Origin of the sequence: Gilliamella sp. B3172 (assembly GCF_026536465.1) — a bacterium.
In the GTDB taxonomy this organism is placed as follows: Bacteria; Pseudomonadota; Gammaproteobacteria; order Enterobacterales; family Orbaceae; genus Gilliamella.
The window spans coordinates 1-57671 of record NZ_JAFNOA010000003.1 but is presented as its reverse complement, the minus strand read 5'-3'; the positions used below and the strand labels follow the sequence as shown (position 1 = coordinate 57671).

The window sequence follows — 57671 nt, the reverse complement described above, 5'->3', positions numbered from 1 at the left end:
TGACAAAGTACCATAGCAACATAAGCACGTTGCCGTTGTCCGCCAGAGAGTTCATCTAAAAAACGATCTTTATATTCAGTCAGATTTAAAAACTCGAGAGCACGATGAATATGCTGATAGTCATTAGCATTTAAGCGCCCTTTAGAATAGGGATAACGGCCAAAACCGACAAGGTCAAAGACGGTCAGCCGACTGGTAAAGCGATTTTCTTGTCTTAATACAGATAAGTAAGTAGCAAGTTTATCACTAGGTGTATCAACCACATTCATATTTTGAATTTTTACTTCGCCTTCGTCAGCCAATAGCAGACGGCTTATTATTGAAAGTAATGTCGATTTGCCTGCACCATTGGGACCAATGATTGTCGTAATGCCGCCTTGGGTTATAGTGGCATTGACATTTTTTAATACTGAAATTGATTGGTAATTTTTACTGATATTGTTAATTTCAATCACTTTGGCACCTTTTTCAATAATAAGAAGATAAATAAAGTGCCTCCAATAAACTCAATAACAATCGATAGCGCACCGACCATATTTAGCACCCGCTCTAAAAACATTTGTCCTCCTACAAGAAAAATAATGCCTAATAAAAAGGCTGTTGGTAGTAAGTAACGATGTTGGCTAGATCCACTTACGCTATAGGCTAAATTTGCAATCAGCAGACCTAAAAAAGTAAATGGTCCAACCAGCGCAGTAGAGATTGCAACTAAAATTGATACAAGTAATAAGATTATCGAGACATTTTTTTGATAATCGAGGCCTAAACTAATGGCATTATCACGCCCTAATGCTAACACATCAAATCGATAGCGCATTTGCCACAAAACCAGCCCAATTACGGTTACGATAGCTAGCGAAAATAGAATTAACACTGGTTCCGCTCGAGTAAAGGTCGCAAAAATGCGGCTTTGCAATACAGCAAATTCTGTCGGTGTCATTAATCGCTGTAATAAATTGGAAAAACTACGAAATAGTGTGCCTAGAACAATACCAATTAATAGCACCAAATGAAGATTTTGCTTAAGTTTAGTTAATAAGCCTTGATATAAAAAGAGTGAAAAGAAAATCAAGACTAAAGATTCAAATATAAATTTTCCTATTACGCCAATAAAAGGGATGCCTTGAATATCAATAAAAAATATGATTATAGTTTGAATTAAAACAAACAATGATTCAAACCCCATTATCGATGGCGTTAATATTCGATTATTGGTTAGGGTTTGGAAAAGTAACGTTGAGGTTGACGCTGAAAACGCAACTAAAATCATGGTTAACATAATCCATGTTCGATGCATGAGAATATAGTTGATGTTTCCTTTCAAATTAATGGTCATAAAGCAAGTAATGCAAACTAGAGCGAGAACTAACAGTATTATCACCCGTTTTGCGCTGGAAAACTGACGATTTAGATTAACGGACATGACGTTTTTGACTCAATAAAACTAAAAAGATAACTGCACCTATAACACCAAGGATAACACTCACAGGAATTTCGAATGGATATCGGATAACACGCCCAATAATGTCACATATTAACACTAATCCACTGCCCAAAAGGCAAATCCATGGAATCGTTTTACGGACATTGTCCCCCATTAATAAGCTTACAATATTGGGGACAATCAATCCTAAAAATGGCAATACGCCAACAACAACGACAACAATTCCCCCGATAAGTGCGATAACAATAAGGCCAATTAACATCACCCGGCGATAATTGAGACCAACATTTACCGAAAAATCACGCCCTAAACCGACCACCGTGAACTGATCGGCATTCCAACAAGCTAGCAACGTTAGTCCCCCAACTAACCATAAGAGTTCATATCGTCCTTGTAAAATTCCGGAAAAATCACCCGATTCCCACCCGGCAAGAGACTGCAATAAATCAAAATACATTGCGAAGAAAGTGGTAATTGCGCTAATCACAGCCCCAAGCATAATGCCAATAAGTGGTACCATAAGTGCAGATTTATACATAATTTTCCGGGAAATATACATAAAAATCAGCGTACCGAATAAAGCAAATAGGCTTGCAACAACCATTTTGATCATGACGCTAGCAGCAGGCGCAAAGACCATCATTACCAACAATCCTAAACTTGCCGCTTGCGTCGTACCGACAAGGGAGGGTTCAACAAATCGATTTTGAGTGAGCAACTGCATAATCAAGCCAGCCACACTCATTGCACTACCTGCTAATAATAATGCTAGTGTTCGAGGGAGTCGGCTAACAAAGAAGATTTCTCGCATGTTACTGTCAGTCCAGAGTTCTGATAATGTGACATTCCCTGCACCAATAAACAGACTTACGACAACCATTACCATTAAAAAGACAATGGCTGTCATAAAATAAAACGATTTAATCATACTTTAATTATTCGTTGATGTTTTTTGCAACGCTTCTTCTATTTGATCCATCAATCGACTATAAGTTTGAATACCACCAGCAATATACATTGATGTTGAATCCAGATAAACAATATGATTATTTTTCCATGCGGCAGTTTTTTGGATCAATTCATTATTTAAAACTTGTTGTGCGGATAACGCTTCTTTATTACCAATGGCACTATCACGGTCTATAACAAATATCCACTGCGGGTCAACACTCAAAACAAATTCACTGGTGATCGAATTACCATGACGGCCTGCTTCTTGGAAAACAGCTGCCGGCTTGAAACCTAAAACATCAAACACAAAGCCAAAACGAGATTTTGGACCATAAGCTGACATTTTGCCACCATTAACCATAATCATTAACGCCGAACCAGCTGTACTTGTTTTTGGTTTTAGTTGTTCTATTTTTTGATTAAAGTCTTCAATCAATTTAGATGCTTCTTTCTCTTTTTCAAAAATCCAACCTAATTGACGAGTTCGCTCAGTTAAACTCGCTAAGAAATTATTGGAATCGATATCTAAGGAGATTGTTTTTGCTAATTTTTCCAATTTTGGATAGGCATCAGTTGCTCGTCCACCTGCTATAATTAAGTCAGGATTGATAGAGCTAAGTACTTCATAATTTGGCTCAAACAAAGTCCCAATGTTAGTATAGGACTTATCACTATATTTAGATAAGAAATCAGGTAAATGGACATCTGATTGTGGCACAGCTGTGACTGGAATATTTAATGCATCAATAATATCAAGCGTTGCAATGTTAAAAACAGCGACTTTTTTGGGAGCATACTCAAACGATGTTTCGCCTTGAGCGTGTTTAATTATCAGAGCATCTTTCCAAACATCGATATTGGAATAATCTGTTTTTTGGTTATTCTTATTATTATCGCACCCAACAACTAACAGCAATACAGCAAACAGCACTGTAATTTTAACTTTGATAAATGAATACATATGAACTCCTATTGACTTGTTTAGATAAAACAAACTAAATGATAAATAATAATCATTATCATTAAATTGTATCTAAAAACAACTCAGTGTTCAATAAACTTCAAAGAATATGTAAAATTAACGTTAAATAAGGAGAAATCATATCTATTGCAAAACATTATAATAAAAAATTTATATATTCATCAGTGTGCACCACGATCATTTTCATTGGATAACTCTTTTAATTTTCGGGTTAAAGTATTGCGCCCCCAACCTAATAAATTAGCAGCATCTTGTTTATGACCTCGGGTAAAATTTAGTGCGCAATTTAATAAGATACGCTCAACATCTGCAACAGCTTCGGTTAATATTCCTGTCTTACCTGCGACTAAAGCTTGTTTAGCCCAATTTTCTAACTCATGTTGCCAGTCCGAATTAGATACCGACATCACAGGGGGCGATATTTCATTTGGTTCGCTAATATTAGCTGTGCATGGATGAAGCAATTCAGCAGGTAAATCCTGAACCAGTATCTCTTTACTTGAAGACATAACAGTCACCCACCGGCAAACGTTTTCGAGCTGTCTTACATTACCTGGCCAATTAAACAGGCATAAAATTTCAAGTGCCTGCGGACTTAATACTTTACTTTCAACCCCTAATTCTTGAGCTGTGGTATGCAAAAAATGCTCGGCAAGTTTTGGAATATCTTGAGAGCGATCACGTAATGGTGGCAATAAAATACGAATTACATTGAGTCGATGAAACAGATCTTCCCGGAATTTACCTTCTCTAACTCGAGCTTGTAAGTCTTGATGCGTAGCAGCAATAATTCTCACATCAACTTTAATTGGTGAATAACCACCAATTCGATAAAATTGCCCGTCCGCAAGTACTCTTAATAATCGGGTTTGTACATCTAATGGCATATCGCCGATTTCATCTAAAAATAGCGTACCGCCATTGGCTTGTTCAAATCGCCCATGTCTGATTTGTGCCGCACCAGTAAAAGCACCCTTTTCGTGCCCAAAAAGTTCAGATTCAATCAGATCTTTTGGAATGGCCGCCATATTAAGTGCAATAAATGGCGATTGCGCACGTGGGCTATGGGTATGTAACGCTTTAGCGACCAGCTCTTTACCTGTTCCTGATTCCCCATTAATAAGAACACTAATTGAGGATTTAGATAACCGCCCAATAATACGAAACACTTCCTGCATTGAAGGTGCTTCACCAATAATACCGGTCGATGCTTTAACCGTAGTGGTATGCGGGGAATTATTGCTCTGATTTTGTAAAATAGCTCGTTCAACCAATTGAATAACTTCATCAACATCAAAAGGTTTAGGGATATAATCATAAGCGCCACGTTGATAAGCATTAACAGCCGCATCTAAATCCGAATGTGCCGTCATAATAATCACCGGTAAATTAGGCATCTGCTCCTTTATGTGGTGCAGTAACGTTAGTCCGTCAATTCCGGGCATTTTTATATCGGATATTAAAACTGCTGGTTTTTGGGGATGATTGACTAAAGCATCGATGACTGCTTGCCCGCTGGAAAAGCTGACGCAATGAAAATGCGCATTAGTCAGCGCTTTTTCTAATACCCAACGAATCGAACTATCATCATCAACAATCCAAACATTCATTATCATTTACCTCATTGTTTGATTGGCAAATAAATTGAAAACTCTGTATGACCCGGCCAACTATTGAACTCAATTTTGCCATGATGTTGATCCACAATATTATGCGCAATTGAAAGCCCGATGCCGGTACCCCCTTCGTAACCACTTACCATAGGATAGAAAAGGGTATCTTGAATATGCATTGGCACTCCCGGTCCATTATCTTCAATATCAATGCGTGCACATAGCCGATAACGCTGGCCATGTATAGTCACTTGAAAAGCGGTTCTGGTTCTGATAGTAATTGTGCCGGTTTTTGCACCAATTGCTTGCAAAGCATTACGAACAATATTTAAAACAACCTGTTCTATCTGTTCGGAATCATGAATTAAATCCGGTAGGCTTGGATCGTAATCACGCAAAATTTGTACATTGTCCGGCTTTTCAAGGCACAATAGTGCATAGATTCGTTCAATAGCTTTATGAATATTTTGCTCTTGTTGTAGTAATCGTTGCTGAGGACCTAACAACCGATCGACAAGGTTTCTTAATCTATCCGCTTGTTCAATAATAATCTTAGTATAATCTTGTAGCTCGTTTTTCGGTAACTGGCGAGATAATAACTGAGCGGCGCCGCGTAGGCCACCTAAAGGATTTTTAATTTCATGAGCAAGCCCACGGATTAGATCACGAGCCGCACTCTGCTGCGCTTGCTGTAATTGCTCTTGACTCAATCGTTTATGATTATTTAATGGCGCCATTTCGAGCAAAATTTGCCCATTAGGTAGGAGTTGAGCGGTTAACGATAAAATATGTAATTCATCGTTAATCACTAAGTTGACTTCATTATCGGTAAAACCTTGATTTTGATCTAAAGCATTTTGCATCAAATCAATATCCAACGAAAAGTAACCCAATAGATCGGGCAGATAGCTATCTAATAATTTTTTCGTGCTTTGCGCTAAAAGCTGCTGAGCTGCTGTATTGGCATAACGAATATGGAGTTGTTTATCAAGTAACAAAATACTTGTAATCATCGAATCGAGAACAAGATTAGCATCAGATTCATTATCAAATGTCATCGCAGGATTTCCGTCCTCATTTAAAACCACCGCCTGTAAGCGGTGGATTAATTTTTATCAAATAGCTGATAGACGATAATGTTATCAACATTAACGTTATAAACTATAGTAAAGCTCAAATTCGACAGGATGTGGAGTCATACGTACACGATCAACGTCTTGACGTTTTAAATCAATATAAGCATCAATCGTATCATTCGTAAATACATTACCACGTGTTAAAAATTCACGATCGGCATCTAATGCATTAAGCGCTTCTTCCAATGAACCTGCTACTTGAGGAATTAATTTAGATTCTTCCGGTGGTAAATCATATAAGTTTTTATCCATTGCATCGCCCGGATGAATTTTGTTAATGATACCGTCTAAACCAGCCATTAACTGAGCAGCAAATGATAAATATGGATTACCGGCTGGATCAGGGAAACGAACTTCAATACGGCGTGCTTTCGGGCTAGTCACAACCGGAATACGAATTGAAGCAGAACGGTTACGAGCAGAATAGGCAAGCATAACGGGTGCTTCATAACCCGGTACTAAACGTTTATATGAGTTAGTCGCAGGGTTAGTAAACGCATTGATAGCCTTAGCATGTTTAATGATACCGCCGATATAGAATAATGCCATTTCTGAAAGGCCAGCATATTTATCACCTGCAAATAAGTTAACCCCATCTTTGGCTAAAGATTGGTGGCAGTGCATACCTGAACCATTATCGCCAAACATCGGTTTTGGCATAAATGTTGCGGTTTTACCATAAGCATGCGCGACATTTTGTACCACATATTTATAAATTTGTACTTCATCAGCTTTCTTAGTTAGCGTATTAAAGCGACAAGCAATTTCGTTTTGTCCGGCTGTTGCCACTTCATGGTGATGCGCTTCAACAACTAAGCCAAGTTGTTCCATAATTAAACACATTTCAGAACGAATATCTTGCGATGAATCAACTGGCGGAAGTGGGAAGTAACCACCTTTAACGCCCGGACGGTGCCCTTTATTGCCTTCTTCGTATTTAGTCCCTGAGTTCCAAGCCGCTTCAATATCATCAATATGAACAAAACTACCCGACATTGGCGTTCCAAAACGAACGTCATCAAATAGGAAGAATTCCGGTTCTGGTCCAAAAATAACGGTGTCGGCAATGCCTGAAGATTTCAAAAACTCTTCAGCACGTTTAGCGATTGAACGTGGATCGCGATCATAACCTTGTAGCGTTGCTGGTTCTAATACGTCACAACGGAGATTTAATGTCACATCTTCAAAAAATGGATCGATAACGGCACTTGAAGCATCTGGCATTAATACCATGTCTGATTCATTAATACCTTTCCAACCTGCGATTGATGAGCCGTCAAACATCTTACCGTCTTCAAAGAAATCAGCATCAATTTGACTAACTGGTATCGTAACGTGTTGCTCTTTACCTTTTGTATCAGTAAAACGTAAATCGACAAATTTAACATCGTTTTCTTTAATTAGTGTTAACACTTTTTGTATAGACATGAATCTTCTCCATTAAGGACAAATAATTGTTCAGTTCGTAAGGCATTGTTGCCAAAGGTTTATAAGTTGCTAAACTATATGCAAATATAATGCCACTTTTTAAAATGCCTTATTTCGGTGAATTTAATGGATCGATGATAACACAAATGAAACCCATGCACCAAAATAAAGCAAAACAAGATTGATTACGCACCAAAATTGAGCGCAATTGTGCCATTTTGCTTATTTAATGGGTAGATTTTGCTTGAATCTTCACTCTTGGTTAAATTAAAGCTGAGCAATATTGAACAAAAGCACTAAAATAATAAATTGTTTTATTTGCATTATCCGACTTTATAAATCTCAATAAATATTATTTTGTGTTTACAAGATTTTCTTATTGGTACTATATTTCAGTGCATAATATCGTTATAATCTCTTCTTATATTGAAAAATTCAGGTAAATATACAAGTATGGACTTTATTACTCTCGAAATTATACCTTTTATTAAAAATCACCTTTTACTATCTTTAGGTTGGATTGTCCTATTTATTGCAATCATCGTATTAACAGTTAAAAGTAAATTATCAAAAGTAAAAATCATTAATAACGCCCAAGCGATTAATATGATCAATAAGCTCGATGCGGTTATTATCGATATTCGTTCAGCTGATAGCTTCAAAAAAGGGCATATCACTCAATCACACAATATCTTACCGATTGATATCAAAAATGCGAATGCAAAAACAATTGATAAATTTAAAGAAAATCTCATAATTTTAGTTGACGAGAATGGTTTATCATCATCAAGTATTGGTGAACTTCTTGTCAAACAAGGTTTTTTAAACGTATTTACGTTAAAAGACGGCATTGCTGGGTGGAATGGCGAAAATCTACCATTAGTAAAAAAATAATATAATATCATTTCAAAATAAGGTTTTATCATGACAGAACAAAACAATACACAACAAGCTGAAACACAATTTGCTATTCAACGAATTTATACCAAAGATGTTTCTTTCGAAACAAACAACGTGCCAGAAATTTTTACTAAACAATGGCAACCAGAGATGAATTTAGAACTTAATTCATCTTCACAAACACTAAGTGATAGTGTTTTTGAAGTATCACTCAGAGTCACCATTACCGTGAAACAACAAGAAGAAGTTGTGTATATTTGTGAAGTCACTCAATCTGGGATATTTTCATTAATTGGCTTTGAAGAAGGTCAAATTCAACATTGTCTTGGTGCTTATTGTCCAAATATTTTATTCCCATATGCACGTGAAGTGGTGGCAAGTTTAGTGAATAAAGGGACATTCCCACAAGTTAACTTAGAACCAGTCAATTTTGAAGCATTGTATTTGAACTATCTTCAACAACAACAGCAACAACAACAAGCTGAAAATGAGTCTTCAGATACTTTACAATAATTATTGTTTTAAAGTTAACTAAATACTTAATTGGATCATTTATGAAAAAAGATGCTGCTGTGACAGTAATTGGTGCGGGTTCATATGGCACTTCGCTGGCGATATTACTAGCACGAAATGGTCATCGAACATTATTATGGGGGCATAACCCTGATAAAATGGCCATTTTGCAGCATGACAGGCAAAATAATCAATTTTTGCCTGATATCCCTTTTCCTGACTTACTGTATATTGAAAGTGACCTTGGCACGGCAGTTGCTGCGTCCCCTATTTTACTTATCGTAGTACCTAGTCATGCATTTGGTAACATTCTTAAACAAATTAAACCATTTTTACGAAAAGACAGTAAAATCGTTTGGGCAACCAAAGGACTTGAAGTTGATACCGGCAGGCTACTGCAAGATGTCGCAAGAGAGATTCTGGGTGATAAAATTCCCCTTGCTGTCATATCGGGTCCGACCTTTGCTAAAGAAGTTGCATCTGGCTTGCCAACGGCAGTGACAGTTGCTTCTACCGATGATCAGTTTTTAACTGAACTACAAAATCTATTCCACTGTAGTAAAAGTTTTCGGGTTTATAGCAGTAAAGACTTTATTGGTGTGCAACTTGGTGGCGCAATTAAGAACGTTATTGCTATCGGCGCAGGCTTATCTGACGGACTAGGCTTTGGTGCAAATGCAAGAACGGCTTTGATCACTCGTGGACTGGCAGAAATGATGCGCCTAGGCGCAGCGCTCGGCGCAGATCCAGCAACTTTTATGGGGATGGCTGGTTTAGGCGACTTAGTTCTCACCTGCACAGATAACCAATCTCGTAATCGTCGTTTTGGGATTTTACTCGGACAAAATAAAACGATTAAACAAGCGCAAGATATCATTGCTCAAGTTGTTGAAGGATGCAAAAACACCAAAGAAGTTTGGATGCTTGCACAAAAATATCATGTCGATATGCCTATCACCGAACAAATCTATAAAATTCTTTATGAAGGCAAAGACCCTAAACAAGCTGCCATGACCTTACTTGGACGCTCACAAAAACAAGAGCTGCAAAGCTAAAGTTAAGCTTAAACGCACATTAAGTTTGATTGATTGCCTCAAATCTATTTTGGCTTAATGTGCTTGATACGCTTAAATTTGAGTACCGATTCCCTGTTGTTTAGCTTTTAGATAAATATCGTAACCGACATAAACATCTAATACTGCTGTGCCCACTGTTTTAAACAGGGTAATTTGCTGATCGTTTACACGACATTTTTGCGGATCGATAACTAAATCACCCAATTCAAAAAAGTCATCTTTTGTCACTAATTGTTGGTTAATCGGATCAATAATATCACCCGCCTCAGCAAACACGCCATCTTTAGTATCTAATACACGAATATCAGCTTGTTTAACAACGCTCTCCGGTATTTCATGCATCTTAGGCGTATAAGCGCCAACACCATTAATGTGTGCACCGGATTTCACCTTTTCACCATTAAAAGTAGCAGTGTTGGAAGTGGTAACTGAAGTAATAATATCTGCCCGGCTAATATCTGAATCAAGATCTTGTGAGAAATAGAGATGAGCCGGAAAGTGGGCAAATCGTTGTTTCATCTCTTCGGTAAATTGTTTAGCTTTATTGGTATCAATATCATAAATAGCCACATCAGTAAGAGGACGCACTGTTAACATGGCTTCTAACTGAGAAATCGCTTGCCCACCGGTACCTATTAACACCGCTCGCTTAGCCTCTTTTTTAGCTAGCAGATCTGTCGCCGCCCCTTGAACTGCGCCAGTACGTAATTGTGTCACATAAGTGCCGTCTAACATTGCGCATACTTCGCCAGTTTTCGGATCGATCATAAGTACTTGTGCTGGCACCGACGGTTTACCCAATTTAGGGTTATTGGGAAAAACCGAAACAATTTTTATACCAACTACATCGTTATCTTTAATATGTGCAGGCATAAATAAACATTGACCATTTTGCATATCAAAATTTATACGTAATGGCACTTCACTGTTTCCCTGCGTATAAATTTTTAAAGCCTGTTTATCAGCCGCTATAGCCTCTTTCATGCTATAACATTGTTGTATATCTTTTGCGGTTAAAATTAACATGATGATTCCTTATATGTTGTTATCCGTTATTTTACTTTTTTGATATCTGTTGTCTATGTTAGTGAGTAACAATACTAAGCAAAACAGCGCAACGAATGATTTAATTATAAATAAAATCATAAAAATCAAAGTTCTTGTATATTGGATAGATTTTCACTATTATTACCTGGTACAATTTTGTACGGTAATTGAGAATTCAAATGGTTTTTAAAATATTAAAGTTTTTTTTAAAGATATTATTCCATGTCAAACTTAATGGTAATCTAAATAACTTAAAGCAAGAAAGACTCCTCATCACTCCTAACCATGTTTCCTTCCTAGACGGCATTTTAATCGGCGTATTTTTACCTGTAAGACCGGTGTTTGCAATTTATGCTGGGTATATTAATCATTGGTTAGTTCGTTTTGCCAAACGCTATGTTGATTTTGTCCCCATGGATCCCTTAAATCCTATGGCGATTAAACGATTAGTCCGTGAAATTGAAAAAGGCCGACCTATTGTGATTTTCCCTGAAGGTCGCATTACAATCACAGGCTCATTAATGAAAATTTACGACGGTGCCGCTTTTGTTGCTGCCCGTTCACAAGCGACCGTTGTACCGGTTTGGATTGAAGGTGCAGAATTTACCTTAACTAGTCGCTTAAAAGGGTTATTTAAGCGTCGCTTGTTTCCGAAAATAACCATACATGTACTCGAACCTACTACTATTCCAATGCCGGATGCCGCAACTGCCAGTGAACGCCGCTATATTGCCGGTGAAAAGCTACATCAAATTATGATGAATGCCCGAATGGCAAGCCGTCCTAAGTTAACCCTATTTGAAGCCCTGCTTGAAGCTCAAGTGCGTTATGGCGTTAAAACCCGTATGGTGCAAGATCCAACCACGCATGAAGCCTCTTTCCGTCACTTATTTAAACAAATTATCGGTATCAGTCGCATCGTAGCAAAATTTACCGCTCCGCAAGAGCGGGTGGGACTATTATTGCCTAACGCAACAATTACGGTGGCAACCTTTTTTGGTTTATCGGTAAAAAATCGTACGCCTGCAATGCTTAATTATACCGCGGGCACTAAAGGGTTAACCTGTGCTATCACAGCGGCAGAAATTAAAACGATTATTACATCACGTAAATTTATTAAAAAGGGCAAACTTGATTATCTACTCGATGAAATCAAAGGGGTTAAGTGGTGTTTTCTTGAAGATTTAAGCAAAAGCTTAACACTTTCGGATAAACTTTATACTTTTATTTTTCAATATATTCCACGCTTAGTAGCGCATCCTCAATCGAGTGACGATGAAGCGTTAGTACTGTTTACCTCCGGGTCTGAAGGCAATCCTAAAGGGGTTGTACACACTCATGGCAGTTTGCTCGCCAATGTTGAGCAAATTCGTACCGTCATCGATCCCACGCCGGCCGATAGATTTATGTCAGCTTTACCGCTGTTTCATGCTTTTGGCATCACAGCCGGACTATTTTTACCACTGTTTTCCGGTAGTCGAACGTTTTTATACCCTAACCCATTGCATTACCGAATGGTACCGGAAATCATTTACGACCAAAACTGTACCGTTTTATTTGGAACACCAACATTTTTAGCTAATTACGCTCGTTATGCACACCCTTATGATTTTATGCGTTTGCGCTATGTGGTTGCCGGGGCAGAAAAACTACCGGAATCAGTACGTGAACAATGGAAAGATAAATACGGCATTCGTATTTTAGAAGGTTATGGCGTAACCGAATGTGCGCCGGTTGTTGCGTTAAATGTCCCTATGGCATTTAAAAATGGCACTGTTGGACGCTTAATGCCGGGTATGGTTTCAAGATTGATTCCTGTGCCGGGCATCAATGACGGCGGTGAGTTACAAGTAAAAGGCCCGAATGTCATGAAAGGTTACTTACGGGTTGAAACTCCCGGTCAGTTAATCACGCCTGCGGCAGCTGATCAAAATGGTCAATTAGAAGAAGGCTGGTATGATACTGGCGATATCGTCAACATTGACAATGAAGGATTCATTACTATCAAAGGAAGACTAAAAAGATTTGCCAAAATAGCCGGTGAAATGGTCTCATTAGAAAGCGTTGAAGCATTAGCGAAAAAAGTTGACCCCGATGCCATGCATGGTGCAACGGTCAAACCGGATTCAGCAAAAGGCGAAGCGATAGTCCTGTTTACCACTTCAAATAAGTTAAGTCGTGATCTGCTTAGTCAAGCAGCGCAACAATTGGGTATTCCGGCATTAGCCATTGCACGTGATATTCGTGTTGTTAAAGGGTTGCCGCTACTCGGAACGGGTAAAATTGATTTTATCACACTCCGAAAAATGGCTGACGAATAACCGAAAGGATTACGCATGAATCACTATTCCTTATTAAGCAAAGGCATGGTCGCAACCATGCTGGCGCAGTTTTTTTCAGCTTTTGCCGATAATGCGATCTTTTTTGCCATTCTCGCTTATATTAAAAATCTTCATTATCCCGAATGGAGCCAATCAGCACTGCAAATCAGTTTTGTCGTCCCATTTATCATTCTTTCGCCTTTTGTCGGTCAGTTTGCCGACAGCATGTCCAAAGGCAGAGCAATGATGATTGCAAATTCAATCAAGCTAATTGGTGCCGGTTGTATCTGTTTAGATATTACCCCTTTTGTCGGCTATTTTTTAGTGGGAATTGGCGCCGCAACCTACTCCCCGGCGAAATATGGTATTTTGGGCGAGCTAACTACCGGCGATAATCTGGTGAAAGCCAATGGTTTGATTGAGTCATCGACAATTGCCGCAATTCTACTCGGTTCACTGGCTGGCGGGCATATTGCAGATATGAGTATTATTGCCTCCCTGCTCACTTGTGTTTTGATGTATGGACTGGCCGTGGTTGCCAATATTTTCATACCAAAACTTCCGGCCGCAAGAAAAAATATTGAATGGAAATTTATCAGCATATTGCAAGATTTTGTTAAAACCATTACTGTGGTTTTCACCAATAAACAAACCTTATACACACTATGTTGTACCAGTCTATTTTGGGGTGCCGGAATTACGCTACGTTTCCTGTTAATCGCTTGGGTACCAATCGTATTAGGTATTGAAGATAATGCCACACCGACTAACCTTAATGCAGTTGTGGCTATCGGTATTGTTATTGGCGCCGGGCTGGCAAGTATGTGTATCTCGATGAAAAATACCCTGCGTTGTATTCCGGCAGGAATAGTAATGGGACTGACCGTTATAGCATTCACCTTACAAAGTAATATTATTTCATCGTATATTTTACTGATTCTAATTGGCGCTTTAGGCGGATTTTTTATCGTGCCACTTAATGCGTTAATTCAAAAAATGGGGAAAGAGTTAATTGGTGCCGGTAGTGTTGTTTCAATCCAAAACTTAAGTCAAAATAGTGCTATGATGATTATGCTAGGGCTTTATACTTTAGCGGTCGCCATGAAATTACCCGTTATTGCAATAGGTGTCGGCTTCGGCAGTTTAGTTGCCATTGTCATACTCTTTTTATGGATAGGATTAAAAAAGCATGCAAAACATTAATCTTGGCGATATGATGACTGAGAATCAAAACCCTAACAGTGAACACATCGATCAATGTTCCACGCTTGAAATTCTCAGCATCATTAATAATGAAGATAAGCAAGTTGCGCTAGCGGTTGAAAAGCAGCTTGCTAACATCGCAAAAGCTGTCGATGCAATCAGTCATGCATTTTTAAATAATGGCAGACTTATCTATATTGGTGCCGGCACTTCTGGCCGGCTTGGCATTTTAGACGCCAGTGAATGCCCACCAACTTATGGCACGCCACCTCAACAAGTCATAGGCTTAATTGCGGGCGGTAAACCAGCCATTTTTAAAGCAGTTGAAAACGCTGAAGACAAACCGGAGCTGGCAGTTACCGACTTAACCGATATTCAATTTTCGGCCAATGATATTTTAGTTGGGATTGCAGCTAGTGGGCGCACACCTTATGTCATCGGTGGAATGCAATACGCCAAAACACTAGGTGCAACTGTCATTAGCCTTTGCTGTAATGCCAAAGCGCCAATGATAGATTTAGCTGATATTGCCATTACCCCCATTGTTGGGCCTGAAGTGATTACTGGCTCATCAAGAATGAAAGCCGGCACAGCCCAAAAACTCGTCCTTAATATGCTCACCACCGCCAGCATGATTAAAATCGGTAAAGTTTATGGTAATTTAATGGTCGATGTTGAAGCAACTAATGCTAAACTTATCGAACGGCAAATAGCAATTGTTAGGCAAGCAACACAATGTGATCGCCAAACCGCCATTTTGGCTTTGCAACAAAGTGAACAGCATTGCAAAACAGCAATTTTAATGATTTTGGCCGATCTTGATGTGATTGAGGCCAAAAAACGGTTATCGGAAAATAAAGGATTTATCAGAAAAGCACTCAACACCATGATAAGCTAATTTGATGCAGTTAAAGCAGTTAGCAAAAGAGATTTTATGACTCAAGTCTAATTTTTCAATCATGATTGTTGACATTAATACAAGTTATAGAAAAATATACCGAATACTGTTACTACAATTATTAGATTTATAAACAAAATAGTATTAATTTCTATCACGTTTAGAAATATGAGCTTGTTAGATTAAGAGTAATTTCGTCATACTTTATTTCGTAATATGAATACACTTCTCTCTAATTTTTAACATTAACTATTTCACATTAATGGCTTTTTATTAATACACAAGGGAAATGTATGAAAACATCATTCTATAAGTTTAAAACTACTCTCGCTTTTCTGGGTCTAATTACGCTGGCAACACCAATGGTTGGCTTTAGTCAAGAAAACTCGCTTCCTAGCCATAATGAAAACATCACTACACCAACAACTGCTGATTCAACGCTTATCAAAACACAATATGGCTTAATCCAAGGGCATTATGACCAAATTAATAATGTCATTCAATGGACGGGCATACCTTATGCCAAATCCCCAACCGGCGAGTTAAGGTGGAAAAAACCGGTTGATGTTGAACATTGGAACGGCGTATTTGATGCAACCAAAGCCGGTCAAGTTGCCATGCAACTTAAAGACAATAATATAATAGGTTCTGATGATAGCTTAAACCTTAATATCTATCGCCCTAATAATCATAAAAATAATTTACCTGTACTGGTTTATATACACGGCGGAAATAACCAAATTGGCACCGCCATTGAAATGACTGGCAACACGCTGGTAACCGATCTTGATGCCATTTTTGTGTCAATTAATTACCGTTTAGGACCATTGGGATTTAACCCGCTTCCAGCCTTACAAACCGGCGATAAATTAGAAGATTCAGGTAACTATGCGCTACTTGATATAGCAAAATCATTAGATTGGATAAAACAAAATATTGCGCAATTTGGCGGCGATCCGAATAATATTACCGTCTCAGGCTTTTCAGCGGGTGGACGAGATGTAATGGCAATGTTAATTTCCCCTATCTTTAAAGATAAATTTCAACAAGCTATTTCATTTAGTGGCGGGATGACGGTCGCAGATAAAGACGATAGTATCAAAGTGTTTGCCAAAGCTATCGCCCCACTGGTGGTTGAAGATAAAATTAAACCAACTGAAGAACAAGCTTATCAATGGTTGTTAACCAATCAATCTGAAGTCAAAAAATACCTCTATAGCATCTCATCCGATCGGCTTGTTGCGCTAATGGGAAATGCCGGTATAAGAATGAGTGTTTTTCCACATTTATACAATGACGGCTATGTGATCCCTAAAGACGGTTTTAATACTCAACACTACAATAGTGTCCCGTTAATTATGCTTACTGGTACTGGCGAGTTTTCACTATTTGCACAATCGTCCCCTTATTTTAGTCAAGAAGCCGGTTCATTGACCACCAAAGCGTCAGCTGAATTTCAATTTGCCAATAAATATGGCAGTCGTCTTTATGAACTATTTAATGTTACCGACTCAGCTAACAAAATGGCACCATTTTACCCAGCCAATATTTTTGGCGTGACAATAAAATATGGCGAGGATCAAAATACTGTTGGCTTGCCTATGGGAATATTTGGCGCTTTTCATGGTGTTTTCATCCCATTAATGGATCATTCTTCAGATAATTATGAAAAGATAATTGGCAATGCATTTGAGACTAAAGGCGCTCAGCAACTGAGCATGATATTTAAACAATATCTGCATAACTTTATTCATCACGGCAACCCTAACGGCGATGATCTAATTTATTGGGAAAATTGGACAGCTAAAAATCAATCGTTGCTTTACCTTAACGCCGATAGACAGCAAGCCCAAATTTACATGGGAGAGCAAAAATGGAACTATCAAGATGTGCTTAATCAAATGGATAACGATCAGTCAATCGATGCAAAGGTTAAAAAGACTTTAATCGCTGAAGTATTAAATGGCAGATGGTTTAGCCATGAACTTGATCTGAAATATAAAAATAAATCATTATGGATTAAATAAATGCCATTTATCTTAAAGGTATTGGTTGAGATTGTCGAACATGACATATAGTTGAAATATTTTCATGTAACAGTGAATAAATTCATAAAATACAAATAATTAATCTATATAGCATCACAATTTTTTTCAATATTTGTATTTTATCAATTATAATCAGCTAAAATACATAAATCGTAAAATAGTTGAATTGCAACAAGTAAGAAAATCGTTTTGTACTACGCAAAAAAATATATTTTATAATCAACTAATTATGTAGAATATATCATTTTTTTTGAAAAATTTATAACATTTATATTAGCGAATAATATAAAAATCAGGAGGTAGTTATATGGTAGGAATTATCCTGGCAACTCATGGTGAGTTTGCTGAAGGTATTCTACAATCAGGCTCTATGATATTTGGTGAACAAGAAAATGTTAAAGCCGTAACATTGCACCCAAGTGATAGCCCTGAAAGTCTAAAAGAACGAATGTTAGCCGCTATTGCCACATTTGATAATCAAGATGAAGTGTTATTTTTGGTCGATTTATGGGGCGGCACGCCATTTAATCAAGCAAATAATTTATGCGGAGCGCACCCTAATTGGGCAATTGTCGCTGGTCTAAACTTGCCCATGTTAATTGAAGCTTATTCATCACGTTTCTCCATGGAGTCAGCAAAAGAGATCGCCGGAGCAATTTTAGAATCGGCTAAAGATGGCATTCGTGCAACGGTAGATGCGCCAGCGAATCAAGCTCCGGCTAAACAAACATCAAATACCATTCCGGAAGGCACTGTGCTTGGTGACGGAAAAATGAAGATTGTGTTAGCTCGAGTCGACTCTCGTTTACTGCATGGACAAGTTGCCACATCCTGGACTAAATCGACCAATCCTAATCGTATTATTGTTGTTTCTGATTCAGTTGCTAAAGATGAGTTAAGAAAAAAACTCATTGAAGAAGCCGCTCCTCCTGGTGTTAAAGCCAACGTCGTACCAATCAAAAAAATCATCGAGGTTTCAAAAGATCCCCGTTTTGGGAATACCAAAGCACTATTACTTTTTGAAAACCCGGAAGATGTGGTGCGAGCTGTTGAAGGCGGTGTCGATATTGAGGTGCTCAATATTGGTTCCATGGCTCACTCAGTAGGTAAAGTCATGGTAAATAAAGTGCTTTCAATGAATGAGCAAGACGTTGAAGCCTTTGAAAAATTAAAAGCAAAAAATATTAAATTCGATGTTCGCAAAGTGCCTAATGATTCAAATAGCAATATGGATGAATTATTAACTAAAGCGAAAGAAGAGTTAGCCGAACAAAAGAATAAGTCTTAATTAAGGGGTTATATTATGACGTTATCAATCGTTGCTATCCTATTAGTGATAGCTATCGCCTTTCTGGCAGGAATGGAAGGTATTTTAGATCAGTTCCAATTTCATCAACCGTTAGTGGCATGTTCATTAATTGGACTGGTAACCGGTAATCTAGAAGCCGGTGTAGTATTAGGTGGATCATTACAGATGATAGCACTAGGCTGGGCAAACATTGGCGCAGCAGTGGCACCGGATGCGGCACTAGCGTCTGTTGCCTCATCAATTATATTAGTGTTAGGCGGGCAAGGCGTTGAAGGTGTTTCAACAGCGATTGCGGTTGCAATTCCGTTAGCGGTTGCCGGACTGTTTTTAACAATGATCGTTCGAACACTGGCTGTGCCTTTGGTTCATATGATGGATAGCGCAGCGGAAGAAGGCAATATTAGACGTATTGAATTACTCCAAATATTGGGCATTTGCATGCAAGGTTTACGTATCGCTATCCCAGCTGCAGCATTACTATTTATTCCGGCTGAAACAGTTAAAGATGCATTAAATGCAATGCCAACATGGTTAACCACCGGTATGGCTATTGGTGGTGGCATGGTTGTGGCTGTTGGTTATGCAATGGTTATCAATATGATGGCTACCCGTGAAGTATGGCCGTTTTTCATTATCGGTTTTGTTGTTGCCGCTATTTCCCAATTAACCTTGATTGCCCTTGGTGCATTAGGTATTGCTTTAGCGTTAATTTACCTTAATCTTTCTGAACGTGGCAACAACTCAAATGGTGGTGATAAAGGTGATCCACTAGATGATATTTTGAATGATTACTAGGAACTTGGAGAAGAAAATGACTGATAAAATTCAATTAACTAAAAAAGATCGTTTAGCAGTTGCTTGGCGCTCAACTTTCCTTCAAGGTTCTTGGAACTACGAACGTATGCAAAATGGCGGCTGGGTCTATTCAATGATTCCGGCGATTAAAAAATTGTATACCACTAAAGAAGATCGTTCTGCTGCATTAAAACGCCATTTAGAGTTTTTTAATACTCACCCTTATTTAGCATCGCCTGTTTTAGGGGTAACCCTTGCTCTTGAAGAAGAGCGAGCCAATGGTGCACCGGTTGATGATGTGGCTATTCAAGGGGTAAAAGTGGGTATGATGGGACCTTTAGCCGGTGTCGGTGATCCGGTGTTCTGGTTTACTGTTCGACCAATGCTTGGTGCCCTAGGTGCATCGCTCGCACTAAGTGGCAATATTTTAGGACCGATTTTATTCTTTTTACTTTGGAATATTATTCGTTGGGGCTTTATGTGGTATACCCAAGAGTTTGGTTATCGTACCGGTTCAAAAATCACAGATAACCTATCAGGTGGTTTACTGCAAAAAATTACCAAAGGCGCCTCAATTTTAGGGATGTTTGTTCTGGCAGCTTTGGTGCAAAGGTGGGTATCGATCAATTTCCAACCTGTCGTTTCAAAAGTGAAATTGGCAGACGGTGCCTTTATTGATTGGAGCAAAATATCTAATGGTGCAACAGGTATTAAAGAAGCCTTAGAACAAATGCAAGCCGGATTATCTCTCACACAAACGAAGATAGTTACTTTACAAAATAACTTAGATCAGCTGATACCTGGACTGGTTCCATTACTTTTAACCTTTTTATGTATGTGGTTATTACGTAAAAAAGTATCACCAATCTTAATTATTCTTGCACTATTCCTAGTCGGCATTGGTGGACACGTGATTGGTCTTTTATAAGCAACCAATCTTGTAAAGAAGTTTCAGAAAAGCACTATGTTTGAGTATAAAAACATAGTGCTTTCTCTCTCTATTAGCGGCGTTTTTGACTGATACAATTATCACCCGGCTTGCTAATTACCGATATTGAACATAGCAGGCAAAATAGCATCGCTAAATTATCATCATACTTGGAGAAATATGGTTCAATCATTAAATACCAAAATCGATCTGACCACCAAAGGAACAACTTTTGTTGGCACCACTGAATACGGCAATATTATGATTGGCGATAAAGCCTTTGAATTTTATCATCAACGTGACCGCCGTAAGTATATACAAATCCCATGGCAAGAGATTGATTTTGTCAGTGCATCGGTCTTATTTGGCGGTAAGTGGATACCACGCTACCAAATACATACCAAACAAAATGGCACTTTTACCTTTTCCTCGAAAGATCCCAAAACAGTTTTACGAGCGATTCGAGTTTATATTGATAGCCAAAAAATGGTGAAATCATTAGGTTTCTTTGATGTCATAAAACGGGCATTTATTCGCAAAAAGCCCAACAAATAACCCTATTAATTTATTTTATTGTTTTGCTGAGTAAACACTTAAAATTTTTGCGTTGGTTTGGGCAATTGCCACTGTTATTTCTTAATTAAATAAACCGGTCGTAAAAGGTATCTGCTTAAAAGACATAATGGCAATATTATCATGCTCAACTTGAAAAAGGATTAATCTAAAGTGTAAAGCAAACAGCAAAGTGGCGGTGTTACACCCACACTTTAGCGCTCGATATGCATGCTAAAAGGCTAAACGCTGCACTTATAAATATAGATATTTTCTAACAGCAAATTATAAACAATTCAAACCATTACCGTTAACCCTCAATCACGCAAATAATTAGGCAGGACTATTTGCTTTATTATAAATAATCTCGCACTAACCCCAGCTGATAAACAGTCATTGCACTTTTTGCCAGAAAGAGTATAATTTCGGGGCTTTGATTTTGTCCATGTTGGGCAAAAGAAAGATTATTTTTTAATTTAAGAGGATGTTATGGTAACTATTCGTTTAGCTCGTGGTGGCTCTAAAAAGCGCCCTTTTTATCAAGTAGTTGTCACTGATAGCCGTAACCCACGTGATGGTCGTTTTATTGAGCGCGTTGGCTTTTTTAATCCAATTGCACAAGGTAAAGCAGAAGAATTACGTTTAGATCTTGATCGCGTAAATCATTGGGTTGGTTTAGGTGCAACCGTTTCTGATCGTGTTAACTCATTGATCAAACAAGCACAAAAAGCTGCTTAATTTAGTCGTTTATAGTCACTGTAATGATAATGAATACTGAGAATCTGATTGTTGTAGGTAAACTTGGTTCAAGCTACGGAATTCGTGGATGGCTCAGGATTTTTTCGTTTACAGAATTTCCGGATAGTATCTTTGATTACACCCCTTGGTATATCCAGCGTGCTGGACAATGGCAAGAAGTAATCGTAGAAAGCTTTAAACCGCATAATCAGGATATGATTGTCAAACTCAAAGGCGTTGATGATCGAGATCAAGCAAATGCATTAACGAATGCTGAAGTGTTTGTTGATGCTGATAAATTGCCTAAGCTCAATCAAGGCGATTTTTATTGGAAAGATCTTATCGGCTGTCGAGTGAAAACAGTTAACGGTTATGACTTAGGTCAAGTCACTGATTTAATGGAAACCGGTTCTAATGATGTGTTGGTCGTTAAAGCCAATCTAAAAGATGCATTTGGAGCAACAGAACGTTTAATCCCTTTTGTTGAAGAACAATTTATTAAACAGGTTGATTTAACAACAAAAATGATTGTGGTCGATTGGGATCCGGCTTTTTAATTGGTAAGGTAAGATTATGTGGATTGGCGTAATAAGCCTTTTTCCCGAAATGTTTCAAGCTATTACTAGTTATGGCGTTACTGGTCGAGCAGTTAAAAACGGACTGTTAACAGTAGAATATTGGAACCCGCGCGATTTTGCGCATGATAAGCATAAGACTGTCGACGACAGACCTTATGGCGGTGGGCCCGGCATGTTAATGATGGTACAACCCCTTAGGGATGCCATTCATGCGGCAAAAGCAGTAGCAGGTGAAGATACAAAAGTAATCTATCTTTCCCCACAAGGGCGCAAACTTGACCAACAAGGTGTTTGCGAATTGTCACATAATCAAAAACTTATTTTGATTTGTGGACGTTACGAAGGTATAGATGAGCGCGTTATCCAAACCGAAATTGATGAAGAGTGGTCAATTGGGGATTACGTGTTAAGTGGCGGTGAATTACCGGCAATGACAATGATTGATGCATTAGCAAGGTTTATACCGGGCGTGTTAAATCACCAGTCATCGGCAGAAGAAGACTCTTTTGTTAACGGTTTACTTGATTGCCCGCACTATACTCGTCCAGAGGTGTTAGATGGAATGGCGGTGCCCGATGTGTTAATGTCCGGACACCATGAAGCGATTCGTCGCTGGCGATTGAAACAATCACTAGGACGAACTTGGTTGAGAAGAGAAGATCTTCTTGAAAATCTAGCTCTGACTGATGAAGAGCAACGTTTACTCACTGAATTCCAACGGGAATATCGTGATAAACATAGCGACTAAAATTTCAGTATAACTAGTAAGAGATAATATTATGAAAAATGCAATTATTCAGCAATTAGAACAAGAACAAATGAAAAAAGACATCCCGTCTTTTCGCCCGGGTGATACGGTTGAAGTAAAAGTATGGGTTGTTGAAGGTAACAAAAAACGTCTTCAAGCATATGAAGGTGTGGTTATTGCTATTCGCAATCGTGGTTTACATTCTGCATTTACAGTACGTAAAATTTCGAATGGCGAAGGTGTTGAACGAGTATTCCAAACTCACTCACCAATTGTTGATTCAATTACTGTGAAACGTCGTGGTCAAGTACGTCAAGCGAAACTTTACTACTTACGCGAACTTCGTGGTAAAGCGGCTCGTATTAAAGAGCGCCTTAACTAATATTGATTGGTTACAATTTAAAAACCAATTAAAATATATCAGATTAAATATGGTCACCTTTACGGTGGCCGTTTTTGTATCTATCATATTATCTTCCAGCCAACTGTCTGAAGTTGACAACTAAATCCAATTTACTGTTATTCTTTGAAAGGTAATACTATGAGTAACTATCTTGTTGATATTGTCTCAACAACCATAAAACTCTTTGCCCTTATGACGCCGCCAGCGGTATTAAGCGCATTTTTAAGTGGTACTAAACAGTACGACGAATCATTACGCCGCAAAACCGCGCGTAAAACATCGTGTGCGGTATTTATTATCGGTATCATATTATTCTTTTTCGGTAATACCCTGTTTAGCGTTTTTGGTTTTACCTTAAATGCGTTTCGAATCGGCTCTGGTGCTTTACTGTTTATTACCGCAGTTTCATTAATGAATGACTCGCCGGAAAAAAACAAAATTAGTAGCGATGATGATATCAGCGTCGTTCCGCTTGCGGTACCGCTGTGTATGGGGCCTGCGTCTATCGGGACAATCATTGTTATGGGCACCAGTTCCGTCGGATTTGCTGCAAACATGGTAGGCGCCGTCTCTTTATTGATCGCCTCTTTAGGCATCTACGCTATGCTTTTATGCGCCAAAACGATTGCTAAAGTATTAAAAAATACCGGCATTGCGATATTATCAAAATTAACCGGACTGTTAGTATCCGCTATCGCAGCACAAGTTGTGTTTACCGGGGTTGCGGCATTTTTAAAATAGTCATCTAACGTTGCTGTGCAAACAAAGCGACGCTTTGAACACACAGCCTTAAACGTTTTATCGATAAGATTTTGACATGTAATCATCATCCTAAGTGATGATGATTACATTGTTAGGCACAAACTAAGTTGACTTAGTTGTGATAGCGGGATTACGTTTTTTATAAAAAAAGTAAGAAATTAAAATAATAGTAATTAATGCCAGTTCAGACAGTAAAATATAATGGCCTGACTCACCAAACCAAACGCCCAGTATAATCACAATATTGACCGTAATTGAAATCATGGCTAACCATGGAAACAACGGTGATTTGAATTTAATCATCTCTTTCGGGTATTTACCACTATTCACCCCCTTACGGAATTGATATTGGCACCATGCAATGATAATCCAGGCAAAACAGCCGACCTGTCCGGTACCGGCGACTAAATAAAGATAAAGCTTATCAGCAGCAATATATTTCGAAAATAGCGAAACTAACGCAATGATAGCAATAAAGAGAATGCCTTTTGTTGGTACCCCTCGTTTATTTACTTTGGAAAACGATTTCGGGGCTAAATTATCTTGTGCCATAGACCACAACATTCTTGAACTGGCATAAACGGCAGAATTAGCAGCCGAAATAGCAGCACAGAAAATCACAAATAGCATCATATAAGAGGCGAACTGAATCCCGGCCTTGTTAAAGACCCAAACAAACGGGCTGATTTCATCGTGAGCAACGCCATAAGGATAGACAAGCGCCAATACCGCTATTGCTAATACATAAAATAGAATAATTCTAAAAGCAACGCCGGTAATAATTTTCGGTAAAACCGATTGTGGCGATTGTGCTTCGCCAGCCGCACTACCAATTAACTCTACCCCTTGAAATGAATAAGTGACAATTGTCATACAGACAAAAATCGACAAAAAGCCATTGGGAAACCAACCACTTTCTGTTTTAAATGTCGGCAGTAGATGCGTTTGCTCATATTGCTGATAAAGCAGATAAATGCCGGTGGCAATAAAAGCAATAATCGCCAACACTTTTATGGTAGAAAACCAGTATTCACTTTCACCAAAGGCACGAACCGAGGTTAAATGCACCGAGGTGATCACAACTAAAATAATTAAACTAAAAAGATAGATAGGAATGGAAGGAAAGACTTGATGAGCAATCATAGCAGCCGCAGTAAGATCTGCCGCCATTGACAATACCCAACTTAACCAATATAACCAACCAATGGTGTAACTCCATATTGGATTGGGAATAAACATTAATGCATAGTGTTGGAAAGAACCAGCATGCGGAAAAGCGCAAGAAAGCTCACCTAAACAAAGCATCGTAGAGAGCATAATACTGCCCGCCATTAAATAGGCAATAATTGTCCCTAACGGTCCAACCGTGCTAAGAGGTGCTGCAATACCAATAAATAATCCCGTACCGATTGATCCGCCTAACGAAATCATCAAAAGATGACGATTTTTAAGGTTTTTCTTTAAGTTACTGGGATAAGGACTTTCTTGAGTTTCTGATATAGCCATGTAAACCGCCTAGTAATCAATAAAAGCTGCCGGTGACCCGGCAGCTAGCACGAATTAATAAATAAAACGTTTTTCTACGCCATTTGTTTGACATGCCATGAGTAAGGCTGTGTAATCGAGTTCAAAACCGATCATATCGCCGACTTTCAATGTTTCAGTCACATCTTCAATATCAACAATAGTATGATCACTGGTTTGACCTAAAACAGTAATGTTATCGTCGATAGGAACACAGTTTTCGGCCGGAACGTCTTGACGTCCAAAAGCCAATAAAGCACGTTTACGTGTACCATTATCAACAAATGTTTTACTGTTTAAAAATGCATCAACCCCTAACTCACCAACAGGAACTGTAGGTTTACTATTGAGCTCGATGATTTGGGCATATAATTTATATAAATTACTGCATGCCTTCTCAACAGGTTTATTTGAGTGGTGGAATTCATCAAGATATTTCATATCCACATACTCAATACCAAACTCATGTAAACCACCGATTCTGATGTGGTTTAATCCTTCAGGCCAAATACCTTTATCAAGCAGATGATAGCTGGTGCAATTACCTGCTGACAGATATTTGATTTTGATATTACAAGCCTCTTCCACTTTACGTGCTATGTGTAAAAAATCCACGCCATTTTTAACGGTTGGCAGAACAGTACCATAGCAGTTAAAGTTGGTGCCAAGCCCATAAAGCTCAACACCCGGTAAAGATAATATGAGTTTAACGGTATCGATGATATCATCGAGGTGTTCAAACCAAATACCTTCACGTAAGTCACCCATATCCACCATTAATAATACTTGATGAATTTTTTGTTGCTTAACGGCTTCATCCGAAAGCGCTTGGATAACTTGTTTTTCACTGTTTAAGCTAATATCAGCATATTTAACAACATCACTGATTTCGCTTAAACAAGGGCTACGTAATAAACAGGTCTTACAATTTAAGGCGTCTTTTAATTTTTTCAAATTGTAAGTTCTTGACTCAGCGATCACATCAATACCGCCGTCAAGCACGGCTTTGGCGGTTTCAACGCAACCATCAAAAACTTTATTGACGGCCATTACTTCAATGCCGTGTTTAGCTAACAGCTCTTTTTCAACACGAGCATTGTTTCTTAATTTACGTAAATCGATTTCCAATATAGGTTTGTACATACTTTACTCCTCTATATCTTATTGTTGTTGCAAGCGATTACGTTTTTGTGCTCTATGGTAGATCCATTCAGCTAACACAATAGCTAACACCGCACCACCAACAATTTTAGCGATATATTCAACATATCCACCCATATCGATTTGTGCAGGTGGGATAAACACTAAGATCACCGCAAATAGAGTCGATAAGAAACCTAACGCTGGTAACACAATCGGTAACACTTTACCCGGAATTTTAAAGCTACGTGGTACATCAGGTTGAGTAATACGTAAACGATAATAAGCAATAAACATCACTAAATATGGGATAAAGTAACAGATTGTTGTTAACGCCGTTAACATCCAATATGCTGCTGCAATACTCGGTGATACGAAAGTTGAGAAACAAAGTACGGTTACAATAATTGCTTGAACAATTAACGCAAAAGCTGGTGTTTTATACACAGGGTGTAAACGACCAACACGTTCGCCAAGTAAATTATCTTCTTTTGATGCTTCTTGTAACATATAGATAGGGCCAACTAACCATGAGTTAATTTGTCCTAACGCACCAAAGAATAAACAGATTGCCATAACTGGTAATAACCAAGGCATATGTAACTCTTTTGCCGCCGCTTCCATTGCTTGCATTACACCTGCAACAATATCAGTATCTTCAGCTGGCAATAACGTATTAATTGCCCAAGTACCAATCATATAGATACCAACGATAACAATTGCTGATACCGCCATTGCTTTAGGGAAATCACGTTGTGGATCACGAGTACGACCAGCGATCATCGGCGCAACTTCTAGCCCGGCAAAAGCAAACATCATGCTTGATAAAAATACAATCGTATCCCAGCTACTTAAATCCGGAATCCAATCACTAACATGGCTATAATCAGTTGCCATTGGATGACCAGTCATTAACCATACAATAGCTAATAACACGATAATAGCAGCAGGAATAAAAACACCTAACCATGCACTAACGCTGTTAATGATTTTAGTCCATTGCATACCTTTGATATTCATTAATGTTAAGATCCAGAATACTGCCATGGAGCCGACACCAATAAACACCTGATTTTGAGCAAGTTCAGGACTAAACATATAACCAATTGCAGTAAAACCAAACTGCAACATTAATGGGAAGAAAAGTACACATGAAAACAGGAAGCAAACAACCACTATCCAACCAACACGTTTACCAAATGCTTCTTTTACCCATACAAAGATCCCACCATCTTTTGGCCAGCCTGTTGAAAGCTCACCACATACCATGGCTAAAGGGAAGAAAAGACAGAATGCAGCAAGTAGCCAAAGTACCATTGCTGACGCCCCATAAGGCGCAACATTCGGAATTTGACGTAAACTTAATATTGCAATGACATTCATAAACACAATGTCTTTAATACCAAGTAAACTTGAATCTTTAGAATCACTCATAATAACCTCACATAATAACAACTGGGGCAGTTATTGCCCCAGCCAGTTCATGATTAATACACGTCGTATCCAACCATATCCTCGTAAGTGTCTTCACGGCGAATCAATCGATCTTTGCCATGTTTATCAATCATAACAACAGCAGTACGTGGGCGGTTGTTATAAACTGTTTGGCTTTCGATGGTATAAGCACCGGCATCAAGGAAAGCAATGATATCGCCAATTTGAGTGTCTTTTGGTAATAAGAACTCTTCACCTTTAACACCCACGTGGAAATAGTCACCACCGTCACATAATGGACCCGCTAATTTGATGTACTCATCATGTTGTTCAGTAATTCTTGATGCATCATAGACATAGAAGAACCAATCAAAGTGTTGGCTGTCAGATAACACGCTATAACCAGCATCAATAAATTTCCATTCAACATGTTCTTCGATGTTACCGTCTAAGTCATAGTTAGTTTTACGTTTTTCACAAGCAACTTCAGTTAAAAGTACACCTGCTGAACCGGTTACTTTACGACCTGGTTCAATACAGATTTCAACATCAGTACGCCATTTGTGAACTTCGCTAATGATTGCATCAGCAAAATCTTGTGCGGTAATACCTGCATACATATTGTCTTCTAATGGGTTACCATTTTCTTCGTCATATTTATATGGAACAGGAATACCACCACCAACGTTGATTAAATCAAATTTAATGCCAAGCACTTCTTCTAAACGGCGTGATTCATCAACTAATACTTTGGTCGCTTTGGCAAAAGGTTCTGCTTCCGGTACTTGATCCCCTACGTGCATATGTAAACCACGTAAATGAACATAAGGCATTTCAAGAATACGACGACAAGTCTCTTCAGCTTGTTCTAAGTCGATACCAGATTTAGCGTGATAAGCGGTGACTAATTCTGCGTGAGTTGCTGACGGTACATTTGGTTCAACACGCACACACACATTTGCCACTTTTTTCAAACGTCGTGAAATCTCATCAATAATATCAAGCTCATATAAGCTATCTACGTTGATGATGTAAAGATCGTTTTGGATAGCAAATTCTAAATCAACTGGTTTTTTAACCACACCGTTGAAAACAATTTGGCTTCCCGGGAAACCGATATCTAAACATTTACGCACTTCAAACATTGAGTTTGCTTCAGCATAGATACCTGCGTCTTTAATTGCTTTAAGTACGCCCATTACCGAACAGGTTTTAGAAGCATAGAAAATTTTTGTTTTTGGATGCGCTTTAAATGCTTCTTTGATTTCTTGAACGTTACGATCAATTTCCTTTTCAGAAAAAACATAAAAAGGCGTTGGGTATTTTCTGGCTAATTCTTCTAAATTAACCCCATCAAAACATAATTTGCCACTTTCAGCACTAAAACGACGATCTTTTGTTATAAGATCTGTGCGTATTTTGTTATAATTTGACATAATTTTGTCGGACATATGACCTCCAGTTAATTAGTACATAAAAAAGTACATAATGAATAAGAAAAATGGCTTCTCACAAGTAATGCAATCAGCATGCCAACTTAAAAATTACTTATAAATCAAATTCTTAACTATATACTTACAAAAAAAATATTAGTCATTTAGTAAAAAATATGTTTTTATGACAAAAATTCGTCATTGTTGAGGTAATGGTTGAAAGGCTTTTAAAAATTAATATACCACTTAGTAAATGATCTCAATTTCAAAAGGTACTACTATCATGACAATCGATCCTGAATTATCACAAGCATTGGATGTATTTAAACATTTTTTCGATTTAATGCATCAGCCAATGGCCATTATCGATAAAGAAGGTAAATATATTTACTACAATAAAGAAAGTGCTGAGTTGGATGGCTTCCCGGAAGAACAAGCCATCGGTAAACCAATGCTTAAAGTTTATCCTAATTTGAAGAAAGAAGATAGCACTATGTTGCAAGCTTTACAACATGGTAAAGAGTATCAAAACAATTACCAAAGTTATTATAACCATGTTGGTAAAGTCGTTGACTACCTTCATACCACCGTTCCGCTTTATAATCACCAGAAAGAGATCATCGGTGCAGTTGAGATAGGCCGTAATTTATCCAACGTCAGACAATTACAAGACCAAGTATTTAAACTCAATAGCCGTTTATACCAAAATCAAGAACAACCCTTACCGGAAATTGTCTTTGCATCGCAAAAAATGCAGGACGTTATCGATCAAACCAATATTTTAGGTGCTAACGATGTGCCGGTATTAATTGTCGGTGAAACCGGCACCGGTAAAGAGCTGTTTGCCCGCTTAATTCACCAAACCAGTGACCGGCGTGATAAAGCGTTTATCTCGCTAAACTGTAGTGCCCTGCCAACTACGCTGATTGAAAGCACGCTATTTGGCACCGTCAAAGGCGCATTTACCGGCGCTGAAAACCGTCAAGGTTACTTAGAGCTTGCCAATGGCGGTACGCTGTTTTTGGATGAACTCAATGCAATGCCGTTAGAGATGCAAAGTAAATTATTACGCTTTTTGCAAGAAAAAACCTACTGGCAATTAGGCGGTAATAAAGAAATTCACTCAGATGTCCGTATTGTGGCCGCCATGAACCAATCGCCGGCAGAGCTGTTAAAAAGTGGTAAAATGCGCAGCGACCTTTTTTATCGGTTGAATGTCGGTTTAATCAAACTGCCAGCCCTAAGGGAACGTACCGAAGACATTCCGGTATTAGCCCGGTACTTTATCGATAAACATCAGCATGACGTTAAAGTGACCATTAGTGGTATTAGCGAACCCGCGTTAAAGCAATTAATGTCAGCGCCGTGGCCGGGCAATGTCCGTATGTTAGAAAACGCCATAGTCCGCAGCATGGTGCTACAAAATGAACCCGGCGAACTGCAACATATCACCCTTGATGATGAGCTGTTTGATATTCAAGCGCCGCTTACTCAACAAGAGCAGGTAAGCCAGCCGGAAAAAACGGTCAACGTTACACCGCCAAGCAGCGATAACTTAATCGAACAAGTTGAAAACTACGAAAGACAGCTCATTGTTGATGCCTTAAATCAAGCTAATGGCAAAATCATCACGGCGGCCAAATTGTTAAACATTTCCCGCACGACATTACAATATAAGGTCAAAAAGTATCATATTCAAATGGGCGTTATCGACAATTAATGGCAAACATAAAAGCTCGTTAATCAAAAGCCTTCGCACATGCAAAGGCGCTACTCCAAGCCCATTGAAAATTATACCCACCTAAAGCGCCAGTTACATCCACAACCTCACCAATAAAATAGAGGTTAGGATGTGACTTTGCGGCCATCGTTTTTGACGATAAAGCATCCGTACTCACCCCGCCTAATGTCACTTCGGCTGTGCGATACCCTTCTGTACCATTAGGCATAATTTGCCATTGCGTTAAGGCAGTATAAAGCTGCTTTTGCTCATTACGATTGAGTTGTTTAACCAGCTTATCGGCAATCATATTCAATTGCATTAATGCCTCAACAACCCTTTTAGGTAAAATTTGTGCCAGACAATTTTTAAAAGACTGATTACGATTCTTCTCAAGCAGAGGTTTAAATGCCGATTCAAACGGGAGATCGGGCAACAAATTAATGGTAATAAATTCGCCTGCCTGCCAGTAACTTGATAGCTGTAAAATAGCGGGGCCAGAAAGTCCACGGTGGGTAAAGAGTAAATTCTCTTTAAAACTGATTTTATCATTAGCCACTTCAACCGGCAGCGCAATCCCGGCTAGAGGAGATAACACATCTAACAATGGTTTATGTAAGGTAAATGGCACCAGACCGGCTCTAACCGGTACAACTGGAATGGCAAATTTTTCAGCGATTTTGTAACCAATTGATGTCATGCCTAATGCCGGCATGGATAAGCCACCGGTTGCAATAATCAAACTATCACTTTCAATAATGCCTTGTGAAGTGTGCAATTGAAAGCCCTCAGCCACCGTCTTTACATCATCGAGCTGCGTTTGCATCATCCACTTAACACCGCCTTTTTGGCATTCGCTAACCAACATATCGACAATCTCTTTAGCGGAATTGTCACAAAACAGCTGACCATGATCTTTTTCATGATAAGCGATGTTATATTGATTGACTAATTGGATAAAATCCCATTGATTATAACGGCTAAGCGCCGATTTACAAAAGTGCGGATTTTGTGAAATATAGTGCTTGGCATCGACATCCAAATTCGTGAAATTACACTTCCCGCCACCGGACATCAAAATCTTTCGCCCGGGCTTTTTACCGTTATCAATCACAGTCACATCAAAGCCCTTTTGCCCGAGTAACCCCGCACAAAAAAGCCCCGCTGCACCAGCGCCTACAATGGTGATTTTAGTTTGCATAGTTGAGATATTAAAAATAAATAATAGCAGATTATAACAGTATAAAATTATCCGTCATCATTAAGGGATATTTCAACCGATTTTTTGCTAAAACACCTATATTTTCTGAAACTTCTTGACAAGACTTGCCCGCTTTCTTATAGCATTAAATGCAATCTTTTATTTTTTCCTTTGAGATTTTGAGTGGCTTTTGTGTATGGTTTTTTCCTAATAACAATCTCAATATTTACTATTTTCTAAAATGAGAATTAAAGATTTTTATACTTAAACATAGGTATTTTCTGAAACTTCTTGACAAGACTTATCCGCTTTCTTATAGCATTAAATGCAATCTTTTATTTTTTCCTTTGAGATTTTGAACCGCTTTTGTGTATGTTTTTTTCCTAATAACAATCTCAATATTTACTATTTTCTGGAATGAGAGTTAAAAATCTTTATACTTAAACATAGGTATTTTCTGAAACTTTTTGACAAAACTTACCCGCTCTTTTATCGCAATAAATCCAATCTGTATTTTTCGCCTTTAAGATTTTGAGTCGCTTTTGAGTATGTTTTTTTTCCTAATAACAATCTCAATATTTACTATTTTCTAAAATGAGAATTAAAGATTTTATACTGAAACATAGGTATTTTCTGAAACTTTTTGACAAGACTTATCCGCTTTTTTATCGCAATAAATCCAATCTTTTATTTTTTGCCTTTAAGATTTTGAACCGCTTTTTTGTATGGTTTTTTCCTAAAACGGTTTCAGTATTTAATATTTACTAAAATGAAAACTACGAATTTTTATACTTAAACATGGGTATTTTCTGAAACTTCTTGACAAGACTTACCCGCTTTTTTATCGCAATAAATCCAATCTTTTATTTTTTCGCCTTTAAGATTTTGAGTGGCTTTTGTGTGTGTTTTTTTCCTTAAAAAGGTTTCAGCATTTAATATTTTCTAAAATGAGAGTTAAAGGTTTTTATACTTAAACATAGGTATTTTCTGAAACTTCTTGTCAAAAAAGAAAAACAACTTATGATGATTATAAAAATTATTTAAAAAATAATACCCTTATATTCTATTTAAATTTTAATAATCAATAAGCTACATTTTATTATTAGCTTCATTAATAAGTCTCATATCAGTTATTAGAAGATTGACTTATAAGTAATATTTATTTGACCAAAATTGCATTTTTCTTTAATTTCTTAGCCAATATGGGATTAATGCCTATACCTTCACAAAATATAAAAGCGATGAATTAGAGGCAATGATATGTTATATAACCAGAATCTTGAAAAAGATAACTGTGGATTTGGTTTAATTGCACATATTGAAGGGCAACCAAGTCATAAAGTAGTACGCACTGCAATTCATGGATTGGCAAGAATGCAACATCGTGGCGCAATTTTATCTGACGGTAAAACGGGCGATGGCTGTGGGCTTTTATTACAAAAGCCGGATAGATTTTTTCGATTAGTTGCGCAAGATGCCGGTTGGCGCTTAGCGACAAATTATGCGGTAGGCATGTTATTTCTCAGTCAGGATGAGCAAGAAGCGCAAGCCAGCCGGGAAATTGTAGAACAAGAGTTAGCCGATGAAACCTTATCCATTTTAGGTTGGCGAGAAGTGCCAATCGATAAAAGTGTGTTAGGTGAAATTGCCTTATCTTCACTTCCTAGAATTGAACAAGTCTTTGTTAATGCGCCGGCAGGCTGGACTAAGATTGATCTAGAACGTCGACTGTATATGGTACGTCGCCGTATTGAAAAACGCGTACAAGACGACACCTTTTACGTTTGTAGCTTTTCCAATCAAGTCAATATCTATAAAGGCTTATGTATGCCTAAAGATTTGCCTCGTTTCTATCTGGATTTAGCAGATATTCGTATGGAAACAGCGATTTGTTTATTCCACCAACGGTTTTCCACCAATACTGTGCCACGTTGGCCATTAGCCCAACCATTTAGACATCTGGCACATAATGGCGAAATTAATACCATTGAAGGCAACCGCCAGTGGGCTAAAGCACGTTCTTACAAATTTAAAACTCCGCTGATCCCCGATTTACAAAATGCCGCACCATTTGTCAATGTGACCGGTTCTGACTCAAGCTCACTTGATAATATGTTAGAGCTGTTTTTAGTCGGGGGAATGGATATTGTTAGAGCGATGCGTTTATTGGTACCGCCGGCATGGCAGAATAATCCCGATATGAATGAAGATCTCCGTGCCTTTTTTGATTTCAATTCCATGCATATGGAGCCGTGGGACGGGCCGGCAGGTATTGTAATGTCAGACGGTCGTTATGCAGCGTGTAATTTAGACCGTAACGGACTGCGCCCCGCTCGTTATGTTATCACCACCGATAAACTCATTACCTGTGCTTCTGAAATTGGCATTTGGGATTATCAGCCCGATGAAGTAGTGAGTAAAGGACGAGTTGGACCCGGTGAATTACTGGTTATCGATACTGAAGAAGGCCGCATTTTACAATCATCTGAAACTGATAACGATTTACAAAAACGTCATCCTTATAAAGAGTGGATGGCAAAAAATGTTAAGCAGCTTATCCCTTTTGAAAATTTACCGGATGAGAATATCGGTTCTCGCAGTTACGATGATACGCTCCTTGCCACTTATCAAAAACAGTTTGGTTATAGTGCTGAAGAGATCGACCAATGTATCCGTGTGCTCGGTGAAAATGGGCAAGAAGCAACCGGTTCAATGGGCGACGATACCCCGTTCGCCGTTTTATCGAGTAAACCACGTTTGATCTACGATTACTTCCGACAAAAATTTGCCCAAGTCACCAATCCACCGATTGACCCACTGCGTGAAGCACACGTAATGTCGCTCTCTACCAGCATCGGTCGAGAGATGAATGTTTTTGCTGAAGCGGAAGGACAGGCGCATCGGGTGGCGTTTAAATATCCGGTATTGGTCTACTCCGATTTTCAACAATTAACGGCTTTAGAATCTCGCTACTATAAATCCGAAACACTTGATATCACCTACGAAATTGACGGTAGTTTGCGTGATGCCATTGAGCAGTTATGTGGCGATGCCGAAGCCAAAGTCCGTAACGGTACCGTTTTATTAATCTTATCAGATAAAAATATTGCTGCTGACAGATTACCGATTCCGGCACCCATGGCCGTGGGCGCCGTTCAACAACGATTAGTTGAAAAAAACTTACGCTGTGATGCAAATATTATTGTGGAAACGGCAAGTTGTCGTGATCCGCATCAATTTGCTGTGCTCCTCGGTTTTGGTGCAACGGCAATCTACCCTTATTTAGCTTATGAAACCTTAGCTCATCTGGTTGATAATGGCACTATCAATAAATCTTACCGTGAAGCGATCGTCAATTATCGCAACGGCATTAATAAAGGTTTATATAAAATTATGTCGAAAATGGGCATCTCAACCGTTGCCTCTTATCGTTGTTCCAAACTGTTTGAAGCAGTGGGACTACATCAAGATGTGGTTGAACTGTGTTTTCAAGGGGTAAGTAGCCGTATTAGTGGTGCAAACTTCGATGATTTTGCGCAAGATCAGTTTGAACTATCGAAAAAAGCATGGTTACGCCGTAAACCATTGGAACAAGGTGGCTTGCTTAAATATGTCAATGGTGGCGAGTATCATGCTTATAATCCTGATGTGATCCAATCGCTACAAAAAGCGGTCAACAATGGTAACTATGAAGATTATAAAATTTATGCCGATATCGTCAATAATCGGCCACCGGCGACACTGCGGGATTTATTAAAGCTCAATCCACCGCAAAATGGCGCAATTGCGCTTGATGAAGTCGAGCCGGAAACGTCACTGTTTCAACGCTTTGACTCAGCTGCAATGTCAATTGGGGCACTAAGTCCGGAAGCGCACGAATCACTTGCCCAGGCAATGAATACCTTAGGCGGATACTCCAATTCCGGCGAAGGGGGCGAAGATCCGGCTCGCTATAACAGCATAAAAGTATCACGCATAAAACAAGTCGCTTCTGGTCGATTTGGTGTCACGCCGGGCTATTTGATGAGTGCCGATGTGATTCAAATCAAAGTCGCACAAGGGGCGAAACCCGGTGAAGGTGGTCAATTACCGGGCGATAAAGTCACGCCTTATATTGCTAAATTACGTTTTTCAGTACCAGGCGTTACGTTGATTTCGCCACCGCCACATCACGACATTTATTCAATCGAAGATTTGGCACAGCTGATATTCGATCTTAAACAGATCAATCCTCAAGCGATGATATCAGTAAAATTAGTCTCAGAGCCGGGCGTTGGCACAATTGCTACCGGTGTTGCTAAAGCTTATGCCGATTTAATTACCATTTCCGGCTACGACGGCGGTACCGGCGCCAGCCCTTTAACATCGGTAAAATATGCCGGTTCACCATGGGAGCTTGGTTTAGTTGAAACCCAACAATCACTTGTTGCCAATGGTTTACGCCACAAAATTCGATTACAAGTTGACGGTGGATTAAAAACCGGTACCGATATTGTTAAAGCGGCGATTTTAGGTGCGGAAAGCTTCGGTTTTGGTACCGGTCCAATGGTGGCATTAGGCTGTAAATATCTGCGCATTTGCCACTTAAACAACTGCGCTACCGGCGTTGCCACACAAGATGAAAAATTGCGTCAAGACCACTACCATGGACTACCGGAAAAAGCCATGAACTATTTCCGCTTTCTTGCTCGTAATACAAGGGAAGTCATGGCTGAGCTTGGCGTAAGTCGTATTGTCGATTTAATCGGACGCACAGACTTACTGTTAGAGCTTGACGGCATTACCGCTAAACAACAAAAACTTGATTTATCCGGACTACTTGAAACCGCCACACCACTTGAAGGTAAACCGGTGTACTGTATTGAAGACAACAAACCGTTTGATAAAGGTGTTTTAAATAACGAGATCATCACGCAAGCACAACAGTTTGTTGATAATCGTCAAAGTAATAACTTCTACTTTGATATTCAAAATACTGACCGTTCTGTCGGCACCAGCCTATCTGGCTATATTGCTAAAAAGTATGGCGATCAAGGTTTAGTTGCCGATCCGATTTCACTGCACTTTAACGGTACCGCCGGACAAAGCTTTGGTGTATGGAATGCCGGCGGGGTCGATTTAACCCTAACCGGTGATGCCAATGACTATGTAGGCAAAGGTATGGCAGGCGGTCGCATTGTTATTCGTCCACCGCAAGGCTCAGCGTTTTTAAGCCACGAAGCGACCATTGCCGGTAATACCTGCTTGTATGGCGCAACCGGCGGTAAATTATTTGCGGCCGGCCGTGCCGGTGAGCGCTTTGCGGTGCGTAACTCAGGCGCAATTAGTGTGGTTGAGGGCATTGGCGATAATGGCTGTGAATATATGACCGGTGGGATTGTTTGCGTACTGGGTAAAACTGGCGTTAACTTCGGTGCCGGTATGACTGGCGGTTTTGCTTATATTTTAGATACCGACGGCGATTTTCATAAACGTATCAACAAAGAGCTGGTTGAAATGTTAAATGTGGCCGATTATTCGATTCATGAAGAGCATCTACGTGGCTTAATTATGGAGCATGCACAATTAACCCACTCTTCACGTGCGGAAGAAATTTTAGCCAACTGGGAAAAGTTTGCTAAACAGTTTGTTTTAGTCAAGCCGAAATCGAGCGATGTAAAAGCCCTGCTCGGTCATCGTAGCCGATCATCTGCTGAACTACGCATTCAAGCACAGTAAGGAGAGCACGAAAATGAGTCAAAATGTTTATCAGTTTATCGATTTACAACGTGTTGATCCGCCTAAAAAATCGTTGAACATTCGTAAAATAGAATTTGTTGAGATTTATGAAGGATTTTCTCCTGCCCAGTCGCAAGCGCAAGCCGATCGTTGCTTAGCTTGTGGTAACCCTTATTGTGAATGGCGTTGTCCGGTACATAACTATATTCCTAACTGGTTAAAGCTGGTTAACGAAGGGAAAATTTTAGAAGCTGTCGAGCTTTCTCACCAAACGAACAGCTTACCGGAAGTTTGCGGTAGGGTTTGCCCGCAAGATCGTTTATGTGAAGGCTCTTGTACATTAAATGCCGAATTTGGCGCCGTGACCATTGGAAGTATTGAACGCTATATTACCGATGAAGCATTTAAAATGGGCTGGAAACCAAACTTATCCAATGTTGAAAAAACCGGCTTAAAAGTGGCGATTATTGGGGCGGGGCCTGCCGGGCTTGCCTGCGCTGATGTGTTAGTCCGTAATGGCATAACGCCGGTGGTGTTTGATCGTCATCCCGAAATTGGAGGCCTGCTAACCTTTGGTATTCCGGCATTTAAACTCGACAAAGAGGTACTAATTAATCGTCGCCATATTTTCACCGAAATGGGCGTTGAGTTCCGTCTTAACACCGAAGTGGGTAAAACGGTGCAACTTGCTGAGCTTATCAATGAATTTGATGCGGTGTTTGTTGGTGCCGGGACTTATCAGTCTATGCGAGCTGGGCTAGAAAATGAAGATGCCCATGGCGTATATGATGCCTTACCATTTTTGATCGCTAACACCAAACACATTATGCAGCATCAACAAAGCGATGATACGCCTTATGTTGATATGAAAAATAAACGTGTAGTAGTACTCGGTGGCGGGGATACCGCTATGGACTGCGTTCGCACCTCTATTCGTCAAGGCGCAACTGAAGTCACATGTGCTTATCGTCGTGATGAAGCCAATATGCCCGGCTCTAAGCGAGAAGTGAAAAATGCTAAAGAAGAAGGTGTACAGTTCCAATTTAATGTGCAACCGCTTAGCATTGAAATCGACAGTAAAGGGCAAGTGACCGGAGTAAAAATGGTCAGAACGCAATTAGGCGAAGCGGATGCTAAAGGCAGACGATCACCTGTGATAATTGAAGGCTCCGAATTTGTGTTGCCGGCTGATGCGGTGATTATGGCGTTTGGTTTTAAACCGCATGCCATGCCGTGGTTAGCAGAGCACGGGGTCGAGTTCGATGCGCAAGGCCGTGTGATTGCACCGGAAATTAAAGGCTTTCAAACAACTAATCCTAAAATCTTTGCCGGCGGTGATGCGGTAAGAGGATCGGATTTAGTGGTAACCGCTATTAGCGAAGGTCGCAAAGCGGCAGAAGGTATTTTAGATTATTTAGAAGTGTAATTGGTTTTTTAGATTAAATCCAAAGATTAACCCCACTTACGCAATGTTAAGTGGGGTTATTTTTTAGCAAAATCTTTAATTATCTGTGTAAACGATAAGGCTTACCCATCGTAACAAAACTGCGTGCTTTCAACGCATCATTTCTCCACACTTTGATACCTTTAGTAAGACAAATCGTTTCAATATAATGAGCTAAAGTTGAGCTTGTCTGTCTATGATAATTTTTTAATCTTAAGCATAAAGGCGCATAAAATGCATCTGCCAATTTTTCAGTAAATGGAATAATCTAAGTATTTTATCACCACTCAAGGTCGCATAGACCAGGTAGAGTCGTTTTTATTGCCGAGATAAGGTGTGTCATTCATTTTCAACTACCCGGCAATAAATACCCATTTTGAAATTTTTAGGTGCTAATCTCACTGAATAGTTTCGTTAAAAACCTTCACTATCACAGTCTACAACGTTATAAATAAACCACATGTGTGCCTTTTTCTGGTTGAAAAGTCGCTTTACCAAATTCATCAAGGAAATAAGCAATATGATCGGTTTTATCACCTAATAAACGTCCTTTAACTTTATTCCACGTTAATAGTGCAATAGTCGAATCAGGTTCACAGCAGATTAACATCGGTTGTTCGAATTCTTGATTCCAATAAAACTGACCGCCATATAATTTATGGGCAGTTAATAATAAATAACAGCCATATTCTTGCGATATCATATCAATTTGTTCTTCTGGTAAGCCAAAGCTTTTATCGGCCATTTCGGCAATAATCATCTCGACAACCGTAATACTTTTTTCGGAATAATCGAGCTGGTTAATACTCCACGTTGGACTATTTAAAACGGCATTTTGTGCCCATGCTTCGATCTCTTGATACAATTCATTTTTTTCAGTCATTTTTATTCACTTCGCTAGATAATTGTTCAGATTGTTTGACAATTTGCCATGCATCTTCCATTTCTTCAAGTGTTGCATCGGCTAAATTGTCCTTTTTATGTTTCAGTAATGCTTCAACTTGTTTAAAACGCCGAATAAATTTGTTATTGGCATTTTGTAAGCATAACTCAGATTTAACTTTTAAATGTCTGGCTAAATTAACGGTGGCAAAAAATAGGTCGCCAAGCTCTTCTTCAATTTTGGATTGATCTTGTGTGGTTTTATTCAATTCCTCTTCCACTTCACAAAGCTCTTCTTTTACTTTATCGATAACGGGTTTTAACTCAACCCAATCAAATCCAACTGATGCGCAGCGTTTTTGTATTTTTTCAGCTTTCATTAGCGCCGGAATGGCGTTGGGGATATCATCTAATAGTGAATATTGCGCCCTTTGATCACGCTCTTTTTGCTTTAACTGCTCCCAGTTCGGCTTTTCAGCGGTTTTATCAGCAAAAATATGTGGATGACGGCTGACGAGTTTATCGGCCACTGACGAACAAATATCGTCAAAATTGAACTCGCCTTGATCGCTGGCAAGATCAGCATAAAACACAATTTGAAATAAGAGATCGCCCAGCTCTTTTTTTAGTTCGTCCATGTCTTTTCTATCAATCGCATCTAAAACTTCATAAGTCTCTTCGAGAGTATAAGATTTTAATGAATCAAAAGTTTGCTTGCTATCCCATGAACACCCTTTAATCGGGTCACGTAACTGTTTGGTAATCGCCTGTAAGCGCTTAAGTTGGTTCACTGGTTTTCTCTTAATAGTTTAGATTGGTCATTGAAAAATAAGTGTAACACAACTTGACCATTTTTACTGTCTACTGGCACTTTCAGCTTTAATTTTGTTTTTTAAAGCCTGTTTTTGTTAAAAAACAAGCATAAAAACGGTTAAAAACTGTTAAAAAATATAACTTGTAGCAGATAAACACCAATTAAGTATATAATGTTCACATAACAAATTAACTTAATTACATTTAATGAATAATTTACGCGAACTGACATTGAGAGGTACAATTCTTGGTGCCCTTATTACAATTATATTTACCGCATCAAATGTTTACCTTGGCTTAAAAGTGGGGTTAACTTTTTCTTCCGCTATCCCAGCCGCGGTGATTTCCATGGCGGTATTAAGGCTATTTTCCGGCTCAACCATATTAGAAAACAATATGGTACAGACTCAAGCATCGGCAGCCGGTACACTTTCCTCGATTATTTTTGTTTTACCCGGATTGTTAATGATCGGCTATTGGCAAGATTTCCCGTTTTGGCTCACTTTTGCTATCTGTGCCGCCGGGGGGATGCTTGGAGTACTATTTTCAATTCCACTACGCCATATTATGGTGGTAAAAAGCACCTTACCTTATCCGGAAGGGGTTGCCGCTGCGGAGATATTAAAAGCAGGCTCAAAAACTGAGGGTGATGATTCCAATGCCGGATTGAAAGATATTTTAGTTGGTGGCGTTATTGCCTCTGGTGTGAGTCTGTTTACTAACGGTTTTCGGGTTTTGTCAGAAAGCGCCTCTTATTGGTTTACTGGCGGTAAATCAATCTTCCAATTACCGATGGGCTTTTCATTAGCTTTACTCAGTGCCGGTTATTTGATTGGTATTATTTCCGGTATTGCCGTGTTAATCGGCACCATTATCGGCTGGGTGTTTGGCATACCTATTTTAAGCGCAATTACCGACTATGACACCAGCGAATCATTAGCCAGTGTGGCTATGGGGCTTTGGGCTAAAGATATTCGTTTTATCGGCGCCGGCACCATTGCAATTGCTGCAATTTGGACACTACTGACGTTAATCAAACCAGTGATTGAAGGATTAAAAATCTCATTTAGAACATTACGTGCCGATGTTTCGGTTGATGATATTGCACCAACCGAACGTGACTTATCACCAAAAGCGATTTTTTCGATTATGGCTGGTATGGTTGTTATCTTAGTCGCCACTTTTTATGCGTTTATTTCCGACAGTGGCTTATCCGCTGGTGTTGCTTGGATGTTAGTTATTTGCGCTGTGTTATTTGCATTTATTATGGGCTTTCTTGTTGCGGCGGCGTGTGGCTATATGGCAGGTTTAGTCGGCTCTTCAGCAAGCCCAATGTCCGGTATTGCCATTGTTGCTGCAATTGCCATTTCACTTATTTTATTGGTAATTGGTCAAGCCAATGATTTGTTATCTACCCCTGAAGGGACTAATTTTGCAACCGCATTAGCGCTATTTACTACCAGCACAGTTTTAGCCGTTGCCTGCATCTCAAACGATAATTTGCAAGATTTAAAAACCGGTTATTTAGTCAATGCAACACCATGGAAACAACAAGTCGCACTTTTAATTGGTTGTGTTGTTGGTGCCATTGTTATCGCACCTATTCTTGAAATTTTATATAACGCTTATGGATTCACCGGCGCCTTACCTAGGGCAGATATGGATCAATCTCAAGTATTAGCGGCGCCTCAAGCGACACTAATGACCACCATTGCCAAAGGGATATTTTCTCATCAGCTTGATTGGACAATGATTTTAATTGGCTTAGCGGTTGGATCAATTATTATTATTATCGATTTAATTTTAGCTAAAAACCAATCTAAGTTTCGCTTGCCGGCATTGGCTGTTGGTTTAGGGATCTACTTACCACCAACCATTACCACACCGATTTTTATTGGTACACTACTTTCGTGGATAATTAAGCGTAAAGCTTATGCTAAAGCCAAAAAAGCGAACCTAGATCCGGAAGAACAATTTAAAAACGTCGATCGCAAAGCGGCATTAATTGCATCGGGGTTAATTGTCGGTGAAAGTTTAGTTGGGGTATTGCTAGCTATCGTTATCGTGATTAGCATTACCAGTGGCGGTAGTGATGCGCCGCTTGCAATATCAGCCGATCTAGGGCTATTACCACAATACTTAGGCTTAGCGGTGTTTGTGATTATCTGTTTATATTTTATTCGTCGGGCACTGACTGCGATTAAAAAATCCTAATACTGCGTAAGCAAAAAATGAAGCCCTTTAACTTAAAGGGCTTTTTTATTAGCACAATGTTTTACCGATTTTTAAGGTTAATGCAATATTTTTCGAGGTGTGATAAAGATTCGCTTCGGCGACTTTTCGATCCAGTGCTTGAGATAAACTTGACACTTGACTAAGAATACTAAACATAGCAGTTATGCCATAAGGATAGACCGCCTCAGCTTTATCGCCTAAACTGCCAACAATGGCAATAACCGGTTTATTATACTTTTTGGCGATATTTGCCACCCCAACCGGGACTTTACCGTTGACACTCTGATAATCTAATCGGCCTTCACCGGTCACCACTAAATCGGCTTGTTCAATTAAGCTATCTAAATTAAGTAATTCGGTAATAATTTCAATGCCCGGCCTCAATTTTGCTTGCATAAATGCCAATAATGCCGCGCCCATTCCGCCCGCCGCTCCGGTACCGGGAACGGTCTCTATGTCGATATTAAAGCAACCTTTAATCAGACTGGCAAAGTGTTTAAGATTTGCATCAAGTAATTGAATATCTTGCGGTGTTGCCCCTTTTTGTGGACCAAAAATAGCCGATGCGCCATTTTCACCGGTAAGTGGATTGGTGACATCACAAGCGACTTCAAATTCACAATGCTTTATTCTCTCATCCATTTGGCTGATATCGATACTATCAAGTGCACTGAGCGAAACGCCACCAAAACCAATTTGGTGACCAAATTTATCTAACAGTTTGACACCTAATGCTTGTAGCATCCCTGCCCCACCGTCATTGGTCGCACTGCCGCCAATACCGATGATAAATTTTTTACAACCCCGATTTAAGGCATCTTTGATAAGTTCACCAGTACCATACGATGTGGTAATTTTAGCATCTCGCCGATCAAACGGAACACGTTCAAGCCCGCTGGCGGTCGCCATTTCGATAATGGCAGTTTGTCCGTCTTGTGATATGCCATAAAAAGCATGTCCCGGCTCGCCTAACGGGTCAGTTACTGTGACTGTCACTTTATGTCCTTTTAATGCATCAACCATTGCATTAACGGTACCTTCTCCGCCGTCAGCGACAGGTAATAACGAGTATGTTGCATCAGGGTAAACCTGTAAAAATCCCGCTTTTATTGTCTTAGCAACATCTATGGCATTCAGACTTTCTTTAAAAGTATCAGGCGCAATGACAATGTTCATAAATATCCTTTTGGAATTGGTCAAGGTGATTGAGTATGTTGCCATACTCAATATTGACATAAATTACTTAATTTCGATTTTCGCTAAAGCTTCATAATAACGAGCAAGGGCACTATGGTCACTTTCGCCCATACCGTCGGTTTTCAGTGCTTGCATCATCTCCATAACAATTGCTGTTAACGGTAATGAAGTGCCCACCCCATGAGAGGTATCTAAAGCATTTTGCAGATCTTTGATATGGAGATCGATTTTAAAGCCCGGTTTAAAATTGCGTTCTAACACCATTGGCGCTTTGGCATCTAACACCGTACTACCGGCAAGTCCGCCGCGTATTGCTTGATATACGAGTTGCGGGTTAACCCCAGCTTTGGTGGCTAAAACCAATGCTTCTGACATGGCAGCAATGTTAAGTGCTACGATGACTTGATTAGCAAGCTTAGTCACATTACCTGCGCCAATTTCACCGGTATAAACCACTGAGCCAGCCATAGCTTTCATTAAATCATAATGTTTATCAAATACCGCTTTATCCCCACCAACCATGACAGATAAGGTGCCGTCTATCGCTTTAGGCTCGCCACCGCTCACTGGCGCATCTAACATCACTAAGCCTTTTTTAACGACTTCATCATGAATCTCCCGGCTGGCTAATGGCGCAATCGAGCTCATATCAATAATGGTTGTGCCAGCTTTGGCGCCTTCAACAATCCCATTTTCACCTAAGACAACCTCTTTCACATGCGGTGAATTAGGTAACATAGTAATAATCACATCACATTGTTGAGCAACTTGTTTTGCGTTGGTGGCACTTTGTGCACCCGCTTTGATAAGTTCATCAACTGAAGCTTGATTTTTATCGCAAACGACCAGTGAATAACCTGCTTTTAGCAAGTTTTTGCTCATCGGTTTACCCATTATTCCTAAACCAATAAAACCAATTTTCATTTTACTCTCCTTTATTACGCTTATAGTAATGGCTGTTATTTTAGAAATTTATCGGCTAATGATTGCGTTGCCATTCTTAGCAAGCCCAGATCATTGCCGACAGCAACAAACGTTGCCCCCATTTCGATATAATGATGTGCGTCAGCTTCTATTGGGGCTAATATGCCACAAGCTTTCCCTTGTTTTTTTGCTTCATCAAATACCTGTTTGATCGCCGCTTGCACCTGTGGATGTTTTGGATTGCCAAAATGCCCTAACGAGGCAGAAAGATCACTCGGGCCAACAAAAATACCGTCGACGCCGTCAACTGCGGTGATTTGAGCAACGTTATCCACCGCTTGTTGGGTTTCAACTTGAACGATCACACAAATATTTTGATTAATCTTTTCAAAGTAATCCGGTATTGTGCCAAACGCATTACTACGATGTGAAACCGACACTCCCCTTAAACCTTCAGGTGGATAGCGGGTATAAGAAACCGCTTGTTTTGCTTGCAAAGCCGTCTCGACATACGGTATTAAGAAGTTATAAAAACCAACATCAAGCAGGCGTTTAATCAGTACTTGATCATTCCAGGCTGGGCGCACAATTGGCACGCTCGGGCTATCTTTTAAGGCCATTAATTGCGGGACAAACGACACCACATCATTAATGGCATGCTCGCCGTCCAGCAGTAACCAATCAAAACCGGCTAAGCCTAATATTTCTGTTGAGATCGGACTACCTAATGCAGCCCAACAACCAATCAATTTTTTTCTTGCCAACATGTCTTGTTTAAATTGATTGTGACAAGTGAGTTTTTTCATGCAATTACCTCAATTTTTATCTATTTTTAATCATCCATGCCAACTATCTGACCAAACACGGCCTTTTATTGTCGAATTGCCAGTTAGGGATGAGATATTGCATAGCTACGGCATCATTACGATTGCCCAGCCCCATGCTTTTAAATAGCTCGTGGGCTTTGAGAACTTGATCGATATCAACCTCGATACCTAAACCCGGTTTTTCCGGTACTTTGATTTTGCCATTGACTATTTGTAATGGCTCTTTGGTTAAACGCTGATTACCTTCTTGCCAGATCCAATGTGTATCTAACGCAGTTGGTTCACCCGGCGCCGCTGCACCAACATGGGTAAACATGGCAAGCGAAATATCAAAATGATTATTGGAGTGTGAGCCCCACGTTAAGCCAAACTCATGGCACAGTTGCGCAACCCTTACTGAGCCGTTCATTGTCCAAAAATGCGGATCAGCAAGCGGGATATCGACCGATTGTAACGATAAAGTGTGTCCCATTTGACGCCAGTCGGTTGCAATCATGTTGGTTGCTGTTGGCAAACCTGTCGCACGGCGAAATTCAGCCATAATTTCTCGCCCAGAGTAGCCTTGTTCTGCGCCACACGGATCTTCTGCATAGGTCAAGGTATCTTTTAAGTATTTGCCGATTTGTATCGCTTCATCTAATAACCACCCGCCATTTGGGTCGAGCGTTACGCGTGCTTCAGGGAATTTTTGCTTAATGGCAATCACGGCTTCGGCTTCATCTTGCGCAGATAACACACCGCCTTTTAATTTAAAATCACAAAAGCCATATTTTTCATAAGTTGCCTGCGCTAAACGAGCAATTTTGTCTGGGGTTAAGGCTTCTTCATGGCGCAGGCGATACCAATCGCACTGCTCATTGGGTTGGCTTTGATAAGGTAAATCGGTTTTTTGCCTATCGCCGATATAAAATAGATAGCCAAGCATTTTCACTTCATCACGTTGCTGTCCTTCGCCTAAAAGCGAAGCAACGGTAACGCCTAGATGCTTGCCTAGCAGGTCTAACATTGCCGCTTCAATCGCTGTCACCACATGAATGGTTGAGCGCTGGTCGAATGTTTGATTACCTCGCCCACCGACATCACGGTCAGCAAACGCCGTTCGGACACGATTCATAACATTTTTATATTGGGCAATCGATTGTCCCACAACCAGCGGTTTGGCATCTTCAAGGGTTTGAGTAACTCGGCCTACGCAAGGAACTTCCCCGACGCCAATGTTACCGGAATTATCTTTAAGAATGACGATATTACGGGTGAAGTAAGGGGCGTGTGCTCCGCTTAAATTCAGTAACATGCTGTCATAACCGGCCACCGGATAGACATGCATTTGCGTAATAATCGGCGTTGATGAACTCATAGTTTTTACCTCTTTTATTTCTCAATTTCTTTAAATCTGTTTTAACGAACCATGCATGGGCGCTTGCGGTCAAATTGCCAATTTTCAATGAGATATTGCATGGCAATGGCATCATTACGTGCCCCATTTGGTAATTTTTTATAAAGCTCATGTGCGCAATTGACTTGCTCCATATCCAGTTCAATCCCAAGGCCGGGCTTGTCGTGCAATTTGATCTTGCCATGGCGAATTTGCAGCGGGTCTTGCGTTAAACGGGCTTGACCTTCTTGCCATATCCAATGGGTATCAAGCGCAGTTGGATTACCGGGCGCAGAGGCACCGACATGGCTAAACATTGCCAGAGAGATATCAAAATGGTTATTCGAATGGCACCCCCAAGTCAGCCCCCATTCATGACAAAGTTGTGCAACACGACTGGCGCCGGTTAATGTCCAAAAATGGGGATCGGCAAGCGGTATATCGACCGCTTGCAACATAATGGAATGGCACAGTTCACGCCAATTGGTTGCAACCATATTGGTAGCAGTTGGTATACCGGTTGCTCGACGAAATTCAGCCATGACTTCACGCCCGCAGTAGCCATGCTCTGCGCCACAAGGGTCTTCGGCATAAGTCAGCACATCATTAAGCCCTTTGCAAAGTTTAATGGCATCATCTAACCACCAGCCGCCGTTTGGATCTAAGGTAATGCGTGCATCGGGAAACTGCTTTTTAAGTTCTATGACTGTTTCAATCTCTTGTTCACCCGCTAACACTCCACCTTTCATTTTGAAGTCTTTAAAGCCGTAGCGATCTTGTGCCGCTTGCGCCAGCTCAACCACTGACTCAGTTGTCATAGCTTGTCGCCGGCGAATGTTGTACCATGGGTGGCCTTTAGTTGCGGGTTGGTCATAATCGAGATCGGTCTTGTTGGCATCACCGATATAAAACAGGTAGCCGAGCACGGTAACTTCATCTCGCTGTTTACCTGCCCCAAGTAATTCAGCAACCGGTACATTTAAAAATTGCCCCATTAAATCGAGTAATGCCGATTCGAGTGCCGCTACGGCATTGACTCGTAATTCAAATGTCCATGCACCTTTACCAAAAGAGTCATAATCATCATCAAGGTAGCCTTGATGCATATCATTAACAATTCGATTAAGGATAGAAATAGGTTGCCCTTCGACATGTGCAATAGCTTGTTTCAGAGCGTTTTCAATCGTCACTCCGCCGGGTGCTTCCCCTAAACCGATATGGCCGCTATTGTCCTTCAAAATAACGATATTTCGGGTAAAATAGGGGCTATGTGCGCCACCAATATTCATCAGCATGCTGTCATACCCAGCCACCGGAATAACTTGCATGGAGGTAATCACTGGCACTGATTGCGTATTCATATTCGATCTCTCCTAGGTAGTTAATTCAATAAGCACGTTGTCGTTAAGGTTTTTTCTTCAGTTCCATACGTTTAATCGGGCCAACAAGCACCAAATAACTAAACGCTGCAACAAAAGCATGACCGGCGACAAACACTAGCGCCCATTCAAATCGACCTGTCCATGCCACGATATAACCGATAATAATTGGTGAGATGATGCTTGATGCATTACCGAACATGTTAAATAATCCGCCAGCCAGTCCACTCATCTCTTTGGGTGCGGTATCGGCCATTACTGCCCAACCGAGTGCACCGACGCCTTTACCAAAGAAAGCCATGGACATAAATAAAATGACTAATCCAATTGAATCGACGTAGTTACATAAAATCATGGTCATTGAAAACAACATACCTAAAATGATTGGTGTTTTACGGGCAATAGAGAGCGATCCGGTTTTTCGCATCAGAAAATCGGAGAACACGCCACCACTGATACCACCAATAAATCCACAAATAGCTGGAATCGCAGCGGCAAAACCAACTTCTTTAATATTCATTCCTCGTTGGGTGGCAAGATAGATAGGAAACCAAGTAATAAAGAAAAACGTTAAACAGTTAATACAATACTGACCAAGGTAGACGCCTAATAACATTCGATTCGTTAAAAGTTGGGTAAGATAAGCTAATTTTGGTCCCTCTTTTTTCGTCTGGCTTTTTTTCTGATCCATATCGACCAATGCCCCGCCATCGACGATATAATCAACTTCGGCTTGATTTGCCCATGGATGATCTTTAGGGTTGTGAATTACAAAGAGTGTCACCACACTAATTAGTACACCTAAGCCACCCATAAAGAAAAACACCGATTGCCAACCATATTCATGGGTTAACCAGCCCATAATGGGCGCAAATATTACCGTAGCAAAATATTGTGCAGAATTGAAAATAGCGACCGCAGTGGCTCTTTCTTTAGCCGGAAACCAAGCGGCGGTAATACGGCTATTGCCGGGGAATGACGGCGCTTCAGCAAGTCCCATTAAGAAACGGAACGTAAAGAGCATAATTAACGCCCAAGCCCCGATAAAAAAATGTACGGTACCTTGTAATAAAGTAAAAATAGACCAAAATAAAATACTGCAAAAATAGACACGTTTTGAACCAAATCTATCTAATAACCAGCCTCCCGGTAACTGCCCGATGACATAGGCGATACCGAACGACGACATAACCCAGCCCATGGCTGCGGCATCAAAACCCAATTCGCCTGACATTGCTTTGCCGGCAATACCTAAGGTCGCCCTGTCACCATAATTGATAGCAGTGACAATGAATAAAAAAATGACTGTTAACCACCGAGTATTAGTCCTTTTTTGTTTTGCTGTGTTTATTTCCATGTTTAGCCCCTACACTGATAATGAAATGTTGATCTTGAATTTTTTACAGATGTTGCTGAGTAGAAAATAAATAGATTTTGAGTCTGTCTAAGTAATCCACTATTAACGTTAAGTATGGATAGTTAAGATGAAAATTTCATTGGCAAAACCAACAAAATAATAGGTGGAAATTGATTTATTTATGTGCAGATGAACAAACAAATGTTATGTCCTTCACAAAATTTTTGGCAGTAGGGGAATTTTTGTGACCTATCACACATTTTTATGTTGATAGTGACAAATTTAAACGGAATTAAGCACGAAAAATTGTGAACATTCACAATGCTATTTGTCTATTTCAGATTTAAGATATGTCTAATCAGATAAGAAACTGTGACTGATAATAATAAATTAAAAGATAGGCGTTGAATGGGAGTTAAGCAATGGAGCATCACAATAACAAGCCGCTTTATATCAAAATCAAAGAATCGGACAATGTCGCTATTATCGTTAATGATAATGGATTGCCAAAAGGTACGGTATTTGCTGACGGGTTAACATTGATTGAGGATATTCCTCAAGGTCATAAAGTGGCGTTGAATGATTTCAATCAAGGGCAAGCGATTATTCGCTACGGTGAAGTAATTGGCTATGCAAAGGTGGAGATTAAAAAAGGAGCTTGGATCAATGAATCTGTCACGCAAATGCCAACTGCCCCCATGCTACACGAGCTTCCCATTGCCACTAAAAAAGCGCCGGTATTGCCACCCTTAGACGGTTACACCTTTGAAGGTTATCGCAATAAAGACGGATCGGTTGGCACCCGCAATATATTAGGGATCACAATGAGTGTGAATTGTGTTTCTGGCGTTGTGGAGTACGTTTGTAAAATTATCGAACGTGACCTGTTACCTAAATATCCAAATGTCGATGGCGTTGTGGCGTTAACGCATCTTTATGGTTGCGGGGTGGCAATTGATGCGCCGGCGGCTATCGTGCCGATTCGTTCGATTCATAATCTAGCCAAAAATCCTAATTTTGGTGGTGAAATTATGGTTGTCAGTTTAGGTTGTGAAAAACTGCAACCGGCAAGATTATTAAAAGGCACCGAAGATACTATCCCGATCAGAATCGAAGATGATGATCTGGTTACACTGCAAGACGAGCATGGATTTAAAGCCATGGTTGACCATATTTTAATGGTGGCTGAAAAACATCTGCAAAAATTAAATCTTCGAAAAAGAGAGACCGTGCCGGCATCTGAATTAGTGGTCGGTATGCAGTGTGGCGGCAGTGATGCTTTTTCCGGGGTAACCTCGAATCCGTCAGTCGGTTATGCATCTGATCTATTAGTCAGATGTGGTGCGACGGTGATGTTTTCGGAAGTAACCGAAGTGCGTGACGGTATTCACTTACTTACGCCTAGAGCGGCTGATGAGGCGGTCGGTAAAGCGCTGATTCGTGAAATGCAGTGGTATGATCAATATTTAGCCGCAGGAAAAGTTGACCGCAGTGCCAACACCACACCGGGCAATAAAAAAGGCGGATTAAATAATATTGTCGAAAAAGCAATGGGATCGATTGCTAAGTCGGGCACCAGCCCTATTGTGGAAGTGTTATCGCCCGGACAACGCCCAACCAAAAAAGGATTAATTTTTGCTGCAACGCCAGCAAGTGATTTTGTTTGTGGTTCGCAACAAGTTGCCTCCGGCATCACGTTACAAGTTTTTACTACTGGTCGAGGAACGCCTTACGGTTTGGCTATGGTACCGGTGATAAAAATGTCCAGCCGTAATATTGTTGCCGAACAGTGGTTTGATTTAATTGATATTAGTGCCGGCGATATTGCGCTTGGTAAAGCAACGATTGAAGATATTGGCTGGCGTTTATTTCATTTAATTTTAGATGTGGCAAGTGGGCGAAAGAAACCATGGTCAGATCATTGGAAATTATACAACCCATTAGCCATTTTTAATCCGGCACCTATCACGTAATATTTCAATAATCCCGTTAATTAATCGCTTAAATGTTATATTGTTCTTATTGAATATCGGTAAGAACAATAAGCCTCTCTTAGGCATGTTTGTCTAATTGTAAGCCAATATACAAAAGCAATCGGTCATCAAATTTTGCTAAATTTAATTGGGTAAGCTTAGCAATTTTATTTAGCCGATACTCTAATGTATTACGATGAATAAACAGTTCTTTGGCGGTGTCGCTATTTTGCACGTTGTTTTTAAACCACGTCTGTAACGTTTTTTGTAATACACCATTATTATCGCCCATTTTGAGTTTTTTCAGCGGCAGTAATAACTCCTCAGCTTGCCAATCGTAACTTAATCCATGTAACAGTACCGGTAAAATTAGCTCTTGATAGTAGTAGTTACGCACATTAGGCATTCTTTGTTTACCTATCAGCATGGTGGTTTTTGCTGTTTGATAAGATTTTACCAGTGGGCAAAGATGCTGTTCAAAGTAATTACCCAGCGAAATTCGAATATCTAATTGAGTCAAGTTTTTAATGGTAATAATGAGTTGCTCAAGTTTTTTCTTGTGTTCAGATAAATCCCAACGACCATATCGATTCAGAGCCGGAATTAAAATCACTAATTCAGTAATCGATTTAATCGCTACTAAGTTATTATTACTTAATAGCTGTATTTGGGTTTGCAGATTCTGTAATTCACTCATCGCCGTATCAATACCCAATTGTCCACTATCCACTTCAATCATACCGACAACTCTGGGTAGATTGAGATCAATATCGAGCCGTTTGACCCATTGAATCATACTATCGGGTAAGATCTCTTTTTCAATAAGGGTAAGAATCAGCTCTTCTTTTAAGCGATTATCATAGGACAGTTCTTGCAGTAATTGAGTTTGCTCCATCATCATTTCAGCAGACATACAAACAAGTTCACCAAATTGGCGTATATCGGACGGTTCACCGGTTAGCCCTATCACGCCAACGATTCGATCGTTGAGTTTCAACGGTAAGTTAATACCCGGTTTAACACCTTGTAAGCTTTTAACTGTGTTACTGTCAATTGATACGGTGCGTTTTTGCGATATCGCTAACATCGCCCCTTCATGTAGTTCACCAATACGCTCTAAATCCCCACTACCAATAATACATCCGTTAGCATCCATAACATTGATATTACAATCAATAATCTTCATGGTTCTATCAACAATCTGTTGAGCAATTTTTGGGGTGAGGCTATAAGGACTCATCGCCATTTTAGATATCCTATTTTGATTTTGCATAACTCTCAATTTTTGTTAGGATAGCATATTTTATTTTGAATAATAGACAACAATATCATGATAGTATTTGATTCCATTCAAGTTCGTCGGGGCGTTAATCTACTTTTAGATAATGCTTCTGCCACGATTAATCCTAAACAAAAAGTCGGTTTAGTTGGCAAAAATGGTTGCGGAAAGTCTACGCTATTTTCATTAATAAAAGGCGAAATTCAAGCTGATGCCGGCACGGTGAGTTTTCCCTCTCAATGGCAACTTGCTTGGGTAAATCAAGAAACCCCGGCATTAGACACACCAGCAATTGAATACGCCATTGACGGCGACCGAGAGTATCGCCAATTAGAACAAAAGTTAGCCATTGCCAATCAAGAAAATAATGGTGAACAAATCGCTATTATCCATGAAAAACTCGACAATATCGATGCGTGGACTATTCAAGCTCGAGCGGCAACCCTGTTACACGGTTTAGGCTTTTCCAACGAGCAGTTGCAATTACCGGTTAAATCCTATTCCGGTGGGTGGCGTATGCGTTTAAATTTAGCGCAGGCTCTGATGTGTCGTTCTGATCTGCTCCTACTAGATGAGCCAACTAACCATTTAGATTTAGATGCGGTTATTTGGTTGGAAAAGTGGTTAAGCAATTATCAAGGCACACTAATTTTAATTTCCCATGACCGGGATTTTTTAGATCCATTAGTTAATAAAATTATCCATATTGAGCAAAAAAATCTATTTGAATATACCGGCAACTACTCTTCTTTTGAAGTTCAGCGTACAGCGAAGTTAGCTCAGCAACAATCGCTTTATGAAAGCCAACAACAAAAAGTGGCGCATTTGCAAAGCTATATTGATCGCTTCCGAGCAAAAGCGACCAAAGCTAAACAGGCACAAAGCCGAATTAAAATGCTAGAAAAAATGGAGCTTATTGCACCGGCACATGTGGATAATCCGTTTCATTTTAGTTTCAAACCGTCGGAGTTTTTACCTAGCCCATTATTGATGATGGACAAAGTGGTCGCCGGTTATGAAGATAAAATTGTGCTGGAGAAAATTAAGCTAAACTTAGTCCCCGGCTCACGAATTGGGTTATTAGGGCGTAACGGCGCAGGTAAATCAACGTTAATTAAATTACTAGCGGGCGAACTGGCACCAAAAGAGGGGCATATTAACTTAGCTAAAGGCGTACAATTAGGTTACTTTGCGCAACACCAATTGGAATATCTACGAGGTGAAGAGTCTCCGCTATGGCATTTAACCAAACTTGCCGATCCCAATATTACTGAACAAGAGCTACGTAATTACTTAGGTGGATTTGATTTTCATGGTGATAAAGTTAGCGAGCCTGTTAATACCTTTTCCGGCGGTGAGAAAGCCCGATTAGTTTTAGCCCTGATTGTATGGCAAAAACCCAATCTGCTGTTACTCGATGAGCCAACCAACCATTTAGATTTAGATATGCGTCAAGCATTAACTGAAGCGCTTATTGATTTCGAAGGGGCGTTAGTGGTGGTATCGCATGATCGCCATTTATTACGCTCAACCACTGACGAGTTTTATTTAGTTCACGATCATAAAGTTGAACCATTTAATGGTGATCTCGATGATTATCAAAAATGGCTTGCCGACGAGCAGAAAGCGGAAAAACAACCACCGCAACAAGATGATAGTCAAAATGACAATAGCAAAAATCTTTCTGCACAAGATCGTAAAGAACAAAAACGTAAAGAAGCTGAGCGACGTGCACAAATGCAACCGCTGAAAAAACAGTTACAAAAAGAGGAGCAGACCCTTGAACGGTTAAGTAAGCAGTTAAAATTGATTGAAGAGCAATTAGCCGATCCCTCTATTTATGAAGCGGATAAAAAGAGTGAGTTAACACAATTATTGTTACAACAAAGTCAATTAAAAGGCGAGCAAGAGGAGTCAGAATTGACATGGTTGGATTTACAACAACAAATTGAAGAGTTTGAATCGGCTTAAATTAAAATGATTGGTAACAATTGACTCGTACCATGGAGTATAAGTCAATTCAGATATCGCACTATAAAATACCGTTCTACGTTAATAAGGCAAAAAAAATCACAGAATTGATTCTGTGATTTTTTATCTAGGTATATTGCGATATTAGCTTTTTTCGACTTGGCTAAAATCAAGTTCAACCGGTGTTGAACGACCAAAAATGGATACCGATACTTTTAAGCGGCTCTTCTCATAATCGACTTCTTCAACCACGCCATTAAAGTCAGCAAATGGACCGTCATTAACACGCACAAGTTCGCCCGGTTCAAATAAGGTTTTAGGACGTGGCTTATCGCCAACTTGTTGTAAACGATTCATGATAGCATCAACTTCACGTTGGCTGATTGGTGCAGGTCGATCTGATGTACCACCAATAAAGCCCATTGTTCTTGGCACACTTTTTACTAAGTGCCATGTTGCATCATTCATCACCATTTCAACTAAAACATAACCCGGGAAGAATTTACGTTCACTTTTACGGCGTTGACCACTTTTCATTTCAACAACTTCTTCGGTCGGTACTAATACTTCACCGAAAAAATCTTCCATGTTATGTAATTTGATATATTCACGTAATGATTGTGCAACACGTGCTTCATAGCCAGAATAAGCTTGAATAACATACCAGCGTTTTTGTTGTGTTTCACTCATATTAGCGTCCTAATGATGTTAGATAAAAGACAATTGAACGGAATACCGAATCCATTCCCCAAAGAGCTAATCCAACAATAACAGTTACAGCAGCAACGAGCAAAGTTGTTTGCACTGTTTCTTTACGTGTCGGCCATACAACTTTTCGAAGCTCTTTTCTCGATTCTTGTAAAAATACAAAAAATGCTTTGCCTTTATTTGTTGTGTACGCAATGAATAAAGTAAATAGCGAAATCGCAACAACAGCAACAATGCGGACGATCGTATTAGGTTGATATATATCATTAGGACCAGAAAAATAAGAATTTCCCCAGACAATAAACGCAATCAATACTAGAACTAAACCCCATTTGAATTTGTCTAGAATCGTGTTTGTAGCTTGACTCTCGTTACTTACTAGCATATAAAACCTATGATTATGTTATTTAATAATATCTATTTTCCAAAATGCTCTCACAATAAAAAAACATTTTGCTAAACAGACGAGATAAGAAAGGGCATCTAACGATACCCTTTCTATGGTTATTCATACTTTAATTATTTGATAACCTTAGCAACCACACCAGCACCAACAGTACGACCACCTTCACGAATCGCAAAACGTAAACCTTCTGCCATTGCGATTGGGTGAATTAATGATACTGTCATTTTGATGTTATCACCTGGCATTACCATTTCTACGCCTTCTGGTAATTCGATAGTACCCGTTACGTCAGTTGTACGGAAGTAGAACTGTGGACGGTAGCCTTTGAAGAATGGAGTATGACGACCACCTTCATCTT

General features: G+C 39.6%; 46 protein-coding genes and 2 pseudogenes (1 of these 48 running past the window's edge). 23 read left to right on the top strand and 25 right to left on the bottom strand.

The genetic code is table 11. The annotated features are described in order from the left end of the window. The 7 genes from J3U37_RS04935 to glnA form a co-directional block, all read right to left on the bottom strand. Positions 1-455 carry the 5' portion of an ABC transporter ATP-binding protein gene (locus J3U37_RS04935; protein WP_267373585.1) on the bottom strand. It extends 301 nt beyond the left edge of the window, so only the first 455 of its 756 coding nucleotides appear in the window; its start codon is at positions 453-455; its stop codon lies off the left edge, out of view. Further along, a complete protein-coding gene (locus J3U37_RS04930) occupies positions 452-1423 on the bottom strand; it encodes an iron chelate uptake ABC transporter family permease subunit (RefSeq protein ID WP_267373584.1) in 972 nt (323 codons plus the stop codon). Before J3U37_RS04930 ends, J3U37_RS04935 begins: the two co-directional genes overlap by 4 nt. Further along, the gene (locus J3U37_RS04925; protein WP_366518707.1) at positions 1413-2369 is read right to left on the bottom strand and encodes an ABC transporter permease; all 957 of its coding nucleotides are present in this window, start codon (positions 2367-2369) and stop codon (positions 1413-1415) included. The genes J3U37_RS04930 and J3U37_RS04925 overlap by 11 nt, the downstream gene beginning before the upstream one ends. Positions 2370-2375: 6 nt before the next feature. Next, positions 2376-3356: a siderophore ABC transporter substrate-binding protein gene (locus tag J3U37_RS04920; protein WP_267373582.1), complete on the bottom strand. Its 981-nt coding sequence runs from the start codon at positions 3354-3356 to the stop codon at positions 2376-2378. Positions 3357-3538: 182 nt separating this feature from the next. Next, positions 3539-4987: a nitrogen regulation protein NR(I) gene (glnG, locus tag J3U37_RS04915; protein WP_267373579.1), complete on the bottom strand. Its 1449-nt coding sequence runs from the start codon at positions 4985-4987 to the stop codon at positions 3539-3541. Positions 4988-4998: 11 nt separating this feature from the next. Further along, positions 4999-6048 carry a nitrogen regulation protein NR(II) gene (gene glnL, locus J3U37_RS04910; RefSeq protein ID WP_220218880.1) on the bottom strand — a complete coding sequence of 350 codons (1050 nt, stop codon included), beginning with the start codon at positions 6046-6048 and terminating at the stop codon, positions 4999-5001. 96 nt (positions 6049-6144) lie between these two features. Continuing rightward, complete coding sequence (glnA, locus tag J3U37_RS04905; RefSeq protein WP_220218879.1) at positions 6145-7554, bottom strand: glutamate--ammonia ligase; 1410 nt, start codon at positions 7552-7554, stop codon at positions 6145-6147. 453 nt (positions 7555-8007) lie between these two features. Here glnA and J3U37_RS04900 point away from each other — a divergent pair, with 453 nt between their 5' ends. The 3 genes from J3U37_RS04900 to gpsA are packed head-to-tail and all read left to right on the top strand — an operon-like array spanning position 8008 to position 10022. Further along, positions 8008-8448 carry a rhodanese-like domain-containing protein gene (locus J3U37_RS04900; RefSeq protein WP_220218878.1) on the top strand — a complete coding sequence of 147 codons (441 nt, stop codon included), beginning with the start codon at positions 8008-8010 and terminating at the stop codon, positions 8446-8448. Positions 8449-8478: 30 nt separating this feature from the next. After that, the gene (gene secB / locus J3U37_RS04895; protein ID WP_220218877.1) at positions 8479-8967 is read left to right on the top strand and encodes a protein-export chaperone SecB; all 489 of its coding nucleotides are present in this window, start codon (positions 8479-8481) and stop codon (positions 8965-8967) included. A 41-nt stretch (positions 8968-9008) separates the two neighbouring features. Next, positions 9009-10022, top strand: coding sequence for an NAD(P)H-dependent glycerol-3-phosphate dehydrogenase (gpsA, locus tag J3U37_RS04890; protein WP_267329414.1), 1014 nt, complete (start codon positions 9009-9011; stop codon positions 10020-10022). 72 nt (positions 10023-10094) lie between these two features. Here the strand turns inward: gpsA and J3U37_RS04885 are convergent, their stop codons facing one another. Beyond that, positions 10095-11069, bottom strand: coding sequence for a hypothetical protein (locus J3U37_RS04885; protein ID WP_267335622.1), 975 nt, complete (start codon positions 11067-11069; stop codon positions 10095-10097). A 200-nt stretch (positions 11070-11269) separates the two neighbouring features. Between J3U37_RS04885 and aas the strand changes: the two genes are divergently transcribed. The 14 genes and pseudogenes from aas to J3U37_RS04820 all read left to right on the top strand — a co-directional run bounded on the left by aas (position 11270) and on the right by J3U37_RS04820 (position 24352). Beyond that, positions 11270-13411, top strand: coding sequence for a bifunctional acyl-ACP--phospholipid O-acyltransferase/long-chain-fatty-acid--ACP ligase (gene aas, locus J3U37_RS04880; RefSeq protein WP_267373577.1), 2142 nt, complete (start codon positions 11270-11272; stop codon positions 13409-13411). 15 nt (positions 13412-13426) lie between these two features. Next, positions 13427-14614 (top strand): lysophospholipid transporter LplT, encoded by a 1188-nt coding sequence (gene lplT / locus J3U37_RS04875; protein WP_267373575.1) that lies wholly within the window; start codon positions 13427-13429, stop codon positions 14612-14614. Next, the gene (gene murQ, locus J3U37_RS04870; RefSeq protein ID WP_267373573.1) at positions 14601-15512 is read left to right on the top strand and encodes an N-acetylmuramic acid 6-phosphate etherase; all 912 of its coding nucleotides are present in this window, start codon (positions 14601-14603) and stop codon (positions 15510-15512) included. Before lplT ends, murQ begins: the two co-directional genes overlap by 14 nt. A gap of 293 nt (positions 15513-15805) precedes the next feature. After that, positions 15806-17539, top strand: a complete 1734-nt coding sequence (locus J3U37_RS04865) for a carboxylesterase family protein (protein ID WP_267373571.1) — start codon at positions 15806-15808, stop codon at positions 17537-17539. 328 nt (positions 17540-17867) lie between these two features. Further along, a pseudogene (locus J3U37_RS12130) lies at positions 17868-18243 on the top strand (PTS sugar transporter subunit IIA); the annotation flags it as partial. A 56-nt stretch (positions 18244-18299) separates the two neighbouring features. Next, positions 18300-18848, top strand: a pseudogene (locus J3U37_RS12125) (PTS system mannose/fructose/N-acetylgalactosamine-transporter subunit IIB); the annotation flags it as partial. Between the two features lie 15 nt (positions 18849-18863). Next, positions 18864-19664, top strand: coding sequence for a PTS mannose/fructose/sorbose transporter subunit IIC (locus J3U37_RS04855; RefSeq protein WP_220218869.1), 801 nt, complete (start codon positions 18864-18866; stop codon positions 19662-19664). Positions 19665-19680: 16 nt separating this feature from the next. Then, the gene (locus tag J3U37_RS04850; protein WP_220218868.1) at positions 19681-20592 is read left to right on the top strand and encodes a PTS system mannose/fructose/sorbose family transporter subunit IID; all 912 of its coding nucleotides are present in this window, start codon (positions 19681-19683) and stop codon (positions 20590-20592) included. Between the two features lie 180 nt (positions 20593-20772). Then, entirely contained in the window at positions 20773-21147 is a 375-nt protein-coding gene (locus J3U37_RS04845; protein ID WP_220218867.1) for a DUF956 family protein, read from the top strand. 486 nt (positions 21148-21633) lie between these two features. Beyond that, positions 21634-21882: a 30S ribosomal protein S16 gene (rpsP, locus tag J3U37_RS04840; RefSeq protein WP_220218866.1), complete on the top strand. Its 249-nt coding sequence runs from the start codon at positions 21634-21636 to the stop codon at positions 21880-21882. Positions 21883-21911: 29 nt separating this feature from the next. Further along, entirely contained in the window at positions 21912-22439 is a 528-nt protein-coding gene (gene rimM, locus J3U37_RS04835) for a ribosome maturation factor RimM (protein ID WP_267373569.1), read from the top strand. 16 nt (positions 22440-22455) lie between these two features. Continuing rightward, positions 22456-23208 carry a tRNA (guanosine(37)-N1)-methyltransferase TrmD gene (gene trmD, locus J3U37_RS04830; protein ID WP_220218864.1) on the top strand — a complete coding sequence of 251 codons (753 nt, stop codon included), beginning with the start codon at positions 22456-22458 and terminating at the stop codon, positions 23206-23208. 31 nt (positions 23209-23239) lie between these two features. Beyond that, positions 23240-23590, top strand: a complete 351-nt coding sequence (gene rplS / locus J3U37_RS04825; RefSeq protein WP_034900792.1) for a 50S ribosomal protein L19 — start codon at positions 23240-23242, stop codon at positions 23588-23590. A gap of 159 nt (positions 23591-23749) precedes the next feature. Continuing rightward, on the top strand, positions 23750-24352 hold the full coding sequence (locus J3U37_RS04820) for a MarC family protein (protein WP_220218863.1): 603 nt from the start codon (positions 23750-23752) through the stop codon (positions 24350-24352). A gap of 123 nt (positions 24353-24475) precedes the next feature. Here J3U37_RS04820 and J3U37_RS04815 read toward each other — a convergent pair whose 3' ends face one another. The 4 genes from J3U37_RS04815 to lysA are packed head-to-tail and all read right to left on the bottom strand — an operon-like array spanning position 24476 to position 29922. Further along, positions 24476-25879, bottom strand: coding sequence for an amino acid permease (locus tag J3U37_RS04815; protein ID WP_220218862.1), 1404 nt, complete (start codon positions 25877-25879; stop codon positions 24476-24478). A 54-nt stretch (positions 25880-25933) separates the two neighbouring features. Then, entirely contained in the window at positions 25934-27040 is a 1107-nt protein-coding gene (locus tag J3U37_RS04810; RefSeq protein WP_220218861.1) for an alanine/ornithine racemase family PLP-dependent enzyme, read from the bottom strand. Between the two features lie 18 nt (positions 27041-27058). Continuing rightward, a complete protein-coding gene (locus J3U37_RS04805) occupies positions 27059-28471 on the bottom strand; it encodes an APC family permease (RefSeq protein WP_267373566.1) in 1413 nt (470 codons plus the stop codon). 53 nt (positions 28472-28524) lie between these two features. Beyond that, positions 28525-29922: a diaminopimelate decarboxylase gene (gene lysA / locus J3U37_RS04800; RefSeq protein WP_267373563.1), complete on the bottom strand. Its 1398-nt coding sequence runs from the start codon at positions 29920-29922 to the stop codon at positions 28525-28527. A 262-nt stretch (positions 29923-30184) separates the two neighbouring features. Between lysA and J3U37_RS04795 the strand changes: the two genes are divergently transcribed. Continuing rightward, complete coding sequence (locus tag J3U37_RS04795) at positions 30185-31624, top strand: sigma-54 interaction domain-containing protein (protein WP_416379988.1); 1440 nt, start codon at positions 30185-30187, stop codon at positions 31622-31624. A 19-nt stretch (positions 31625-31643) separates the two neighbouring features. Here the strand turns inward: J3U37_RS04795 and J3U37_RS04790 are convergent, their stop codons facing one another. After that, entirely contained in the window at positions 31644-32825 is a 1182-nt protein-coding gene (locus tag J3U37_RS04790; protein WP_267373558.1) for an NAD(P)/FAD-dependent oxidoreductase, read from the bottom strand. A gap of 1260 nt (positions 32826-34085) precedes the next feature. On the opposite strand from J3U37_RS04790, the gene gltB reads away from it, so the two are divergent. Together gltB and J3U37_RS04780 are read left to right on the top strand one after the other, a co-directional pair. After that, a complete protein-coding gene (gltB, locus tag J3U37_RS04785; RefSeq protein ID WP_267373555.1) occupies positions 34086-38543 on the top strand; it encodes a glutamate synthase large subunit in 4458 nt (1485 codons plus the stop codon). A 13-nt stretch (positions 38544-38556) separates the two neighbouring features. Then, a complete protein-coding gene (locus tag J3U37_RS04780) occupies positions 38557-39969 on the top strand; it encodes an FAD-dependent oxidoreductase (RefSeq protein WP_267373553.1) in 1413 nt (470 codons plus the stop codon). A 463-nt stretch (positions 39970-40432) separates the two neighbouring features. On the opposite strand, the gene J3U37_RS04775 is transcribed toward J3U37_RS04780, so the two are convergent. Both J3U37_RS04775 and mazG read right to left on the bottom strand, forming a co-directional pair. Continuing rightward, complete coding sequence (locus tag J3U37_RS04775) at positions 40433-40870, bottom strand: hypothetical protein (protein WP_220218854.1); 438 nt, start codon at positions 40868-40870, stop codon at positions 40433-40435. Further along, the gene (gene mazG / locus J3U37_RS04770) at positions 40863-41660 is read right to left on the bottom strand and encodes a nucleoside triphosphate pyrophosphohydrolase (protein WP_267373551.1); all 798 of its coding nucleotides are present in this window, start codon (positions 41658-41660) and stop codon (positions 40863-40865) included. Before mazG ends, J3U37_RS04775 begins: the two co-directional genes overlap by 8 nt. A 229-nt stretch (positions 41661-41889) precedes the next feature. On the opposite strand from mazG, the gene J3U37_RS04765 reads away from it, so the two are divergent. Beyond that, positions 41890-43896 carry an OPT family oligopeptide transporter gene (locus tag J3U37_RS04765; RefSeq protein WP_220218852.1) on the top strand — a complete coding sequence of 669 codons (2007 nt, stop codon included), beginning with the start codon at positions 41890-41892 and terminating at the stop codon, positions 43894-43896. Positions 43897-43944: 48 nt separating this feature from the next. On the opposite strand, the gene J3U37_RS04760 is transcribed toward J3U37_RS04765, so the two are convergent. The 6 genes from J3U37_RS04760 to J3U37_RS04735 all read right to left on the bottom strand — a co-directional run bounded on the left by J3U37_RS04760 (position 43945) and on the right by J3U37_RS04735 (position 50976). Then, positions 43945-45093 carry a glycerate kinase gene (locus J3U37_RS04760; RefSeq protein WP_267373548.1) on the bottom strand — a complete coding sequence of 383 codons (1149 nt, stop codon included), beginning with the start codon at positions 45091-45093 and terminating at the stop codon, positions 43945-43947. A gap of 63 nt (positions 45094-45156) precedes the next feature. After that, entirely contained in the window at positions 45157-46038 is an 882-nt protein-coding gene (gene garR, locus J3U37_RS04755; RefSeq protein WP_220218850.1) for a 2-hydroxy-3-oxopropionate reductase, read from the bottom strand. Between the two features lie 35 nt (positions 46039-46073). After that, on the bottom strand, positions 46074-46844 hold the full coding sequence (garL, locus tag J3U37_RS04750) for a 2-dehydro-3-deoxyglucarate aldolase (RefSeq protein ID WP_220218849.1): 771 nt from the start codon (positions 46842-46844) through the stop codon (positions 46074-46076). 43 nt (positions 46845-46887) lie between these two features. Continuing rightward, the gene (gudD, locus tag J3U37_RS04745) at positions 46888-48222 is read right to left on the bottom strand and encodes a glucarate dehydratase (RefSeq protein ID WP_220218848.1); all 1335 of its coding nucleotides are present in this window, start codon (positions 48220-48222) and stop codon (positions 46888-46890) included. 41 nt (positions 48223-48263) lie between these two features. After that, positions 48264-49601 carry an enolase C-terminal domain-like protein gene (locus J3U37_RS04740; protein ID WP_267373546.1) on the bottom strand — a complete coding sequence of 446 codons (1338 nt, stop codon included), beginning with the start codon at positions 49599-49601 and terminating at the stop codon, positions 48264-48266. Positions 49602-49644: 43 nt separating this feature from the next. Next, positions 49645-50976: an MFS transporter gene (locus J3U37_RS04735; RefSeq protein WP_220218846.1), complete on the bottom strand. Its 1332-nt coding sequence runs from the start codon at positions 50974-50976 to the stop codon at positions 49645-49647. A gap of 422 nt (positions 50977-51398) precedes the next feature. Here J3U37_RS04735 and garD point away from each other — a divergent pair, with 422 nt between their 5' ends. Then, positions 51399-52949: a galactarate dehydratase gene (gene garD, locus J3U37_RS04730; protein WP_267373544.1), complete on the top strand. Its 1551-nt coding sequence runs from the start codon at positions 51399-51401 to the stop codon at positions 52947-52949. A 79-nt stretch (positions 52950-53028) separates the two neighbouring features. Here garD and J3U37_RS04725 read toward each other — a convergent pair whose 3' ends face one another. Beyond that, positions 53029-54189 (bottom strand): sugar diacid recognition domain-containing protein, encoded by a 1161-nt coding sequence (locus J3U37_RS04725; RefSeq protein ID WP_267373829.1) that lies wholly within the window; start codon positions 54187-54189, stop codon positions 53029-53031. Between the two features lie 90 nt (positions 54190-54279). On the opposite strand from J3U37_RS04725, the gene J3U37_RS04720 reads away from it, so the two are divergent. Further along, positions 54280-56199 carry an ABC transporter ATP-binding protein gene (locus tag J3U37_RS04720; RefSeq protein ID WP_267373541.1) on the top strand — a complete coding sequence of 640 codons (1920 nt, stop codon included), beginning with the start codon at positions 54280-54282 and terminating at the stop codon, positions 56197-56199. A gap of 144 nt (positions 56200-56343) precedes the next feature. On the opposite strand, the gene nusG is transcribed toward J3U37_RS04720, so the two are convergent. From nusG to J3U37_RS04705, 3 genes are all read right to left on the bottom strand, one after another. Further along, a complete protein-coding gene (gene nusG / locus J3U37_RS04715; RefSeq protein ID WP_220218843.1) occupies positions 56344-56889 on the bottom strand; it encodes a transcription termination/antitermination protein NusG in 546 nt (181 codons plus the stop codon). A 1-nt stretch (position 56890) separates the two neighbouring features. Then, entirely contained in the window at positions 56891-57292 is a 402-nt protein-coding gene (gene secE, locus J3U37_RS04710; protein WP_220218842.1) for a preprotein translocase subunit SecE, read from the bottom strand. A 134-nt stretch (positions 57293-57426) separates the two neighbouring features. After that, positions 57427-57671: elongation factor Tu (locus tag J3U37_RS04705; RefSeq protein WP_416379985.1), on the bottom strand; the 245-nt coding region annotated here is incomplete at its 5' end.

Excerpts from the sequence above, each read along its gene's own strand:
- J3U37_RS04720 (WP_267373541.1), top strand. The coding sequence starts at position 54,280 with ATGATAGTATTTGATTCCATTCAAGTTCGTCGGGGCGTTAATCTACTT.
- J3U37_RS04790 (WP_267373558.1), bottom strand. The coding sequence starts at position 32,825 with ATGCAAACTAAAATCACCATTGTAGGCGCTGGTGCAGCGGGGCTTTTT.
- J3U37_RS04760 (WP_267373548.1), bottom strand. The coding sequence starts at position 45,093 with ATGAACATTGTCATTGCGCCTGATACTTTTAAAGAAAGTCTGAATGCC.
- gudD (WP_220218848.1), bottom strand. The coding sequence starts at position 48,222 with ATGAGTTCATCAACGCCGATTATTACGCAAATGCATGTCTATCCGGTG.
- J3U37_RS04735 (WP_220218846.1), bottom strand. The coding sequence starts at position 50,976 with ATGGAAATAAACACAGCAAAACAAAAAAGGACTAATACTCGGTGGTTA.
- J3U37_RS04765 (WP_220218852.1), top strand. The coding sequence starts at position 41,890 with ATGAATAATTTACGCGAACTGACATTGAGAGGTACAATTCTTGGTGCC.
- secE (WP_220218842.1), bottom strand. The coding sequence starts at position 57,292 with ATGCTAGTAAGTAACGAGAGTCAAGCTACAAACACGATTCTAGACAAA.
- garR (WP_220218850.1), bottom strand. The coding sequence starts at position 46,038 with ATGAAAATTGGTTTTATTGGTTTAGGAATAATGGGTAAACCGATGAGC.
- J3U37_RS04725 (WP_267373829.1), bottom strand. The coding sequence starts at position 54,189 with ATGAGTCCTTATAGCCTCACCCCAAAAATTGCTCAACAGATTGTTGAT.
- trmD (WP_220218864.1), top strand. The coding sequence starts at position 22,456 with ATGTGGATTGGCGTAATAAGCCTTTTTCCCGAAATGTTTCAAGCTATT.
- J3U37_RS04920 (WP_267373582.1), bottom strand. The coding sequence starts at position 3,356 with ATGTATTCATTTATCAAAGTTAAAATTACAGTGCTGTTTGCTGTATTG.
- J3U37_RS04855 (WP_220218869.1), top strand. The coding sequence starts at position 18,864 with ATGACGTTATCAATCGTTGCTATCCTATTAGTGATAGCTATCGCCTTT.
- J3U37_RS04805 (WP_267373566.1), bottom strand. The coding sequence starts at position 28,471 with ATGAGTGATTCTAAAGATTCAAGTTTACTTGGTATTAAAGACATTGTG.
- J3U37_RS04900 (WP_220218878.1), top strand. The coding sequence starts at position 8,008 with ATGGACTTTATTACTCTCGAAATTATACCTTTTATTAAAAATCACCTT.
- gpsA (WP_267329414.1), top strand. The coding sequence starts at position 9,009 with ATGAAAAAAGATGCTGCTGTGACAGTAATTGGTGCGGGTTCATATGGC.
- J3U37_RS04775 (WP_220218854.1), bottom strand. The coding sequence starts at position 40,870 with ATGACTGAAAAAAATGAATTGTATCAAGAGATCGAAGCATGGGCACAA.
- secB (WP_220218877.1), top strand. The coding sequence starts at position 8,479 with ATGACAGAACAAAACAATACACAACAAGCTGAAACACAATTTGCTATT.
- gltB (WP_267373555.1), top strand. The coding sequence starts at position 34,086 with ATGTTATATAACCAGAATCTTGAAAAAGATAACTGTGGATTTGGTTTA.
- lplT (WP_267373575.1), top strand. The coding sequence starts at position 13,427 with ATGAATCACTATTCCTTATTAAGCAAAGGCATGGTCGCAACCATGCTG.
- glnL (WP_220218880.1), bottom strand. The coding sequence starts at position 6,048 with ATGACATTTGATAATGAATCTGATGCTAATCTTGTTCTCGATTCGATG.
- murQ (WP_267373573.1), top strand. The coding sequence starts at position 14,601 with ATGCAAAACATTAATCTTGGCGATATGATGACTGAGAATCAAAACCCT.
- garL (WP_220218849.1), bottom strand. The coding sequence starts at position 46,844 with ATGAAAAAACTCACTTGTCACAATCAATTTAAACAAGACATGTTGGCA.
- J3U37_RS04865 (WP_267373571.1), top strand. The coding sequence starts at position 15,806 with ATGAAAACATCATTCTATAAGTTTAAAACTACTCTCGCTTTTCTGGGT.
- J3U37_RS04740 (WP_267373546.1), bottom strand. The coding sequence starts at position 49,601 with ATGAATACGCAATCAGTGCCAGTGATTACCTCCATGCAAGTTATTCCG.
- J3U37_RS04815 (WP_220218862.1), bottom strand. The coding sequence starts at position 25,879 with ATGGCTATATCAGAAACTCAAGAAAGTCCTTATCCCAGTAACTTAAAG.
- J3U37_RS04820 (WP_220218863.1), top strand. The coding sequence starts at position 23,750 with ATGAGTAACTATCTTGTTGATATTGTCTCAACAACCATAAAACTCTTT.
- J3U37_RS04930 (WP_267373584.1), bottom strand. The coding sequence starts at position 1,423 with ATGTCCGTTAATCTAAATCGTCAGTTTTCCAGCGCAAAACGGGTGATA.
- J3U37_RS04845 (WP_220218867.1), top strand. The coding sequence starts at position 20,773 with ATGGTTCAATCATTAAATACCAAAATCGATCTGACCACCAAAGGAACA.
- garD (WP_267373544.1), top strand. The coding sequence starts at position 51,399 with ATGGAGCATCACAATAACAAGCCGCTTTATATCAAAATCAAAGAATCG.
- aas (WP_267373577.1), top strand. The coding sequence starts at position 11,270 with ATGGTTTTTAAAATATTAAAGTTTTTTTTAAAGATATTATTCCATGTC.
- J3U37_RS04885 (WP_267335622.1), bottom strand. The coding sequence starts at position 11,069 with ATGTTAATTTTAACCGCAAAAGATATACAACAATGTTATAGCATGAAA.
- J3U37_RS04810 (WP_220218861.1), bottom strand. The coding sequence starts at position 27,040 with ATGTACAAACCTATATTGGAAATCGATTTACGTAAATTAAGAAACAAT.
- rpsP (WP_220218866.1), top strand. The coding sequence starts at position 21,634 with ATGGTAACTATTCGTTTAGCTCGTGGTGGCTCTAAAAAGCGCCCTTTT.
- glnA (WP_220218879.1), bottom strand. The coding sequence starts at position 7,554 with ATGTCTATACAAAAAGTGTTAACACTAATTAAAGAAAACGATGTTAAA.
- glnG (WP_267373579.1), bottom strand. The coding sequence starts at position 4,987 with ATGAATGTTTGGATTGTTGATGATGATAGTTCGATTCGTTGGGTATTA.
- lysA (WP_267373563.1), bottom strand. The coding sequence starts at position 29,922 with ATGTCCGACAAAATTATGTCAAATTATAACAAAATACGCACAGATCTT.
- J3U37_RS04850 (WP_220218868.1), top strand. The coding sequence starts at position 19,681 with ATGACTGATAAAATTCAATTAACTAAAAAAGATCGTTTAGCAGTTGCT.
- J3U37_RS04780 (WP_267373553.1), top strand. The coding sequence starts at position 38,557 with ATGAGTCAAAATGTTTATCAGTTTATCGATTTACAACGTGTTGATCCG.
- rplS (WP_034900792.1), top strand. The coding sequence starts at position 23,240 with ATGAAAAATGCAATTATTCAGCAATTAGAACAAGAACAAATGAAAAAA.
- rimM (WP_267373569.1), top strand. The coding sequence starts at position 21,912 with ATGAATACTGAGAATCTGATTGTTGTAGGTAAACTTGGTTCAAGCTAC.
- nusG (WP_220218843.1), bottom strand. The coding sequence starts at position 56,889 with ATGAGTGAAACACAACAAAAACGCTGGTATGTTATTCAAGCTTATTCT.